Genomic DNA, 57,477 nt, shown 5'->3' with positions numbered 1-57,477 from the left:
TTGTCGTCAAAGGGCGTTACCGTTTGGTTACAGAGCGATGACATCGCTGGCGGTTTGTCGGTTTTGCAGCAAACGGCGAGCAGGCTGCTGGCTAAACAGCAGCCGTGCTGGATGCGCCCGCCAGGCAGCTAGCAGATAACGGCCAGTTCAGCGTGCTGGCATGCATCTGGCTTTAGTACCGATCTTTCCTGCCTTATGGAGTTGTTCATGTATCGCCCTGGCCCCCGCAATCTGATCACCGATGTCCATGGCCTCAGGGTCGGTAACCTGACCGATGAGCGCGTGCGCAGTGGGGTAACGGTGCTGCGCCCGGACGGGGCCTGGCGGGCGGGCGTAGATGTTCGCGGTGGTGGGCCTGGAGGGCGTGAGATCGCAGCGCTGGAGCCGGAAAACATGATTGGCGAGCTGCATGCCCTGGTGCTCAGCGGTGGCTCTGTGTTCGGCCTCGCGGCGGCCGACGGTGTCGCCGCTGCGCTCTCTCAACAAAACGTCGGCGTACGGGTGCAGCCCTGGACGCCCGCCATTCCCATCGTGCCTGCGGCCGTGTTGCATGACTTGGCCAATCACGGCGACAAGGACTGGGGGCTGGAGCCGCCGTATCAACGCTGGGGCAGACAAGCGCTGGCCAATGCTGGCGAGTTTTTCGAGCTGGGTGCCGTGGGTGCAGGGCGCGGCGCATTGGCGGGTACGCGGCCGGGTGGCCTGGGTTCGGCTTCGCTGATATTGGGCGATGGCCTGATCGTCGGCGCGCTGGTGGCGGTCAACCCGGTTGGCAGCGTGTACATGGATGATGGCAGCAGCTTCTGGGCCTGGCCCTGGGAAATCGATGGCGAGTTCGGCAACCGCAGACCGCTTTCACAAGCCACACACCGTGACCCGATACCCGAGCTGTCGCGCCTTGAATCTCTGGGGCGGCTACAGGCCGGAGCCAATACCACGCTGGCGGTGGTGGCCTGCAACGCAGCGTTGAGCACCGCCGAGTGCAAGCGCCTGGCGATCATGGCCCAGGATGGTATCGCCCGGGCTATCCGCCCGGCGCACCTGCCTTTCGATGGCGATACGGTGTTCGCCCTGGCCAGTGGCGAGCGGCAGTTGCAGGATGGCCCGCGTCGACCGGTGGAGCTGTCGCTGCTCGGCTCGGCAGCTGCGGATTGCCTGGCCCGCGCTATTGCCCGAGGCGTGTACGAGGCGGATGCAGCGGCAAGGTATGCTTGAACCACTCGGCACAAGCGCCGAAACACGATCGCGTAGGAGCTGGATTGCCGGCGAATGGCGGTCACGCCGTCAATTTCGCTGAGCATCTGCCATCGCATCGCCCGCAAGCGGGCTCCTACGAGGTCGTGGATTCATGCGGTCGTGTAGGAGCCGGCTTGCCGGCGATTGGCTGTCACGCCATCAGTTCTGCTGAACATCCGCTATCGTATCGCCCGCAAGCGGGCTCCTACGGGTCGTGGATTCATGCGGTCGTGTAGGAGCCGGCTTGCCGGCGATTGGCTGTCACGCCGTCAGTTCTGCTGAACATCCGCTATCGCATCGCCCGCAAGCGGGCTCCTACGAGGTCGTGGATTCATGCGGTCGTGTAGGAGCCGGCTTGCCGGCGATTGGCTGTCACGCCATCAGTTCTGCTGAACATCCGCTATCGTATCGCCCGCAAGCGGGCTCCTACGGGTCGTGGGTTCATGCGGTCGTGTAGGAGTCGGCTTGCCGGCGATTGGCTGTCACGCCGTCAGTTCTGCTGAACATCCGCTATCGCATCGCCCGCAAGCGGGCTCCTACGAGGTCGTGGATTCATGCGGTCGTGTAGGAGCCGGCTTGCCGGCGATTGGCTGTCACGCCATCAGTTCTGCTGAGTATCCGCCATCGCATCGCCCGCAAGCGGGCTTCTGCTGGTTGGTCTGCTTGCGCACTCAGGTACTGATCAGCACCTGCTCGACCCTCGCCTGAGCTTGCTTGGCCAGCTGCTGCAGGCCCAGTTCGCGGTATACCGCAGCCAGTGCACGGTTGGTAGGGATGTCATCGGCATCATAGCGGCGGCGCAGCTCCAGCAGCTGCTGCGCGGTGACCCAATGCCCGGCATGCAGATGGGCATCCTGGGCGATCAATGCGAAGAGGTCACGCTGGGCGTGGCTGCCCCCGGCTTCGACAAGACGCGGCAAGGCCTGGTCGAGCAGCCGTGCTGCGTGGGCGAAATCCCCTCGAGCATGGGCGTAGAGGCCCAGAGCGGCGGGTAGGGTGACGTCACGCCAGACCGACTGGCTGAAAGCTGGCGCATGTTCTGCGCGGGCCTCCAGTGCGGCGAGCAGACCTTCTGCCTGGGGCTTGTCGGCGCGGGCCAGACCGTACAGGTACTGCAGAGACAGGAACGGCTGCACGGTGTCCTGCTCGCGTACCTGCAGGTACTCGGCCAGTTGCTGCCAGCGTTGGCCGATCTGCGCCCCGGCCAGCTCCAGGCGAGTCAGCAGCGACACCGCGCCGATCTGATCCTGGGAGTACTCGGGAAGAATGCCCCATACGTGGTTGTCGTAAATCTCCAGCACACGCTGCAGGTTGCCGCGGGCCAGATGAAACAGCGCCAGGTGCCACCAATTGTGGGTGTACATGAACGAGTTGAGGCCGTCCCAGCCGTCTTTGACCGACTCCAGAAATGCGGTGCCTTCGGCGATGCGTCCCTGGGTCAGGAACACGTGTGCCAGCGCATGCTGGGCCCAGGGCTCGCGGGGCTCGAGCTCTAGCGCCTGACGCGCAGCCGCTTCGGCTTCGTCGAGCAAGTGGCACTGCTCGTAGGCGAAGGCCAACATGCCGTGCAACTGGGCGATCTCGTTGGCGTGCGGCAGAGCCTTGAGGGCGACGCGCAGCATGCCCGGTGAATCGCCCTGATTGAAGCGCAGGTACTGGCTGAGTTTCAGCGCGAAAAGGTCGCGGGGATGAGCGTCCAGCAGGGCGTCGACCTGTTGCAGAACCCTGGGTACGTCATCTGCGATCCAGGCTTCCAGGGTGTCGAGCAGGGTGCGCTCACGCCAGCTCGTGGCCTCGCTGAGGTTTGCCTGGGCCCGAGCCAGGTACCGAGCGGCCAGTTGCGCCGCTTGCGGTGACTCGATGAACATCGCCAGAAAGCCCGCATAGGCGTTGGCCGGAAGATCCTGCGCAGCCGCGTCGGCAGCGGCAAGAATGCCTTCAGCGCGCGGCTCGTAGGTCAGAAAGCCGCCGATGAAGTCATCGATCGCTACGAGCGTGTGGGCCTCCCTGGTGGACAAGGGGTTGCCGAGAAAGTCATGGGGCATACAGGTCGCTCCGCCGTTGAATGAGTTGGGCTGTCGCAAAGCCCGTGCCAGCGCCGCGGCCCCGTTTACCCGTTCGCTGGCGCACCGACGCTGCTGGATTCCGCGCAATCTGCGGAGCGGCCTGCTGCTTTCCCAGCAGCCGCGCCTCTTTGCCGTGACCCACAGCCACTGAAAGCGCCCGTTCTGGCGCTGGCATGGCGCTTGCTCCTGTCCTGTCGTCCTTAAGGCCGATGATGAGACGAGCGATGTCATACAGAAAATCAGCAACTGGCCCAGCGGCCGGCCTACGAACCACGCTGAGTGCACTGGTAGCGGCACTGCTGCTGAGTGGAGTGACGGGTGCTTCGGCCGAGCCCGTGCGCGGTGGAACGCTCGGCCTGGTCGCCCAGCCGGAACCGCCAGCGCTGGTCCACGCTCTGGTGTCGCACGTTTCGACCCAGTATGTCAGCGGCAAGGTGCTGCAGAGCCTGCTGGCATTCGACCACGCGCTCAAGCCGATCCCGGTACTCGCCCGCAGTTGGCAGGTTTCCGATGACCGCCTGACCTGGACTTTCGACCTGCAAGAGGGCGTGAAGTGGCACGATGGCCAGCCGTTCACCGCGGCGGACGTAGTGTTCAGCCTGCGCGACTTCTACCCGACCGTGGATCCACGCCAGCGCTCGCTTTACGAGGAGTTCTTCGAAAGGATCGAGGCCAGCGGGCCACTTCAGGTGCGTATCCAGCTGAAGAAAGTCTTCTCGCCGCTGCTCGACTCGCTCGGTAGCGGTTTGCGCCCGATCGTCGCCAAGCATCTGTATGACGGCAAGGGCGATTACCGCGCCAATCCGGTCAATCTGAACCCCATTGGCACCGGCCCGTTCGTGTTCAAGGAGTGGAAGCGTGGCGCCTACATTCGCCTGGAGCGCAATGCCGATTACTGGAAGGCGGGCCTGCCGTATCTGGATGCCGTGGTTTTCCATGTGATTCCCGACGCTGCCTCGCGAGCCGTGGCGTTCGAGCGCGGCGATGTCAAGGCGCTGCGCAGCGGCGATGCCGATTACGCCGACCTGTCTCGCCTTGCCGCGCTGCCGGATGTGGTGCGCAGCGAGAAGGGCTGGGAGCTGTTCCATGGCCAGGCCTTCCTGCAGATCAATACGCGCAAGCCGGGGCTGGACAATGCCAAGGTGCGTGAGGCGATTCTGCTCTCACTGGATCGCAAGTTCATCGTCGACAATATCTTCTTCGGCACTGGTAGCCCGTCGCAGGGCGTTTTCGCGCCGGGCAGCCCGGAGCACGACCCGCAACTGCCGCAGCACGATTACAACCCGGCCAAGGCCCGCCAGCTGATTGAGGAATCCGGCGTGGATGTCAGCAAGCTGCGCCTGCGTTTGCTCAATGGCGAGAAGGGCGGTGCCTGGGAGCGCCTGGCCGAATACACGCGCCAGGCGCTGCAGCCTCTGGGTATCAAGGTTCAGGTCGTAACCTCGGATTCCGCGACCTGGTACCAGCGGGTCAGTGACTGGGAGTTCGATCTCACCTACAACTTCATCTTTCAGGTCGGCGACCCCTATTTGTCCACCGCCTATCTGTACCGCAGCGACAACATCGTCAAGGGTTCGCCATTCAACAACGTGGGCGGCTATTCCAACCCCGAGGCCGATGGGCTCTGGCACGAAGCGGTCAACGCGAAGGACGACAAGGCCCGGCAGGCGGCTTACTGGCGCCTGGAGAATCTGCTCAACCGTGATCTGCCGATCCTGCCGATCTACGAGATGAATTTCCCGACCCTTTACCACAAGGACGTGAAGAACCTCCTGCGCACCGCGACTAGCGTCAACGAAAGCCTGGATGACGTGTATCTGGAGGAGGGCACTCGATGACCGTCGCTGCCTCCCTGGCTCAGGGGCTGCTGTTTTTCGGGTTGCGCCTGGGCAGGGTGGTGCTTGTGGTTCTGGTGGTACTTGTCGGCACCTTTCTGTTGCTGCGTCTGGCACCTGGCGACCCGGCGCTAACCATGGCCAGTGCCGCCGGCCTGGATGACCCCGCGTATGTAGAGCAGTTGCGCCGGGAGATGGGCCTGGATCGTCCGCTGAGTGTGCAGTTGCTCGACTATCTGGGAGCACTGGCCCATGGTGACCTGGGCTATTCCCATCGCAACCAGGCCCAGGTGTGGTCGCTGATTGCCGAGCGCCTTCCCGCGACTCTGCTGTTGCTGCTTGCCGCGTTGGCGGCTTCGATCACTATAGGTGTCAGCCTCGGCGTACTGGCGGCCTGGAGCCGTCAGCATGGTGGCTGGCTGGATCGCGTCATCGGCGCCGTGGTGCTGTTGCTGTTCGCCACGCCGACCTTCTGGCTGGCACTGTTGCTGGTGATCCTGTTTTCACTGACGCTTGGCGTGCTGCCCGCGTTCGGCATGGAAACCGTGGGCTCCGGTTTCAGCGGCTGGCAGTACGCGCTGGATGTAGCCCTGCACCTGTTGCTGCCCTGCCTGTCGTTGAGTTTCGTGTTCCTGGCGGTGTACGTGCAACTGACCCGCAGCGCGATGCTCGAGGTGTTCGAGCAGGAGTTCGTGCGCACCGCGCGTGCCAAGGGCGCCAGTGAATCTCGCGTGCTGATCCGCCATGTGCTGCGCAACGCCTTGCTGCCTGTCACCACCTATGCAGGCCTGCAACTGGGCCAGTTGGCCAGTGCCAGCCTGCTGGTGGAGGTGGTGTATGCCTGGCCGGGGATTGGCCGGCTGCTTTACGAATCCCTGGAAGCTCGTGATTACCCGCTGCTGCTCGGGGTATTTCTGGTCATCTCGCTGCTGGTGTTGCTTGGCAACTTGCTTGGTGAGTTGCTGTGCTACCTGCTCGATCCACGGCTGGCGGCGGGGGAGAGCGAGCATGAGTGTCGCGAAGCGTTTCTTGCGCCAGCCGATTGCGCTACTCGGTCTGCTGTTTCTGCTGGCCCTAGGTATCTTAGCGCTGGCCGCTCCCTGGCTGTATCCGGCTTCACCCTGGGCGATGATCGCGCCGCCGCTGCAACCGCCGCTGGCTTCGTGGCAGTGGCCGCTGGGTACCGATCTGCTGGGGCGCGATCCGCTGGCCGGGTTGGTTTTCGGAGCGCGGGTTTCCCTCAGCATCGGTCTGCTGACGACCGTCGCCACGCTGAGCCTGGGCGTGCTGGTCGGCGCACTGGCTGGCTATTTCGGTGGTCTGGTGGACAGCGTACTGATGCGCGTGAGCGATATCTTCCAGGTGATTCCAGGCCTGTTTCTGGCGGTCATACTGGTTGCCATTCTCGAACCTTCGACCTTTTCCCTGGTGCTGGCGATCACCCTGTCGGCCTGGTCGCCGGTTGCACGCATCGTGCGTAGCGAGTTTCTCGCCTTGCGGCAGCGGGAGTTCGTACTCGCGGCACGTACCGCCGGTCTCGGCCCCTGGCATATCGTTTTCGTGGAAATTCTGCCCAATGCGCTACCACCGGTGCTGTCTCTGGTGGGGCTGGTCATGGCTGCGGCGATTCTCGGTGAGTCGGCGCTGTCGTTCCTCGGCCTGGGCGACCCCGAGGCCATGAGCTGGGGGGCTATGATCGATGCAGCACGCAATCTGGCCCGTCAGGCGTGGTGGCTGAGCGTTTGGCCAGGCCTGGCGATCCTGCTCACGGTGCTTGCCGCGCACCAGGTCGGCGAAGGGTTGCGCATCGCCTTCAACGCGCGTGAGCGAGGTGCGGCATGAGCGAAATCCTTCTGGATGTTCGAGGCCTGCACGTGCGCCTACCCCCGTCGGCGGAGCGCAGCCACGCGCTATGTGATGTGAACGTGCGCCTGGCCCGTGGCGAATTGCTTTGTGTGGTTGGCGAGTCCGGGTCGGGCAAGTCGACCCTTGGCTCGACCATCCTGGGGCTGCTGGCACCAGGCTTGAGGGTGGAGGCCGGTACCGTGCAACTTGCTGGGCGTGACCTGCTGGCCCTGACCCAGCGCGAGCTGCGCGATATTCGTGGGCGTGATATTGCCCTGGTTGCGCAAGACCCGCTGGCCGCACTGAATCCGCTGCAGCGCATCGGCGCGCAGATCGACGAGGCGCTGCAACTGCACACCTCGCTGTCGCGTCGTGAGCGTCAGGTGCGGGTGATCGAATTGTTGGGCTATGTCGACCTGCCGCGGCCTGCACAACTGCGCCGTGCCTATCCCTTCCAGCTTTCCGGCGGGCAGCGCCAGCGAGTTGCCATCGCCATCGCCCTGGCCTGCGAGCCTCGCCTGCTGATTGCCGATGAGGTGACCTCGGCGCTGGATGCCGCTACCCGTACGCAGATTCTCGACCTGTTGCAGCGTATTCGCCGCGACACCGGCATGGCGGTGCTGTTAATCACCCATGACTTCTCCGTGGTTCGGGCGGTGGCCGATCGTGTGCTGGTGATGCGCTATGGGCGGGTCGTGGAGGAGGGCGAGTGTCGCCAGGTGCTGGAACACCCACAGGCGGATTACACCCGCAGCCTGCTGGCCGCGACCCGCCTGCAGCCGCGCAGTGCTGGGCAAGTGGCCGATGCTGCGCCGCTGCTGGAAGCCCGTAACCTGCACAAACGCCACTGGCAGCGCCACGGTCTGCGGCGCCATGCAGTGACTGCGCTGGATGGCGTAAGCCTGCAGCTGCGTCCCGGTGAGACGCTGGGGATCGTCGGCGAGTCAGGCTCTGGAAAGTCTACGCTGGCACGCGCACTGCTGCGCCTGCTGCCGGTTGATCATGGCAGCATCCGCCTCGCGGGTCGGGAGTTTCTCGATCTCGACCCGCGCAGCCTGCGGGCAGCGCGTTCGGATATTCAGATGGTCTTTCAGGATCCATCCGCCTCGTTCAACCCGCGCCGACGTGTCGGGGATGCCTTGATCGACGGGCTGCTGGTTCGCGGTGTTGGCAAAGCCGAGGCCGAGCGCCGCGCCCGCGAACTGCTGGAATGGGTCGGTTTGCCCGCCAGTGCCTACGACGCCTATCCCCACGCCTTTTCTGGCGGCCAGCGACAGCGCATCGCCATCGCCCGTGCCTTGTTGCCGAGGCCGCGCGTGCTGGTGGCTGACGAATGCGTTTCGGCGCTCGATGCCCTGATTCAGGCACAGATACTCGAGCTGCTTGAGCGCCTGCAGCGCGAGCTCGGCCTGTCGATGATCTTCATCACCCATGACATCGGTGTCGCCGCCCGACTATGCGACCGCGTGCTGGTCATGCATCAAGGCAAGGTGGTCGAAAATGCCGCCACCTCGCAATTGCTCGCCGCACCGCAGCATGCCTATACCCGCACACTGCTGGCTGCTCATGCCGGCCACACGACAATTGCTGCAACCGATGCCGTGCTCGAGGCGACATGATCTCCAGAAACAATGAAACCCTGCGTCTCAATGCATTCCTGATGGCCACCGGGCACCATGTTGCCGGCTGGCGTTACCCGGATGCCCAGGCCGATGGCGGCCTGAATATCGATCACTACCGGCAACTGGCGCAAACCGCCGAAAGGGGCTGCTTCGACGCCGTATTCCTCTCGGATACCCTGGCCATGTTGCCGGGTGACCCCGCTGCGTTGAGCCGCATGGCGCGAACCGAACATTTTGAGCCGCTGACACTGCTCGCTGCGCTGGCTGCCACGACCCGGCACATCGGGTTGATTGCCACCGTCACCACCTCCTACAACGATGTCGCCAGCGTGGCGGACAGCTTTACCGCCTTGCAGCGCATCAGCGGTGGCCGCTGCGGCTGGAATCTGGTGACCTCAAGCAACGCGCGGGAAGCCCACAACTTCGGACGTGAGCAGCATTTCGCCCATGGCGACCGCTACCGGCTGGCCGAGCATTTTCTCGCCCAGGTGCAAGGCCGCTGGGCCGAGCAGGGCGGGCGACCCGTTCAGGTGCTTGCCGGTGACTCCGAAGCGGGCCGCGATTTCGCGGCCCGCCATGCCGAGGTGCTGTTCACCGCCCAGCCGACCCTCGAGGGCGCTCGCGCCTTCTATCGGGATGTGAAAGCGCGCATGGCGCAGCATGGACGATCAGCGCAGCAGTTGAAGATCATGCCGGGGATTCTGCCGATCATCGGGCATACCGCTGCCGAGGCCGAGGAGCGCCATGAACGGCTACAGGCACTGATTCAGCCGGAGGTCGGCCTGTCGCTACTGTCCGATGTCGCCGGAGGCGTCGATCTCTCCCTCTACCCTCTAGACGGGCCGCTGCCCGATCTGCCCCTTACCGAGTCCGGGCGCAGTCGTCAGCACCTCTTGGTCGAGATGGCCCGAGCGGAAAATCTCAGCATTCGCCAGCTGTACCTGCGCATTGCCAGAGCCCGCGGGCACCTGGCCGTGGTAGGAACCGCAGTCGATATTGCCGACCAGATGGAACACTGGTTTCGCCAATACGGCGCCGACGGCTTCAATGTCATGCCAGCCTGGCTGCCCGGCGGGCTCGACGATTTCGTCGCCCAAGTGATTCCCGAACTGCAACGCCGCGGGCTGTTCCGCACCCAGTACACCGGCCAGGGCTTGCGCGACCATCTCGGGCTGGCCGTGTCCCCAAATCCGACCAAGGAACTCGTCAATGGCTAAGCTCGAAATCGACCCCATCGTGCAGGGGCTGCGTGTGGAAATCCGTCCGGGGCGTTTTCTCAGCCTGGCCCATCGCCCGTCCGAGAGCCCTGGCGCCAGTACGCTGTTCTTCGCCCACGGCGGTGGCGGCAACAAGGATCAATGGCGTGAACAGTGGCGTGATCCGCGCCTGGCTGGGCATCATCTGGTCGCCTGGGATCTGCTCGGCCACGGGGTCAGCGATCGGCCGCGCAATGCTGCAGCCTACGCATGGGATGAACTGGTGGCCGACCAACTGGCGATCCTGCAGCGCTTTGCCGGATCGCGAAACATTCTGGTCGCACATTCCTTCGGCACCGCACTGACGCTGAGCACGCTCAAACGCTTAGCGACGGAGCCGCCGCTCAGCATCGACGGCGTCTTGTTACTAGGAACCCAGCTACAGGCGCCTGTACGCAGCGGTCTGTTGAAGCTACCCGCCTGGGCGCTCGAACTGATCAGGCCGCGGCTGGCCAAGGGGTTTCGTGAAGCGGCTTGGCACCCGGACACCGATCCCGCGCTGGTCGCCTATGAGGAAGCGCTGACCGAGCGCAATGCCTTGCACGTGTTCAAGGCGCTGATCAGCCAGAACCGCTGGATTCCAGAGAGTCTGCCGAGTATCGACGCACCGGTGCGCATCCTCGCCGGCAAGGCTGACCGCATCACCAAACCCGAAGGCGCACGAGCGCTGCACGAGCGACTTCCAGGCTCGCATTTCGAAGTACTGGAGCAGGCCGGCCACCAGTTGATGCTGGAAATCCCGCAGCAGGTCACCCAACACCTGCTCGCCTTGTTGCAGGAAGCCCGGCCAGAGCCTGGTGTTGCCCATGCCGAACTGGCTGACACGGAGCTTCGCTGAGCCCGCCGCGCCGCTGTTCTGCCGGATGAGAGATGGTTTCTCAAGGGGCCGGGTCATACGTGCATATGAATATTCAAAAATGATATTTAAAAATACATTTTTATATCCATATAGTTCGCACATGCGTACCCGCTGGCTAACCGGCGCGCCGCACGACTGAATACAGGTGCCGAACACCTGCTTCTGAGACGCGCCTTGCTGGCGCCCTTACGTGTGGAGTTGCGCGAATGTCTGCCGTGTCCTTGAGTTCTGCCAATCATCAGCCAACGCAGAATTTTGAAGTACGCCCCTTTTCCGCTGCAGTCGGTGCCGAGATCGTCGGCCTCGACCTCAGTCGCCCGCTGAACGACGCCGATTTCGCCCGCGTTCACAGGGCTCACCTCGACTACAACGTCGTGGTGTTCCGTGACCAGCGCATTACCCCGCAGCAGCAGATCGATTTCAGCCGTCGTTTCGGCGTGCTGCAAATCCACGTGCTCAAGCAGTTCCTGCTGGCCAATCACCCGGAAGTCTTCATCATTTCCAATATCATCGAGAACGGTCAGCCGATCGGTCTGGGTGATGCCGGTAAGTTCTGGCACTCGGACTTGTCCTATAAAGAATTCCCTAGCCTGGGCTCCATGCTGCTCGCCCAGGAGCTGCCGGAAGAGGGCGGCGACACGCTGTTCGCCAGCCAGCAACTGGCCTACGAGACACTGCCAGCCGAGCTGCGCCAGGCCATCGATGGCAAGCGTGCAGCGCATTCCTACACCGCTCGCTATGCCGATGAAGTGTTCAAGGGCATTCGCCGCCCGACACTGACCGAGGCGCAGTTGGCCGAGGTCAAGGCGGTGATCCATCCAGTGGTGCGCACCCACCCGGAAACCGGGCGCAAGGGCCTGTTCGTCAACGAGAACTTCACCACCCACATTCTCGACGTCCCCGAGGACGAGAGCCGGCAGATTCTCACCGAGCTCTACGCCCACAGCGCGAAGCCCGAATTCATCTACCGCCACCAGTGGCAGCCGAACGACATGGTGTTCTGGGACAACCGCGCGCTGATCCATCTGGCGACCGGCTGCCCGAGTCATCTGCGTCGGCGCATGCACCGCACAACAATTCAGGGCGACGTACCTTTTTAAAAAGGCCGCTGGAAAACTACCTGCGTTGCCATCGCGACGTTAAAAACAGGCTCAAAATGCTCATGTACTGCTCGTACACTCCGCTTTCTCACCTGTTTTTGCCTTGCGCTGACTGCCTCGCCTACGTTTTTCAACGACCTTTTACGCGACTCGCTTCGCTAGTAATCCTATTTCTGCACCTTTGACTGGAGCCTCGACATGTCGGCAGGTAAGCGCTTTCCCTCTGTTCCCCGTTTTGGCCGCCTCGCCGGTGGCATCGCCCTGAGTCTGAGCTTGCTGGCAGGCAGCCTGGCGGCGCCGCAAGTCGCTCACGCCGAGGGGCAGATCCGCATCGCCGAGCAGTTCGGCATCGTTTACCTGCTGCTCAATGTGGTGCGTGATCAGCAACTGATCGAGAAGCATGGCAAGGCCGAAGGCCTGGACATCAAGGTCGACTGGCAGCAGCTCTCCGGCGGCTCGGCGGTCAACGATGCGCTGTTGTCCGGAGCCATCGATATCGCCGGTGCCGGCATCGGCCCGCTGCTGACCGTCTGGGATCGCACCCACGGTCGCCAGAACGTCAAGGGCGTGGCCTCGCTGGGCAACTTTCCGTACTACCTGCTGAGCAACAACCCCAAGGTCAAGACCATCGCCGACTTCACCGAGAAGGATCGCATCGCCGTTCCTGCGGTGGGTGTGTCGGTGCAGTCGCGCTTCCTGCAGTACGCCGCCGCCAAGCAGTGGGGCGACAAGGAATTCAACCGCCTGGATAAATACACCGTAGCGCTGCCGCACCCGGATGCCACTGCGTCCCTGAAATCGGGCGGCACCGAGCTGACCGGGCATTTTTCCAACCCGCCGTTCCAGAACCAGGCGCTGGAAAACCCGAATGTGCACGTGGTGCTCGACACCTATGAGCTGCTCGGCCCGAACTCGCCGACGGTGTTGTATGCCACCGAGAAATTCCGCAGCGACAACCCCAAGACCTACAAGGCCTTCGTCGGTGCATTGGCTGAAGCGGCCGATTACGCCCAGAAGGACAAGGGCGCGGCAGCGGACACCTACATCCGCGTTACCGGCGCCAAGATCAGCCGCGAAGCGCTGCTGAAAATCATCGACAACGATCAGTTCCAGTTCACCGTCACCCCCACCAATACCTATCCGCTGGCCGACTTCCTGCACCGTGTCGGCGCCATCAAAAACAAACCGGCCACCTGGCAGGACTACTTCTTCGAAGATGCCGCCATCGGTCAGGGAAGCTGAAAACCATGAATGCCCCCCTGCAAGGCCACACGGCCAGCACGCTGAATCCAGGAGCCTTCGACACCGTTCTACAGGTGGAGAAGGTCAGCCTCGAGTACCGCACCCCGCAGCGCGTCGTACGCGCCACCCACGAAGTCAGCTTTGAGGTGGATCGTGCCGATCGTTTCGTGCTGCTCGGCCCATCAGGCTGCGGTAAATCCACGTTACTCAAGGCGGTCGCCGGGTTCATCGAACCGGTGGGCGGCAGCATTCGCCTTGATGGCGCCCAGGTACGCGAACCGGGCCCGGATCGCATCGTGGTGTTTCAGGAGTTCGATCAACTGCCGCCGTGGAAGACGGTGAAGCAGAACGTGATGTTCCCGCTGCTGGCCTCGCGCACCCTGGGTCGCAAGGACGCCGAGGAGCGCGCCCTGCATTACCTGGACAAGGTTGGCCTGGCCGCTTTCGCCGACGCCTATCCGCACACGCTGTCCGGCGGCATGAAGGCCCGTGTGGCCATCGCCCGTGCGCTGGCCATGCAGCCGAAGATCCTGCTGATGGACGAACCCTTCGCCGCCCTCGATGCGCTGACCCGTCGCAAGATGCAGGAGGAGTTGCTGGAACTGTGGGAGGAGGTGCGCTTCACCCTGTTGTTCGTCACCCATTCCATCGAAGAGGCGCTGATCGTCGGTAACCGGATTCTGCTGCTGTCGCCGCATCCCGGCCGAGTGCGGGCGGAGATCAACAGCCATCAGTACGACCTGCACAGCCTCGGCGGTGTGGGCTTCCAGCAGACCGCGCAACGCATCCATCGCCTGCTGTTCGACGAGGAGGTCGACAGCGGCCAAGACGCCGAGCTGGGCTTCCACGACATCCGCATCGCCTACTGAGGAGCGTTCAACCATGAATCTTTCCCCCGCACGGCGTGAGGAATGCGAAATCCCCCTGCAACCGTTGCCTGGCCTCCAGGTGGAGCGCGAGCTGTCCCTTGGGCAGCGCTTGTGGCAGCAGGGCTGGCTGCGCAAGTCGGTGATCCTGCTCGGCCTGGCGCTGATCTGGGAACTCGCGGCCCGCTACCAGGGCAATGACCTGCTGCTGCCCAGCTTTCTGCAGACCGCGCGCGCCTTTATTGAAGGCGTGGGCACCGGCGAGCTGGTGGAGAAAACCGCCATCTCCCTGTCGGTGCTGATCAAGGGTTACCTAATCGGTATCGGCATGGCCTTCCTGCTCACCACCCTGGCGGTTTCGACGCAGCTGGGCCGTGATCTGCTTTCCACCCTGACCTCGATGTTCAACCCGCTGCCTGCCATCGCGCTGCTGCCGCTGTCGCTGCTGTGGTTCGGCCTGGGTGAGAACAGCCTGATCTTCGTGCTGGTGCACTCGGTGCTGTGGGCATTGGCGCTCAATACCTACGCGGGTTTTCTCGGTGTTTCGGAAACCCAGCGCATGGCCGGGCGCAACTATGGCCTCAAGGGCCTGCGCTTCGTGCTGTTCATTCTGGTGCCCGCTGCGCTGCCGTCGATCCTTGCCGGCCTGAAGATCGGCTGGGCCTTCGCCTGGCGCACGCTGATCGCCGCCGAACTGGTGTTCGGTGCGTCCAGCGGCAAGGGTGGTCTGGGCTGGTACATCTTCCAGAACCGTAACGAGCTGTACACCGACAAGGTATTCGCCGGCCTGGCCGCGGTAATCCTGATCGGCCTGCTGGTGGAGAACCTGGTGTTCGCCACCATAGAGCGCGTCACCGTCAAACGCTGGGGGATGCAGCGCTAAGCATTTGTAGCCTGGCGTTGAGCGCAGCGATACCCAGGTGGCGATTCCCGGGTATCGCTGCGCACAACCCGTGCTACCTATTTCATCAAATGACATAACGAGAAAAATCGATGACCAACACCTTCAAACTCGGCCGTCTGGCCACCGCCCTGGGCCTTCTCGGTGCCTTGGCAACCCCACTGGCCGCTCACGCGGAAGGCAAGATCAGCATCGCCCAGCAGTTCGGCATCGGTTATCTGGTGCTGCACGTGGTCAAGGACCAGCAACTGATCGAGAAGCACGCCAAGGCCCAGGGCCTTGATGACATCGACGTCGAATGGCGGACCATTTCCGGTGCCACGGCGATGAACGAGGCGTTGCTGGCCGGTGCCATCGACGTGGTATCGGCAGGTGTACCGCCGATGCTCACCGTCTGGGATCGCACCCACGGCAAGCAGAACGTCAAGGCCGTCGCGTCGCTGGGTTCGCTGCCCAACTACCTGCTGAGCAATCGCGCCGAGGTCAAGACGCTGGATGATCTGAGCGACAAGGATCGCATCGCCGTGCCGGCTGCCGGTGTTGGCTTCCAGTCGCGCACCCTGCAGATCGAAACCGCCAAACGCTACGGCAATGCCGACTTCCAGCGTTTCGACAAGATTTCCGTGAGCCTGCCGCACCCGGACGCCACCGTGGCGCTGACCAAGGGCGGCTCGGAAATCACCGCGCATTTCTCCAGCCCGCCATTCCAGTATCAGGCGCTGGAAAACCCGAACGTGCACAAGCTGATCAGCTCCTACGACATCCTTGGCGGTCAAGCCACGTTCAACGTGCTGTACGCCACCGAGAAATTCCACGACGAGAACCCGAAGACCTACAAGGCCTTCTACGACGCACTGGTCGAGGCATCGCAAATTATCAAGGCCGACAAGGCCGCGGCGGCAGAGACCTACATCAAGGTCGAGAACTCCAAGCTGCCGCTGGCGTTCGTGCAGAAGATCATCGAAGACCCGGAGAACGACTTCACCGTCTCGCCGCAACGCACCTTCATCTACGCCGAGAAGCTGCATGAATTGGGCGTGCTGAAGAACAAGGCGGCTTCCTGGAAGGATTACTTCTTCGAAGAAGCCTACGCCAATCCGGGTAGCTGATAGCGGTGATCAGAAACCTGCGGGCCGTTGAAAAACGTCAGCGATGGCAACGCAGATAGTTTTTCAAAGCCTGCTAGCGCGGGTGATCCCCGCGCGCAATTAACCCTGCACTGCTGCGCACAACGCGGCAGTCGATTGTTGGTGTCGATGATGCGTTCGTTCGTGGTAACCGGCCTGCAGGCGCAGGCCCCCTTGTGTGACGGCGGTGCGCAGCCATGAGCTTCGACTGGCCATTCGTTTTATCGACGCTGCCGGCCTTTTTGAAAGCCGTTGGCGTTACCTTGCAGGTCGGTGCCATTGCCATCGCCTGTTCCTTGCTGGTGGCGCTGCTCAACTCGGCGATCCTGGTCTGGCGGGTGCCGTTTCTGCGCCGCCTAGTCGGCTTGTACGTCGAGGTGGCGCGCAACACGCCGTTGCTGATCCAGCTGTTCTTCATCTATTTCGCCTTACCGGTGATCGGCATTCGGCTGTCCGGTTTCGCCGCGGCGATCATCGCCATGACCTTTCTCGGCGGCGCCTACCTGACCGAGGTGCTGCGCGCCGGTGTGGAAGCGGTACCCAAGGCGCAGATCGAGTCGGGGCTGTCCATCGGCCTGTCGCGCTGGCAACTGCTGCGCCACGTGATCCTGCCTCAGGCCGGTCTGCTCAGTCTGCCGGCGCTGTTCGCCAACTTCATCTTCCTGCTCAAGGAAACCACTGTGGTATCGGCGGTGGCAGTGCCGGAGATTCTCTACACCACCAAGAGCTACATCGCCCTGTACTACAAGACCTACGAGATGCTCGCGGTGATGACCGCCCTGTGCGTGCTGCTGTTCCTGCCGCTGTCGCTGCTGCTGGGTGTACTGGAAAGGAGGCTGCAACATGGCCAGTTCGGGTCTTGAGTTGCTCTGGGTGTCGGCGCCACAACTGGCCCGCGGCGCCTGGGAAACCCTGAGTATTTCGGCGTCGGCAATTGCCTTCAGTACCGCTGGCGGGATGCTTTACGGCGTGCTGCGCAGCCTCGGTTCGGGCTGGGTCGACGGTGTGCTGCGGGTCTATCTGGAAATGTTCCGGGCGATCCCGGTGCTGGTCTGGCTGTACCTGTTCTTCTTTGGCCTGCCGATCTTCGCCGGTATCAGCGTGCCGAGCTTCTGGTGCGCGGTGCTGGTGCTGTCGCTGTGGGGCGCCAGCGAGGTGGGCGAAGTGGTACGTGGCGGCTTGCAATCGTTGCCACGGGGCCAGCGCGAGGCGGGTCTGGCGATAGGTCTGAACACTTGGCGGCTGTACGGCGAGGTGCTGCTGCCCCAGGCGCTGAAGCGCATCACGCCGCCGACCATCAATGTTTACACGCGGCTGATCAAGACCAGTTCGCTGGCGGTTCTGATCGGCGTGGTGGATGTGATCAAGGTGGGCCAGCAGATCATCGAGCGCACCTACGAGTCGGTGCTCATCTACGGCTTTCTGTTCCTGTTCTTCTTTGTGCTCTGTTATCCGCTGTCCGCCGCTTCGCGTGTGCTGGAACGGCGCTGGAGTCATGCATGACCGCGTTGATCGAACTCTCTTCATTCAGTAAAAGCTTTGGCGCCACGCCCGTGCTGCGGGCTGTCGACCTGCGTGTCGAGCGCGGTGAGGTGGTGGTGATCCTCGGGCCCAGTGGCTGCGGCAAAAGCACCTTGCTGCGCTGCCTCAATGGCCTCGAGCAGGGGCAGGGCGGCAGCTTGCGTTTCGCCGGCCGTGAGCTGGACGGCAAAACCGACTGGCGCGCCGTGCGCCAGGAAATCGGCATGGTGTTCCAGAGCTACCACCTGTTCCCGAACAAGACGGTACTGGAGAACATCCTGCTCGGCCCGCTCAAGGTGCAGAAGCGTAAGCCCACTGAGGCCCTCGCGCAGGCAGAACGTCTGCTTGAGCGGGTCGGCCTGCTGGACAAGCGTGATGCCTATCCCCGCGAGCTTTCGGGGGGGCAGCAGCAGCGTATCGCCATCGTGCGCGCGCTGTGCATGAACCCCCAGGTGATGCTGTTCGACGAGGTGACCGCAGCCCTCGACCCGGAAATGGTCAAGGAAGTGCTGGAAGTCATCCTGGGCCTCGCCGAAGGCGGCATGACCATGCTTATCGTCACTCATGAAATGGCCTTCGCCCGTGCGGTGGCCGACCGAATCCTGTTCATGGACGGCGGCGTGATCGCCGAACAGAACGACCCTGAAACTTTTTTCAGCAACCCGCAAACCGCACGCGCGCAGCAGTTTCTGGAGAAGTTCTCCTACGTGGAAAACATGCCCAAAAGGAAAGCGCAATGACCTTCAAATCTGCCCTAGCATTCCCGTTGCTCGCCGCCAGCCTGCTGATTGGCTGCGGCCCGTCCGATGAACCCAAGCAGGCCGCTGCCGAGCCTGCCGCGCCGACTCCACCCGCTGCCGAAGCTGCACCGAGCGACAGCTACCTGGAGAAGATCAAGGCCCGCGACAAGCTGATCGTCGGTGTTTTCAGCGACAAGCCGCCGTTCGGCTTCGTCAACGAGCAAGGCGAGTACGTCGGCTTCGATACCGATATCGCCAAACGCTTTGCCAAGGATCTGCTCGGCGACGAGAAGAAAGTCGAATTCGTCGTCGTGGAGCCGGCCAGCCGCATTCCGTTCCTGCAGAGTGACAAGGTCGATCTGATCCTGGCCAACCTGACCGTCACGCCAGAGCGCGCCGAGGCGGTCGAGTTCACCAACCCGAACCTGCGCGTTGCCGTGCAGGCACTGGTGCCAGAGGGCAGTGAAGCACAGAAGCTCGATGACCTGGCCGACAAGACCACCATCGTCACCACCGGCACCACCGCCGATATCTGGCTGACCAAGAACCACCCGGAGTGGAAGCTGCTCAAGTTCGAGAAGAACTCCGAGTCGCTGCAGGCCCTGGCCAACGGCCGCGGCGATGCCTACGCCCAGGACAACCTGGTGCTGTTCAGCTGGGCCAAGCAGAATCCGGGCTATCGCGTTCTGCCCGAAACCCTGGGTGATGAAGCGCCGATCGCACCTGCAGTGAAGAAGGGCAATATCGAACTGCGCGACTGGGTGAACGACGAGCTGACCAAGCTGGGAGAAGAGAAGTTCCTGCTCGCTCTGTATGATCAGTACGTGCGCCCGGAGCTGGAGGAAGGTACAGACCCGCAGGCGATCATCGTCGAAGGCGGCAAGTGGAAGGAGTGATTCGCTCCTGACGGCAGCTGCAAGTCAGCAAGGCCCGCCCGGGAAACCAGGCGGGCCGAGACCTTGAGGCCTTTGGCGATCTTGCACAGTCAGTCCTTGCGATTGCGGCGCAACTCCTCCAGCAACTTGTTCTTGTCGCGCTCGCGTTTGGCAATCACGTCACGCTCGCTGCGGATCTGGGCATGGCTAAGCAGGGCAAAGATAAAGCTGCCGCCGATGATATTGCCGGCCAGGGTAGGCCCCGCAAACACCAGCCAGAAATCGCCCCAGCTCACTTCGCCGGCATACACCAGATAAGACACCTCTACCGAGCCGACCACGATATGGGTGAAGTCACCCAGCGCCATCAGGTAAGTGATCATCACGATAATGGCGATCTTGGCGTTTTCCATCGAGGCGATCATCCACACCATGGTGGCGATCATCCAGCCCGAGATGATGCCTTTGGCAAGCATCTTGGACACGTCGTTTTCCATCACCTTACGGCCGATTTCCAGAAACGCCAGGTCGGTTTGGGCATCGAAAATCGGCAGGCGCAGCATCACCCAAGCCACCAGCAGGGTGCCGGCTAGGTTTCCGCATAGCACCACGCCCCAAAGACGCAATAGTCGCCCGACATTGTTCAGGGTCAGCTTGCTCATCACCGGCAGCACGGCGGTCAGGGTGTTTTCCGTAAACAGTTGCTGACGGGCGAGGATCACTGCCAGAAAGCCTGCCGAATAACCGAGGCTGGCGATCACATGACTTTCATCGCTGGGGCCCAACCGAGAGCGGAACAAACCCATGGCCATCAGCGACAGGCCCATGGTCAGCCCGGCGGCCAGCGCCGACCACCATAATGCTGCGATGCTGCGTTCCAGCTCATGGTCGCCCTGGATCCTGATGGTTTCATGCAACACCGCCGCCCGCGGCGGCAGCTTCTCATCGATCTCGCGCTCTTCTTCGGCTGACAGGCCGGGGGTCTTGCCGTCTGCTTGTTCTTGCATACCAGTTACCTTCATGGGGGAACAACGGAGGCCCGTCTGTCTGAGGATTCAGACCTGCAGAGCCCGGCGTCGTTCTGCCGTGATAAAGGCGTTCCTTGCCTCGCGGCAAAATGAGCTACGGCGCAGCCGTGCGTGAAATGTCAACAGCCCCTAGTGCGTAGTGGAATATGATTATGATAAAAAGGTTCTTTTAAGGCATAAGGGCATCAAGCAAACTGAGGCCGCATCCGCACCCACCTCGTAAGGAAACCCTGGATCATGCTGAAGAAACTCCTGCTGGCGACTGCCGTCACCACCTCCCTGCTCGGTAGCGCCACTGCGCTGGCTGCGGACAAGCCAATTCTTAATGCCTCCTATGACGTCGCTCGTGAGCTGTTCGCCGAGATCAATCCCAAGTTCCAGGCCCACTGGAAAGCCGAGACCGGCAAGGATCTGAAGATCGACCAGTCGTTCGCCGGCACCTCGCGCCAGGCTCAGGATATCATTCAAGGCAAGAAGGTCGACACCGTGACCTTCAACCAGGTTACCGACGTGGACATCCTGGCCAAGCGTGGCCTGGTGCGTAAGGATTGGGCCGAGCAGTTCCCCAACCACAGCTCGCCGTACTACAGCACTACTGCCTTCCTGGTGCGCAAGGGCAACCCGAAGAACATCAAGAACTGGGACGATCTGGCCCGTTCCGACGTGAAGCTGGTGTTCCCGAACCCGAAAACCTCCGGTAACGCTCGTTATAGCTACCTGGGCGCCTGGCTGTACGCCAACGAAGCGTTCAAGGGCGACGAAGCCAAGATCAAGGAGTTCGTCGGCAAGATCCTCCATAACGTCGAGAACTTCCCCACCGGTGGCCGTGGTGCGACCGTGGCCTTCGCCCAGAACGGTCAGGGTGACGTACTGCTGAGCTTCGAATCGGAAGTGGTCAATATCGCCAACGGTGAAGAGTTCAAATCCGGCGAGTTCGAAGTGGTCGTGCCGCCGGTCAGCGTGCTGGCCGAATTCCCGGTTGCCGTGGTCGACAAGGTGGTCGACGAGAAAGGCACCCGTGACGTAGCCAAGGCCTACCTGGACTTCCAGTACAGCAAGGACATCCAGAAGCTGCTTACCACCTACCACTACCGCGTGCAGGACAAGGAAGTGGCCGCTGAAACGGCTGGTCAGTTCCAGGATCTGCGCTTGATCAACCCGACCGAAGTTCTCGGTACCTGGGACGAGATCACCGCCAAGCACTTCGACGGCAATGCTATTCTTGACCAGCTTTTGGCCGAAGGCCGGTAATTGACTGCAGCCATCTGCTGCGCGTCGGCCCTGCGGCTTTCGAGATCGTGATGATCGCTGAGGGCTGAGCTGCATCAGCTGTATTTCACAAACCGCCACCTTCCGGCGGTTTGTGCATTGAAGGACTTTCGAGTGAGCAAGACCCCCGTTTTCTTTCTGCAGAATCCGTTGCTGCCTGGCTTCGGCCTGAGCTTCGGTTTCAGCGTCTTCTACCTGTCGCTGGTCATCCTGTTTCCGCTATCCGCGCTGTTGCTGTACGTCAGTGATATGAGCTGGGCGCAATACTGGCAGGCGATCAGCGATCCGCGCGTGGTACAGAGCTACAAGGTCACCATCAGCGGGGCCTTCTATTCCACCGTGATCGTGCTGCTGATTGGCCTGCTGATCGCCTGGATCATCACCCGTTACGAGTTTCCTGGCCGTCGCCTGGTCGATGCGTTGGTGGACTTGCCGTTCGCCCTGCCGACCTCGGTAGCCGGCCTGACCCTGGCGACCCTGCTGGTACCCGGTGGCTGGCTCGGCCAGTATTTCGATGCCGCCGGTATCAAGATCGCCTATGCCTATCCCGGCCTGCTGATCGCCATGGTGTTCACCAGCCTGCCATTCGTGGTGCGTACCGTGCAGCCGGTGCTGCAGAGCCTGGGTACCGAATACGAAGAGGCGGCCAGCACCCTGGGCGCCAACAAATGGCAGAGCTTCGCCTACGTGGTGCTGCCGAGCCTGACGCCGGCGCTGATCACTGGCGCCTCCCAGGCGTTCGTGCGCAGCTTGGGCGAGTTTGGCGCGGTGATCATGATCGCCGGCAACATTCCATTCAAAACCGAAGTGTCGTCACTGATGATTTTCGTCCGCCTGCAGGAATTCAATTATCCGGCAGCGGCGGCGATCGCTTCGGTAATCCTCCTGGCGTCACTGTTCCTGCTCTTCGCCTTGCAGGTGGTGCAGGGGCGCTTGTTCAAATGGCAGAGGCAAAGCCGATGAAAAAGCCTCAGCACTGGCATCAATGGTTACTCATAACGCTGGGCCTCGGTGCAGTCGCGCTGATGCTGCTGGTTCCGCTCGCGCTGATTTTCACCAGGGCGCTCAGCGGTGGCTGGAGCATGCTGGTCGACAACCTGTCCCAGGACTACATGCAGCACGCCATCGGCCTAACCCTGCTGGTCGCCGCGCTTACCGTACCGCTGAATCTGTGTTTCGGCATTCTGCTGGCCTGGTGCGTAACCCACTACGACTTCCGCGGCCGCAAGCTGCTGACCACCCTGGTGGACATTCCCTATGCCGTGTCGCCGGTGGTCGCAGGCCTCTGCTACTTGGTCGTCTACGGACTGGAAACCGCCTTGGGGCGCTGGTTCTACGATAACGACATGCAGTTGATGTTCGCCTGGCCCGGCATCGTCATGGTTACTGTATTCGTCACTGCGCCTTATGTGGCGCGCATCCTGATTCCGGTCATGCAGTCCCAGGGCAATGACGAGGAAACCTCGGCGCTGTGCCTGGGGGCCAATGGCTGGCAGATCTTCCGCCATATCACGCTGCCCAACATCAAGTGGGCGCTGCTGTATGGCGTGGTGGTCACCAACGCACGGGCAGTGGGCGAGTTTGGCGCGGTGTCGGTGGTGTCCGGCACCATCCTCAACCAGACCCTGACCTTGCCGCTGTTGGTGGATCAGCTGAACAACGACTACAAACCGGTGGCGGCCTTCACCGCTGCGGCCCTGCTGGCCTGCATGGCGTTGTTCACGCTGTTCCTCAAGACGTACATGGAGTGGCGTCAGCGGGTCAACATGCAGCGCGCCGCGGACAGTTGATTCAGCCCGACACTTGTGTCAGGTGCCGGGCCAGTGCCGCTTTGAACGGCGGCAGGTTCTGCGCCAGGCGTAGCCCGGCATTGCGCAACAGGCGCGTAGGCATTCTATCGTCGGTGTACAGCCGCACCAGCAGGCTGGTTGCCTGATAAAGCGGCCAGCTGGCACGCTGCTGGGCACGGGCGTATTGCTGCAGCACGGCGGGGTCGCCGATGTCGCGACCCTCGCGCAATGCGTCGAGCAACACTTCCGCCAGCCGCTTCTGGCTTTGCAGGCCGAAGTTGAAGCCATGGGCCGTCACCGGGTGCATGCCCACCGCGGCGTCACCGATCAACGCACAACGCAGCCCGGCGAAGCGCTGCGCATAGACGCCCACTAGCGGATAGGCATGGCGCTCGCCGATCAGCTCCATGCGCCCCAGGCGTCGCTCGAAACGGCGCTCCATATCACGGGCGAAGGCGTCCGGCGCAAGCTTCATCACCTCGTTGATTTCCTCCGGTGGCAGGGTCAGCACCGCCGAGGCGTGGTTGCCGTTAAGGGGGAGCAGGGCGAGCGTCTGCCCGTAACCGAACCACTCCCAGGCCACCTGTTCATGGCTGCGTTCGTGGCTCATACGGCAAACCAGCATGCTCTTGCCGAAATCCTCCATGTGCGCGCCGATTCCCAGGCGTCGCCGGGTCTCCGAAAAACGACTGTCGGCAGCGACCAGCAGGCGCGCATTGATGCGCTGGCCATCGCTCAGGCGCAGCGCCACGACTTGCCTGGAGCACTGCAGATCCTCGATCGTGCAGCCGGTCAGCAATTCGACGTCAGGGCAGTCGTTTACCGCAGCGAAAGCTGCGCGGCGGATCGCCTGATTGGGCACCAGGCAGCCCAGGCGCTCTTCGCCAGCCGTTGCGGCGAGGATGCGTAGCGCATACGGGGAAGAACCGTTGAGCACCTGGGCGTCACGCAGGGGAGATATTTCGTCGGCCTGCAGGTGTCGCCACATGTCCAGTGATTGCAGTGTCTGCTGGGAAGCGTGGGTGAGGGCGATTTCGCGGCCATCGAGCGACGGGTTCGTCAGTTTATCGAGCGTCTGGCGTTCGATCAGCCGAATGGCGAGTCCGTTACCGGACAGTGAGCGAGCCAGACAGAGACCTGCCGGCCCGGCTCCTACTATGACGACATCCACTTGCATGGTGACTTCCCGCAGTTGCTGACAGACATCTACCGTAGGTCAGCGAAAGCGGGATTGCATTGCCCGGGATCAGGCAAATGGTGCGATCACCAGAAGCCGATGGGGTGACGCTCGTTGATGTAATCGAGTGGCAGGGCGAAGCCTTTGCGGAAAAAGTTGGCCAGACGGGTGTCGATGACCTTTTCGTTCACCGATGCCAGCAACGATTCCTGGCGGTGGATATCGCCGCTGTCGGCGTAGTACTCCTCGTGCAGCATGCGTTGCGCTGCGAGGTTGGCGACCAGGCTGTAGCTGCTCACCAGACCTTCATCGGGTCGGCTGACCGCCAGGATCAGGCGCGGCTTGTCGTTTTCCAGCACCAGATCGACCACTACGTCGAGATCGTGATTGCGGGCATAACTGGCTGCTTCTTCGAACAGAGGGCGCGCTTTCTCGCTCAATGCCTGGATGAATGCAGTGCGGATCGAGCTATCGCTCACGTCCTGCAGTTCATGGGTGTCTTGCAGCTTGCGCAGAGTATTCACTTCATTGCCCCTTGAGTTCGGCCTGCTGTCTAGCGTGGGAAAAACAGGCGGTGCAAAGAGTTCAGGCTGCTCGATAAATGGTCTCTGCTAATTGTCCGGAACTTGTGTGCCCCATGCACTGCCATAGACACACAGTAACGATTGGGTCGGAGAATTTCGCCAGCATGCAAAACATCGAGCAGGCGGTCCATTTCCTGGAAAAGTACAACCTGGTGCTGAGCACTGCCGAGTCGGCCACGGCCGGGCTGCTGGCCGCTACCGTCGCGGCGGTACCGGGCTGTGATGGCGTGCTCGAAAGCGGTTTCGTCGCCTATTCCAAGCGCGCTATGCAGGCCAGTCTCGGCGTCAAGCTGGAGACCATCGAGACCTTCGGCATGAACAGCGAGGAAGTCGCCCGGGAGATGGCCATCGGCGTGCTGAAGGTCAGCAGTGCCGACATCATTCTGGCGATTACCGGCGCACCGACTGCTGACGACAAGAGCGGCCAGGAAGTGATCGACGGCGCCATGTGTTTCGCCTGCGCCACGCGCATTGCCGAGCATGAAGGGGTGACCAGCGAGACCGTCACCTTCCCTGGAGACAATAACGAAAGGCGCGCCGCCGCAGCGCGCCATGCCTTGCTTCGACTGCCCTATTACTACGAACGGTTGCGTCAGACCTCCTGACGGCAGCGGTTCAGCGACTTGTGCAACATCGACCACTCAAGGAAAACACATGATCAAGAAATGCCTGTTCCCAGCCGCCGGTTATGGCACCCGCTTTCTCCCGGCGACCAAGGCCATGCCCAAGGAAATGCTGCCCGTGGTCAACACCCCGCTGATCCAGTACGGCGTGGAGGAAGCCCTCAACGCCGGCCTGACCGAGATCGCCATGGTGACCGGTCGTGGCAAGCGTTCCCTGGAAGACCATTTCGACATCAGCTATGAGCTGGAGCACCAGATCCGCGACACCGAAAAGGAAAAATACCTGGTCGGTATTCGTCGCCTGATCGACAACTGCACCTTCTCCTACACCCGTCAGGTGGAAATGAAGGGCCTGGGCCACGCCATCCTCAGCGGCCGTCCGCTGATCGGTGACGAGCCGTTCGCCGTGGTACTGGCAGATGACCTGTGCCTGAACATCGAAGGCGATGGCGTGCTGACCCAGATGGTCAAGCTGTACAACCAGTTCCGTTGCTCGATCGTCGCGGTGCAGGAAGTACCGATGGAAGAGATCCACAAGTATGGCGTGATCGCCGGCGAGATGATCCGTGACGACATCTTCCGTGTCAGCCACATGGTCGAAAAACCGAAGGCCGAAGACGCGCCGTCGAATCTGGCGATCATCGGTCGCTATATCCTCACTCCGGATATCTTCGACCTGATCAAGGACACTCAGCCGGGCAAGGGCGGTGAAATCCAGATCACCGACGCGCTGATGAAACAGGCTCAGGAAGGCTGCGTACTGGCCTACAAATTCAAGGGCCGCCGTTTCGACTGCGGTGGTGCAGAGGGCTACATCGAAGCGACCAACTTCTGCTTCGAAAACCTCTACCGCGAAGGCCGCGGCTGATAAGCCAGGCTGCACGAAAGACCGGGCCTCGAGCCCGGTTTTTTTATGACTGGATGAACGCCGCTTCCGGGCGAATGGCGATGCAACGTCGCCATCGCGGTGTAGCCACGATCGAGTGAGTGGTGAACATACAGCCAGCAGACACCTCGCTACTGTAGGAGCCCGCTTGCGGGCGAATCGTGCGGCCGATGCAGGTTGTGCCGCGTGGCCACGATCGCTCCGCGCCGAGGTCGATGCTCCTACAAGAGTCACGTTGCGCAGGCCATTGTCAGGTCGCGTCGAACCCGGCTGCCTGTAGACGCCACAGGCGCTCGAAGCTGCCACCCTGTTGGCGCAACTGCTCAGGCGGCCCGTCTTCGACGATGCGACCCTTTTCGAGCACCACCACGCGGTCGAAACTGGCCAGCGTCGACAGCCGATGCGCTACTGCCAGCACCGTACGGCCCTGCATCAGGTTGGCCAGAGCCGCCTGGATTTCCGCTTCGGAGTGAGTGTCCAGCGCCGAGGTGGCTTCATCGAGGATCAGAATCGGTGCGTCCTTGAGAAATGCCCGGGCGATGCCGAGACGCTGCCGCTGACCGCCGGAAAGCATCACTCCACGTTCGCCCACCTGGGTGTCATAACCCTGAGGCAGTTCGCGGATGAAGGCATCGCAAAAGGCGTGGTGAGCGGCCGCGGTAACCTCGTCGTCACTGGCGTCCGGTCGGCCGTAACGGATGTTCTCGCGAATACTGCGGTTGAACAGTGCGGTTTCCTGGGGCACCACGGCCATGCGAGCGCGCAGGCTGTCCTGGCTGACTTCGCTGATGTTCTGGCCGTCGATCATCACGCTGCCGGCCTGCACATCGTCGAGGCGCTGAATCAGGCTGAGCAGGGTGGATTTGCCTGCGCCGGAAGGCCCGACGATACCGACCTTCTGACCGACCGGGATGTGCAGGTGGAAGTCCTCGAACACGCGGCGGCCATCCGGGTAGGCGAACGCCACATGGCGAAACTCGATATCGCCGCGCGACAGCGCCAGCTGGGTTTCCGGATCATCCAGCTCATGGGGCTGCACGATGATCCGCAGCGTGTCCTCGATGGCGCCAAGCTGCTGGGTGGTGTCGACCAGCGCCAGGGCCAGATCACGCGAGCCATGCAGAATGCGGAAGGTCAGGGCGCTGACCATCACCACGTCGCCAGCGGTCACGGTGCCGGCGATCCACAGCTGGATGGCCCACACCAGCATGCCGCCAGCCATCAGCGATAGGCAGATATCGTGGATCACCCGCGCCTTCTCCAGGTACATCCAGCTGCGTCGCTGCGCGTGTGCCTCGATACCGATTTCCTCGGCCAGCCGCCGGCTCTCGCGGTCGCGTGCCGAGAACGCCTTGATGGTCCAGACGTTGGACACCACATCCACCAGTTCACCGCCGACCCGTGCTGCCTGCGCCGCGAACCGCTGGTGCTTGCTGCGCCCGCGGATGCCGAACGCGGTGATCAGCGCGGCCACTATCATCACGAAGACGATCAGCGCCAGGGCCATCCGTGTGTGCACGGTGAACAGCACCAGCACGGCACCGACGAAATCCACGCACGGCGGCATGATCTTCCAGGCCAGGCCACCGTAGATCGAGCCTGCCGCCTGACCTGTAGCGGAGATGCGGTTGCCCAGGGCGCCGGCGAAGTGGCGGGCGAAGTAGCCCATGGGGTGGCCGGTGAGGTGGCGGAACAGGTCGACGCGCAGATCCACGCAACTGGCTACCACCGTGTGGCAACCCAGCCAGCCACCGAGTCGCCAGAAGACGTTCTCGACCACGATCAGACCAATGAACAGCCCTAGCGGAAACCACACCTCGGCGTGCTGACGGTCGTCGGTGGCCATGGCATCGACCAGCAGCTTCATGCCGTACTGCACGGCCACTGCGCAGGCGCTGGCGCCGAGAATCAGCAGGAACATGCCGCCGAAATGCCAGGGGCGACGGCGCACGTAGTGGGCAAGAAAGGCCACCGGTCGCCCGGGCAGTTCTCGCGCTGCCGAGCGGCTCAAGTGCGCGCCATCATCTGGGCGGCCAGATGGGCTTGCTGACGCCCCAGTTCTTCCGCCAGCGCCTCGCATACCGGCCGCTCGCCGCGCTCGTCGGGGTAACCGAACAGGCCCGCTGGGCAGTGCCGATCATCCGTCCAGCCGGGATAGTCGAGCACCGGATACAGGCAGATGCCTTCGAGCGGCAGGCCACGCTGCAGGGCCAGGCGCACTTGTTCGCTGATATAGCGCAGCCAATCGGCTCGCTGATCGCCCTCGGCACCGGTTTCCGCCACCAGCACGGGGCGTCGATAACGCTGGTAGACCTCAGCGAGAATGCCGCTGAACGGCCGGTAACCCGGCTCACCGCGCCACAGCGTGCCGCCGCCGGAAAACCACTGGTTGTTCGGGTAATAGTTGACGCCGACGATGTCCAGATACTCCGGGCGGCCGCCAAGTCCCGGCCATTGCAGGCCGGCGAGCATGTCCCAGGCCTGGAACTGGGAGAGCCGGTAGCGCTCTGCTTCGGCCTGGGCATCCGGGCGATTGCCCCGTGGCACGACGTGAATCACCGGGTGCACCTGAACGAAACGCGCCCGTGGGTCGACCCCGCGTATCGCCTCGATGGCGGCGATGCTGGCCCGCACCAACTGATGCTTGAGTTCGTCGCCGCGGCCCTTGCCCAGTGGCGCGAGGTAGGCGACATCGCCGCCCGCCCAGGCCAAAAAGGACATCTCGTTGATCGGTGAGTAGAAGGGCACCCGATCGCTTTCTTCACGAACCAGGCGCGCGGTGGCTTCGGCGAATTGGGCGAAGCGCTCGACGAATTCCGGCCGCCAGATATCGATATGATCCGGCCAGCCGTAGTGGCACAGATCCCAGATCACCTGTACACCAAACTGCTCGGCGGCCCTCAGTTGCGGCAAGAAGCTCGACCAGTCGTAATGCCGTGGCCTGGACTCGATCAGGTGCCAGCGCAAGCCGTCACGTGCTGAGCGGATGCCGTGATGCCGCAGTGCGGCGTAGTCGTTGGCCGCCCAGTACGCGTGCCTCGTGCCGTCGATCAGGTCGAGCCGCTTACCATCGTCACGGCGATGGGTCGAACACTCGTAGCCGCCGAGAAAGAAGCTGTCGAATAGGGAAGGGAGGTGCATCGCTCGTCCTATGTCGCAAGGCTTTCGCCGTGCTCGGCGCTTTCACTCGCGGCAGGGTTGCCGTTGGCTTGCTCGATGCGTTTGTAGAGCGCCAGGGCCTGACCGACGACCTGATCCATATTGTAGTACTTGTAGGTGCCGAGCCTGCCGAGGAAGGTGACCCCCGGCGTTTCGCCCGCCAGCTGTTCGTAACGCTTGTACAGTTCGGCGTTTTCCGGGCGTGGAATCGGGTAGTAGGGATCGCCTTCGGCCGACGGGTATTCGTAGGTAATGCTCGTGCTGGGGTGCTGCTGGCCGGTGAGGTGCTTGTATTCGCTGATGCGTGTGTGCGGCACCGCCTCGTCCGGGTAGTTGACCGTGGCCACCGATTGGAAGCGTTGCTGGTCGAGGGTCTGGTGCTCGAACTTCAGCGAGCGATAGGGCAGCTTGCCGAAGCAATGGTCGAAGTATTCGTCGACGGGGCCGCAGTAGATCAGGTGCCCGTGCTCGACCTCGTCTCGGATCTGCCGGTAGTCGGTATTCAGCCTGACGCTGATGTTCGGGTGGTCGAGGATGCGCTCGAACATGCGTGTATAGCCCTCCAGCGGCATCTGCTGGAAGGTGTCGGTGAAGTAGCGGTCATCGGTATTGGTTCGCGTCGGCACCCGCGAGGTGACCATCTTGTCCAGCTGCGACGGATCCAGGCCCCACTGCTTGCGGGTATAGCCCCGGAAGAATTTCTCGTACAGCTCGCGGCCGATCTGGTTGACCACCACGTCTTCGCTGGTGTGAATGGCGGCGACCGGCTCGGCACGGCTGGCCAGATAAACCGCGGCGTCTTCATCGCTTTCCAGGTGTAGGTCATACAGGGCGTTGAGCGTGGTGCGGTTGATCGGCACCGGTACCTGCTGGCCATCGACCACCGCCAGCACGCGGTGCTCGTAGGGGCGCCACTCGGTGAAACGCGACAGGTAGTCGACGATGCGCTGGGCATTGGTATGGAAGATGTGCGGGCCGTAGCGATGCACCAGCACGCCGGCTTCGTCGTAATGATCGTAAGCGTTGCCGCCGATGTGCGAGCGCCGGTCGACCACCAGTACGCGCTTGCCCAGCCCGGCAGCCAGACGCTCGGCGAGCACGCTGCCAGCGAACCCTGCACCGACGATCAGGTAATCGAATGCCTGATCGGTAGCATCATCATCTTGATGGTCGGTGCGCGACGCGATGTTCTCGGGATTCAACGGATGCATTCGATCATCTCCTTCATCTCGGCCTGGGTCTTGTCCCAGGACATGCCTGCAAGCACACGGTCAGCGGCGGCGAACATGGCGTCGTGGTCGGCAGCCAGTGCCAATGCCTGTTCGCACGCAGCGACGAACTCCTCGGCACTGCCGGCGATCAGCACCAATCCACAATCGCCGTAGCTGCGCATCACATCGTTGATCGGCGTGGACACCACCGGGCGCCCTGCGGCCAGGTATTCCGGGGTCTTGGTAGGGCTGATGAAGCGTGTCGACGGGTTTATCGCAAAGGGCATCAGGGCAACATCCCAGCCCGCCAGGTAGCGGGGTAGTTCGTCGTAGGTCTTGCTGCCGAGGTAATGAATGTTGGCCTGCTCGGGCAGGCTGGTCGGGTCGATCTTCACCACCGGGCCGATCATCACCAGTTGCCAGTCCGGGCGCATCGTCGCCACGGTACGCAGTAGCTCGATATCGAAGCGCTCGTCGATCACACCGTAGAAACCCAGGCGCGGTCGGCCGATTTCGGCCTGATCCGGCGGATCGCTCTGTGCCTGGCGTGCAGCCGCGAAATGGGCGATATCCACGCTGCTGGCAAAGGCGTGCGCGTTGGCGTGCAGCGTGCGCTTTGCCTCCCAGATGCTGTGGCCGCCGGTGAACACAAGATCGGCACGGGCCAGCAGTTCGCGCTCGCGCTCGACCAGTTCTGGCGGGGCACCCTGGAATGCGGACAGCTCGTCCATGCAGTCATAGATGGTCACCCTCGGTTGCAGATGGGCCGAGAACGCCAGGCTCATGGGCGTGTAGTACCAGAGCAGCAGGTCATCGACCTCCAGCCTGGCCAGGTAGATATCCAGCAGCGCGCGGATGGCGGTATTGCTCGCCTGGGCATCCAGTCCATGGGGCAGGCGCGGTACCAGTACCTGAACGCCCCCTTCTTCGGGGCGCACCTCCAGCCAGGGCTGGGGTTCATCGCTGCCGATCGGCTCCTCGAAGAACAGCACGTTGTAGTCACGCACGAAGCGCGACATCAGGTGTTGCGGGCGCTGGTAAACGAAGCTCCAGCGCAGGTGCGAGAGGCATAGCAACGTGGGGATGGCGGGGTCGAAGATGACAGCGGCTTCGGCCTCGTTCGACTGCCTTTGCGACTTGCTGATCTGCCCTTGAAAGGATCCTGCCCAGCTCATGTTCGCGCCTCCTCGAATAGCCCCACAAGCGAAGCGCCGGGGCTCTAGCTCGGCCGTTTCGCTTAACCGGACAAGTGCGAGAGGTGGACGGTGTGCGGCTTCCGGCAGTTCAACAGTTCGGCTCAAAGGTCAGCGAATCACGCGTTCATCCCTTGACCTGAACTAGTACGAAGCGGCCCTCGTCGGTATCTCTGTAGTCGATCTTCTTCCTGCCATGCAGGCGACCCGTGTCGTAGTGCACATCCATGGGCGGTTTCAACCGAGCGACCTGATCCCATAGGAGACAACCATGATATTGGTCACCGGAGGTGCCGGTTACATAGGCTCTCATGCAGTGCTGACGCTGCTGCAGGCCGGGCATGAGGTCGTGGTACTCGATAATCTGTGCAACAGCTCGCGAACGTCGCTGCAGCGCGTGGCCCTCATCGCCGGATGTCAGCCTCGCTTCATCAAGGGTGATATCCGCAACCGCGGTTTGCTGGACGATCTGTTCCGGCGCTGGCCGATCACCGCGGTGATGCATTTCGCTGGCTTGAAGGCCGTTGGCGAAAGCGTTCGCGACCCGCTGCGCTATTACGAGACCAATGTGGCAGGCAGCATCACCCTGTGTCAGTCGATGGCCGATGCGGGCATCTTCAGGCTGGTATTCAGCTCCTCGGCCACCGTGTATGGCGAGTCGGTCAGCATGCCGATACAGGAGGACAGTCCCACCGGCATTCCGACCAACCCCTACGGGCAGTCGAAGTTGATGGCGGAAAACGTCCTCAAGGCGCTGGCCCAATCCGATCCGCGCTGGTCGATTGCGCTGCTGCGCTATTTCAATCCCATCGGTGCCCACGAGTCGGGGCTGATCGGCGAGGATCCCAATGGCATTCCCAACAATCTGCTGCCCTACATGCTGCAGGTGGCAGTCAGAAGGCAGCCGCAACTGAGCATCTACGGCGGTGATTACGCCACCAGTGATGGTACTGGGGTGCGTGACTACATCCACGTGATGGATCTGGTCGATGGCCATCTGCGTGCCCTCGACCGGCTCGGCCATATTCGCGGTTCGATGGTATGGAACCTGGGCACCGGGCAGGGTTATTCGGTGCTGCAGATGGTGCGGGCCTTCGAAAAAGTCATCGGTCGCGCGCTGCCATTTCGCATCGTGGCCCGTCGCCCAGGCGACATCGCCCAGTGCTGGGCGGATCCGAGCAAGGCGAAAAACGAGCTGCAATGGAGCGCCGAGCGCGGGCTGCAGACCATGCTCACCGATTCCTGGCGCTGGCAGAAGGGTAATCCCCAAGGCTATCAGGCTGACAGGGTCAAGGTGCCGGTGACGGAACTGGCCAGCTAGGGATACGAGTGCACGAAGCCGCTGCCAGGCTTCGTGGCTTATCGCTTCCATGCGCGTTCACGGTAGATGCGCAGGAGGGAAGCCGGCCAAGCTGACGAATCTTACCCTGTCACTTTCTGTGCCTATTCGATCAACCGCTGTAGGATGGGCGCCAGTTCCCGATATGCAACGCCGTGCCCTGCACGCAGATGGATCGCAGGGCGCTGCCGAGTGTCGATAGCAGAGGCCCGCAAGGGCGCAGTGCATCCGATCAAATCACAATCGCCTGAAGGATTACCGCGTGTCGCCAGCCAGCTTCAACCGCCTTCAGCCTGGCTCCAGCCGTTTGCAAGGGTTCGTCGCACGATGATCATCAATGCCCTGGTTTTTTTCGTCACACTGACCGCGATGGAAGGTGTCGCCTATTTCGCCCACAAGTACGTGATGCACGGCTGGGGGTGGGGCTGGCATCGCTCGCATCACGAGCCGCGCGAAGGCTGGTTCGAGAAGAATGACCTGTACGCGGCGGTATTCGCCGGGCTGGCCATCGTGCTGATCGCCCTGGGAACCCAGGGCATGCACCCGCTGGAGTGGATCGGCGCAGGCATGACTGCCTACGGCCTGCTGTACTTCGTCGTTCATGACGGCCTGGTGCACCACCGCTGGCCATTTCGCTTCGTGCCGCGCAGCGGCTACCTCAAGCGCCTGTACCAGGCGCACCTGATGCACCATGCCGTGGAGGGCAAGGAGCGCTGCGTGTCCTTCGGCTTTCTTTATGCGCCCTCTACGGCGCGTCTGAAGGCTCAGTTGCGGGCGATGCATGACGGACCGTTGCGCAAGACGGATGCGGACGTTGCCACAGGCTCCCGGAGCGAGCCGGCCAGCGCGCGAAGCGACTCGTAAGCGCCCGCCACAAACCGATCAGTACTGCACCGATCTTCTCCGCCTTGGAGGTGGAGAGGCGTTCGTCCCAGGCGTGATCGCCAGCGTCCAGCACCTTCATGCCGATCTGCCGATAGACCGCCGCCGCTGTCGCCACCGCCCAGGCCGAACGCCAGGGCAGGGCGCTTAGGCCTGCCTGGGCGCTGGCGTAATAGGGCTCCGCCAGTTCCACCAGACGCTGGCCGAGCACCGCAACGGCGGGCCGGTGGTGAATGTCGGCGACCTGATCGCGCGGCACCCCCAGTTCTTCCAGCCATTGTTCGGGTAGATAGCAACGACCCACGGCGGCATCATCGACGATATCCCGAGCGATGTTGGTCAGTTGAAATGCCAGGCCGAGGTCGCAGGCGCGATCCAGGGTCGGTTCATCTCGAGTACCCATCACCCGCGCCATCATCAAGCCCACAACGCCGGCCACGTGGTAGCAGTACTGCAGGGTGTCGTCGATGCTCCGATAGCGGCGCTCCAGCACATCCATTTCGAAACCTGCCAGGTGCTCCAGGGCATGCTGCTCGGGAATGTCGTGAGCGAGCACCACCTGGCGAAAGGCCGCGAATGCAGGGTCGTCCAGTTCGCCACCGGTATACACCGCGTGGGTCTGGGCCTTGAGGTGTGCCAGACGCTGCTCGGCCTCCTGGCGGCTGATGGGCACCGCGTCGTGGCCGGCCTCCTGGCCGTCGATCACATCGTCGCAGTGGCGGCACCAGGCGTAGAGCATCACGGCGCTGCGTCGGGTCGGCTCGTCGAACAGTTTCGAGGCCGCCGCGAAGCTCTTCGAGCCTACGGCGATGCTCTGGTTGGCGTGCTCGATCAGTGCCTGATCGTCCGGCGTGGCGGCGCTCATGGCTGTAAGTCTTCGATCATCAGGCCCGCAGTGGCCTTGGCCGAGCCGATCACGCCCGGAACGCCGGCGCCAGGGTGGGTGCCAGCGCCAACCAGATAGACGTTGCTCAGCTGCGCATCACGGTTATGCGGGCGGAACCAGGCGCTCTGCTGCAGCACCGGCTCCAGGGAGAACGCCGAGCCCTGATAGGCATAGAGTTCATCGCGGAAATCATTGGGGGTGAAGATCCGGCAGGTCACCAGGTCTTCGCGCAGCCCTGGAATGTAGTGCTCTTCGAGGTAGGCGAGGATGCGATCACGGTAGCGCGGGCCCTCGACCTCCCAGTCAATTGGCGCGTTGCCTAAGTGCGGTACCGGCGACAGCACGTAGTGGCTCGAGCAGCCGGGCGGTGCCAGGCTGGGGTCGGTGACGCAGGGCGCGTGCAGGTAAAGGGAGAAATCCTCGGCCAGGGTTTGACCGCTGAATATTTCCTCGATCAGCTCGCGATAACGTGGCCCGAAACACACCGTGTGGTGTTGCAACTGCGGCTGGGGGCGCTTGAGACCGAAGTGGATCACGAACAGCGAGTTGCTGAAGCGTTTGCCTTTCAGGCGTCGGCCTTCCTGACGCCCGCGCGGGTGCTTGGCGAGCAGGTTGGCATAGGTGTGTACCACGTCGGCGTTGGAGGCCACGCTGTCGGCCGCGAACTGACGACCGTCTTGCAGCCGCACGGCGGTGGCGCGGTTGCCTTCGGTGTCGATGGCGGCCACGTCAGCATTGAGCTCCAGGGTGCCACCGAGATCCTCGAACAACTTGACCATGCCCTCTACCAGCGCGCCGGTGCCACCTTTGGGAAACCACACGCCCCACTCACGCTCCAGGGCATGGATCAGGGTGTAGATCGAGGACGTGGCAAAAGGGTTACCGCCAACCAGCAAGGAGTGAAACGAGAAGGCCTGGCGTAATTTATCGTGCTCGACGAAGTTCGAGACCATCGAGTAGACGCTACGCCACGCTTGTAAGCGGGCGAGTTGCGGGCCGACTTGGAGCATGTCGCGAAACGACAGGAAGGGCACCGCGCCGAGCTTCAGGTAACCCTCCTTGAATACCGCACGGGAGTAAGCCAGGAAACGCTGATAACCCTCCACGTCGCCAGGGTTGAGGGCCTGGATCTGGCGGTCCAGCTCGGCCTGGTCGTTGGCATAGTCGAACTGCGTGCCGTCTTCCCAGCACAGGCGGTAGAAGGGTTTGACTGGAAGCAGCTCGACGTAGTCGGCAACCTTCCTGCCGCTGAGGGCGAACAGTTCTTCGATGGCGCTGGGGTCGGTAATTACCGTCGGGCCGGCATCGAAGGTAAAACCCTGGTCGCGGTAGACGTAGGCGCGGCCGCCTGGCTGGTCACGTTTTTCCAGCAAGGTAGTGCGGATGCCGGCACTCTGCAGACGAATGGCCAAGGCCAGTCCACCGAAACCTGCACCAATGACGATGGCTGTTTTCGCTTGGTTCATGAACGAGTCTCGAAATGCCGCGGGGAATGGCGCACGGCCGCTCGCATGGCTTGGTCAACGGGCACCGGCGGCTTGCCGATAAGAATTCGGGCACGGTCGTACCAGGGGTTGCTACCGGCGTAGAAACGTTCGATCAGCCCTGAGGACAATCCGTAGAAACGCTGCATCACCTGCCAGCGATCCTGTGGTCGCCCGGCCAGGAACAGCATGCGGTTGAGCAGGCGGTAGAAGTTTTGGTTGCGCCATTCGCTTCGGGCATGCGCGCGCAGGTCGCGTGCCAGGGCGGCGGCGTCACGCAGCTGATAATTGCTCAACCACTCGGCCAGGCGTACGGCGTGGGGCAGGGAATAGCCAGTGGTGCAGTGGAACAGCCCGGCGCGCAGACCGGACAGCGGCTGGCCGGCGGCTTCGTCCCAGAAAGCGTCGAAGTCGCCAGCCAGGGTGATTGGCAAAATACCCTGTTCCTCGCGCAGACACTCGGCCACTTGCCAGCCATGCTGACTGGCATAGGCCGCGATGTGTTCGCGCAACTGCTCGGTGGAGGCACGGTGATTGTCGACGTAATGGGTGTCTTCGATCAGCAGTGTGTCCGCTGAGAAGGGCAGTACGTAGACGAAACGATAGCCGTCGCCCTGTGGCACCCGCGCATCCATGATGATCGGCGCAGTCAGCCCATGGGGCCGCTCGAGGCGTAGCAATTGGCCGACGAACGCCTGCTGGCCGAGTACCAGATTATTGCTCGGCCTGGCGCCGCGGCCATCGATCACTGCCCGGGCATCGAGCCGCTCGCCACTTTCCAGCGTCACGTGGGTGGGGCTGATCTCGTTGATGGTGCAGCCCAGGCGCAGGGACGAACCCAGCGCCGGGGTGATGACCTCGGCGAAACGCTCACCCGTGATGCTCGCATAGCCACTGTTCATGGCCCGCGACAGGTAGGGGAAGTGCACCTGGTAGCTTGGCCAGCGTTTCACCACCAGAGGCTCCAGCCAGCGGTGCTGAGCTTCACTCAGGTCGCCATCGTGGAACGACCAGGTGTGGTTGCCGCCCAGACTGGGTTGTTCTTCGATGCACAGCACTTGCAGGTCGGGCCGCTGCTGGCGCAGGCGCCAGGCGATCAGACCATTGGCGAGGCCGCCGCCAGCGAGAATCAGGTCGTAGGCCATCAGCGCTCGGCTCCCACTGAGACGTGGTGTAGCACCGCCGCCTCAACGATATCGGCAGCCTTTGGCACACCGCCGGCCTGCTGCAGCTCTTGGCTCAGCGCCTCGAAGCCAGGCAACGGTTCTGCCCGCAACGTGCGCAGCGCCGTTGCGATACGTGAGGCGCTGGCCCGCCGACTCAACTGCACCCCGATGCCTCGGTACGCCACCCGCGAGGCGACGCCCGGCTGGTCGAAGGCTATCGGCATCACCAGCATCGGTGTACGTGCGGCAATCGCATCCATCACCGTATTCAGGCCGCCATGGGTAATCACGGCATCGGCCTGTTCCAGCGCCCATTGTTGCGGTGCGAAATCGGTGACCCAAGTGGCGCCAAGCTCGATAAGGCGCTGTTCCTGAGCCGTATTGAGCTTGCCGCAATGGGCGATCAACAATTGGCCGTTGAGACTGCGGCAAGCCCTGGCGATCCGTTCGAACAGGCCGAGTCGGTCACCTTGCAGCGTGCCGAGGCTGGCGAAGAAAAAAGGCCGTTGTGTGTCGATAGGCCACTCACCCGGATGCGCTGTCGTTGGGCTGCGCAAAGGGCCGACCGCGTGGAAGTGCGCCGGCAACTGGCTGCGCGGAAAATCGAAACCGGGCAGGGTCTGGCTGATCTGCGCCAGCGGCGACAGGCATTCGTGCAGTGCGGTGCGCGGCGCGATGCCCAGGCGCAGGGCGGCATCGTTGATCACCTTGCCCAGCGGCTTCATCAGCCAGTCGTAAACCTGGCTGCTGCCACGGTACATGTGCTGGCTGCGCTCATCGCTGGCGTAGGCGAAGGGCATCACCGGCAGTGGCAGCCCCGGCTCGCGATTGACCGGCAGCGCACAGGCGACGGAAATGAATGGCAGTCTCAGGCTTTCGCCGACCAATCCGCCAGCCGGTTCCATCTGGTCGCAGAGTAGCGCCTCGATTCCGTTGTCGGCGAAGGCCCCAGGCAGCTCGTTGCAGAGCATGGCCGTGGTGCCCGCCATCTGTTTGATGATTCTGCGCAATCCCCACGGCGTGTCTGGTCGCGCCGCCTGGCGCAGGGTGTGCTCCAGACTGCCGGGTGGGTGGCTGCTGGCTCCCACGGAGCGAAATCCAACGCGCGGGTCGCTGAGCCAATGGGCGGCGTCCGACTGATGAAAGAAGGTCACCCGGTGGCCGCGATCTAGTAACTCGACTGCCAAGGCTTGCAACGCCTGAAAATGGCTGTAATAGGGCGGGGCGATGACGGCAAAGTGGGTCATGCTTGAGTCGTTCGTAGTGAGCTGGTCGGGAGCAGTCGGGCATTGCGCAGCGCGGCCAGGTTGGCAGAGCTCGTGCAGAAGCACGCCGTGCGCAGTTGGCGAATAACGATCTGAAAATGTTCGATCACCGCTTCAGTCGATAACGTTGCCCCTGGTAGCACGCCAGCGGCCTGGCCGACGATATCGGCACCGAGACGAATGGCCTTGGCAGCATCCACGCCATCTTGCACACCACCGGAGGCGATCAGCGTCACGTCCGGCAACGCATCGCGTATCGACTGCACGGCTGTCGCGGTGGGAATCCCCCAGCCGGCGAAGGCCATGGCCACGGCGCGATCCGCCGGGTTCGCCGCGCGTTCACCTTCCACGGCCGCCCAACTGGTGCCGCCAGCACCCGCCACATCAATGACCTGCACACCGGCCTCGACCAATGAGCGTGCCACCGATACCGACAAACCGGCGCCGACTTCCTTGACGATCACCGGTACGGGCAGGCTTGCCACTACGCGGGCGATCGCCGTCAGCACTCCACGCCAGTTGCGGTCGCCTTCAGGCTGTACGGCCTCCTGCAGCGGGTTGAGGTGAATGATCAGGCCATTGGCTTCCAGCGTATCGACCGCGCGGCGCGCCAGATCGAGGCCTTGCGGCTCCAGCAACTGCGCCGCACCGATATTGGATAGCAGCGGGATACCTGGCGCGTAGCGGCGCAGTTCACGGGTAAGGCCCTGGTCGTTGCCGGTTTGCAGGCTGACACGCTGGGAGCCGACGCCCATGGCAATGCCCAGCTCCTGGGCGGCTTCGGCGAGGTGGCGGTTGATGGCTTCGGAGCGGTTGGCACCGCCAGTCATGGAGCTGATTAGCAGCGGTGCCTGCAGGGCGATGCCGAGCAGCGAGCTGCGCAGGTCGATCTGCCCATGATCGAGCTCAGGCAAGGCACAATGTTCGAACTGCACGTTCGACCAGCCTGGGCTGACACGCGTGGCCGCCTTGTGTCGATCCAGAACGATATCCAGATGGTCATCCTTACGCCGACTCAGGTCGTTATTATTCATGCAAGCTCCATTGCGCAGGAATCATTTTGCGGTGCACGCGGTCTGTGCAGAGCGGAATGATCGAATAGCATATCGACATCCGCTAGGCTTGAATTGGCCACATTATCAGGCAACTGCACGCACTAGACGTTCCAACATTACAAACCGGCTTCAGTTGTGATCATTTCGGTGTCAGGATCCTTCGTTGCAGTGACCTGGCAGTACTTGAAAGCGTGTCCAAGTGTTGCGGGAATACAGAAGAAGAGAGGGAACGATGACAGCCTATGCGACTGCAACGATAGACAGCGGATTCACCGAGCACCTGCTGCAACTGCGCGGTGCCATCGAGGGGCGGCTGGATGAACTGCTGCCCGCCGTCAGCAATGAACGAGATCTGGTAGCCGCTGCCGTTCGTGACGGTGCGCTGGCCCCTGGCAAACGCATGCGGCCACTGCTGTTGCTGCTTGCCGCCAATGGCCTGGGCGCCAATCAGCGTCAGGCACTGGATCTGGCCTGCGCCATCGAGATGGTGCACGCCGCCTCGCTGATTCTCGATGACATGCCGTGCATGGATGACGCCCAGATCCGTCGCGGGCGGCCCACCGTGCATCTGGCGTTCGGCGAAGACATCGCCATTCTCGCCGCCGTCGCCTTGCTGGCGCGAGCCTTTGGCGTGGTCGCCAGCATCGAGGGGCTGAAGCCGCTGGTGCGCACTCAACTGGTGGAAATCGTCGCCAACACGGTCGGTTCACAGGGGTTGGTGCAGGGGCAGCTGCAGGATCTGCGCGATGGCAAGAATGCCCGCTCCGAAGAAGAGATCGCCGAAACCAACAAGCTCAAGACCGGGGTGCTGTTCAGCGCGATCATGGACATGGCCTACCTGATCAGCGACGCACCCAAACCGGTGCGCAGCGTACTGCAACGCTTCGCTGTCGAACTCGGCCATGCGGTGCAGCTCTACGATGACCTGCAAGACGCCAACCCCAACAACGCCAAGGATCAGGGCAAGGACGACGGTAAGTCGACCCTGCTGGCACTGCATGGAGAGGAGAGGGTGCGCGAACGCCTCGATGGTCACCTGGCACGCGCGCAGATTTGCCTGGACGAGGCTTATCGGGGGGACGTGTATATAGGCCGCTTCCTCGGCATGCTCTTCGCGTGAGCGCCAGGGCTATTGAGGGAGTGCCTCCAGCGCACTCTGCAGTTCGGCTGCATCGCTGAAACGCTGTTCGCGAATCACGCTGCCGCCTTCCAGCTCCAGCCATTGCACAGTTTCCCGGTCGCCTTCATAGCGGCCTGCGACCCTGCCGGTCTGATCGAGCATGATGCGGTATTTGGCCGAGCGCATGGCCGGCACCGCGACCATCTTCGCCAGTGATGGCATCTTCTCGATATCTGCTACGTAGACCACGTGGCGCGCCTCCAGAAAACCTTCCGGTTTCTCCTCCAGTGCGCCATTGACCAGGCGTGCGGTCGACATGCTGCGTGCCACCAGCACCACGCGGGCGCTGTCATTGAGGGTGTAGGCTTTTTCGAACTGATCCAGCAGCGTCCAGGGCGTGGAAGGGGCGGGCGCATCGGTGGCCCAGGCGCTGGAACAAATAACGCTGAAAAGCAGGATGGAAATAGACTTCATGGCAGGCCGCTCTGTCGAAAACTCGCAGCACAATAGAGCGCAGCGGCTGTCATTGCCAAATGTTTTACTGCTTGGTCAGCTCAAATATCTCGCCCGGTTTTTCGCCTCGTATCGGCCTGAGGGCAGCCTTTACGTACACGTGCTTCACGCAACAATCGGCCGCGTGAAGCGCCAGGGCGAAGCGCATAGGATATTTTTCGCGCAACCAGAGTGAGTGCTGCAAAAGGAGAGCTCAGCATTCCTTTAAGTGTGTTCCAGACGGTTACCCGCATCGATTGCTCACTCTGAATGGCAGTACGTGCATTCCCACAACAAGGCGTTGCGCTACCTTCATTGACTGAGCCGACCGTCAGTACGTTCAAGGCGTTGAGAGGTATCCCTTGCGAGCAACGGAAAAGGGCTGCTGGCGACGAAATCCATCAGCAAGGCTACCGCTTGGGGCCGTTGTTAATTAGAATCGATCTCGTTATTGACTCTCGCAACGGGTGCCCGGCATGTCCGGTTCGGCTGTATCCAGTGAACAGGCTTTTCACGATCTCTACCGTGACCATCGCAGTTGGTTGGAGCAGTGGCTGAGCCGCCGCATGGGCAACGGCTGGGATGCGGCTGACCTCAGCCAGGATGCTTTTATCCGCGTGCTAGGCGGCTCCCAGATTATCGCCGAGCTGCAAGAGCCACGTGCGTACCTGAAAACCATTGGCAAACGCCTGCTGATCAACCTGCACAAGCGGCGCAGTCTGGAACAGGCTTATCTCGATGCATTGCTGCAACTGCCCGAGGCCTGTGCACCCTCGCCAGAACAGCGCTGGCTGCTGCTGGAAACCCTGCAGGCCCTCGACGAATTGCTCGATGGCTTACCGCCGGTCGTGCGCCGCGCCTTTCTGCTTAGCCAGCTCGAAGGGCTGGGCTACCGGGAAATCGCCGAACGCCTGGATGTTTCCGAGCGCAGCATCAAACGCTACATGGCTCAAGCCTACGAACACTGCCTGCTGGTCGAGCTGTGTTGAACAGCGAGATCAGTGACGATACCCGCCGTGTCGCACGTTCCGCAGCTCGCTGGCTGGCGCTGATCGAGTCCGGCGAGGCTGGTGAGCAGGATCACGCCGCGCTGCAGCGCTGGCGCGATCACAGTGCTACCCACGAGCATGCCTGGAAACGGGTTCAGGCACTGCGCTCGCGTTTCGACGGGCTGCCTCCCGAACTGGCCATGGCTAGCCTGAATCGCCCCGATCAGAGTCGTCGGCGCCTGCTCAAGGGTATGCTCGGGCTTGCAGCAGTGGCGCCAGCAGCCTGGCTGGTCACCCGCGAGTTGCCGATCGATGCCTGGCGGGCGGATATCTCCACCGGCACGGGCGAGCGTCGCAGCCTTACCTTGGCCGATGGCAGCGTGCTGGATCTGAATACAGCCTCGGCGGTGAACCTCGACGCCGGCCAGCGCCAGCTAACCCTGGTGCGCGGCGAAATTGCCTTGCGGGTTGCCGGCCCATCTCCCTTCATCATCGACACCGAACAGGGCAGGGCGACGCTCAGTGCAGGCGAGATCTGTGTGCGTCAGCAGGGCGATGTTTGCGAATTCTCGGTATTCAGCGGTACTGCGCAGCTACGGCCAACGGGCTACGACACGCTCGCCCTGCAGCCTGGCCAGCGCGTGCGCCTGCGGGAAGGGCGCATGGAGTCCACTCAGGCTTTCGATACCGGAGTGCCAGGCTGGCGTGACGGTGTGCTGATGGCCAACGACCAGCCCCTCGGCGATTTCCTGCGTGAGCTGGATCGCTACCGGCCCGGCATTCTGCGCTGGTCGCCGGAGCTCGAATCACTGCGCGTCACCGGCAGCTTCCGCCTCGCCGACACCGACCAGATCCTCGACCTCCTGGCCGCCAGCCTGCCCCTCGAAGTCCGCGCCCGCACCCGCTACTGGGTCACCCTGGTACCTCGTGAGCGAGCGGCCTGACCTGTAGGAGCCCGCTTGCGGGCGATGCGATTGCGGCCATCCCTATGATCTCTGTCGTGCTCACGATTCGCCCGCAAGCGGGCTCCTACGGTTTGAATGTATCTGCAAGAGGAGTGTCTGGCGCAGTCGGGTCGCCCTCGGCGCGAATGCGATGGTGACCATTGCGAAGATCCGTGGCGTGACCACCATTCGCCGCGGGGCGTGGCTCCTACAAGTTGGTTGTGAAATTTTTTCCTGCGCTCTGTCCCTTTTTCTTCACTGGCCTGTCATGGGTAGTAAGTGAATTAAAAAGAGAATGCTTCCCATGCCACTATTGACACGTCATCGGCCCCGTCTGGTGTCATCCATTTCCTACTCGACGGTATGTTTGAGCCTATTGCTCGGCTTAGGGGCCGTTGCGCCGTTCGCCGTCCATGCTCAGACCCCAGAGCGCAGCTACAACGTGCCGGGTAGCGACCTGGGGGCCGCGCTGAGCCGCTTTGCCAGTCAGGCTGGGGTGAGTCTTTCCGTCGATCCGGCGCTGGTCAGTGGCCACAGCACCCAGGGGCTTTCCGGCAGCTACAGCGTCGATGAAGGCTTCGCACGACTGCTGCAGGGCAGTGGGCTGCGTCTGCAGCCGGTAGGCGCTGAAGCCTATACCCTGGTGCCGGCTACTGAGGGTGCCGCAACCATGGAAATCGCCCCGACGGCGATCACTGGTGTCACCGATCCATCCGAGAGCCTGCAGGGTGAGCGTTATGCCGGTGGTCAGGTGGCGCGCCGTAGTTCGCAAGGTTTGTTGGGCTCCCGAGACTTCATGGAGTCGCCGCTGAGCATGACCACCTACACCAGCGAGGCAGTGAAGAACAATCAGTCGCGCACCCTGGCCGACCTGACCGCCAGCGACCCGGCAGTGCGTTCCACCAACCCGGCGGGCGGACGCTTCGAGCAGTTCACCATCCGCGGTTTCAGCCTGTTCAACAGCGATGTTTCCTATGGTGGGCTGTACGGGATCATGCCGACGTACTCCATCGATATGGAGATGGCGGATCGCGTCGACATCCTCAGAGGCCCCACCCAGCTGGTCAACGGCATCTCGCCGCGGGGCAGCGTCGGCGGCGGCATCAACGTGGTGCCCAAGCGCGCTACCGACAAGCCGATCACCGAATTTACCGGCAGCTATGCCTCGGACAGCCAGGTGGGCGGCGCTGTCGATGTCGGCCGTCGCTTTGGCGAGGACAACCGCTTCGGTATCCGTTTCAACGGCGTGAAACAGTCCGGCGATACCGAATGGGATCACCAGAAGGTCAACCGTGAAATGGCCGTGGTCGGCCTTGATTTCCGCGATGAGCGCCTGCGCCTGTCGATGGATGTGGGGCACACCGAGCGTGATACCGATGCACCGCAGGAGCGTGTTTTGGTATCTGATGCTGCACCTGTGCCGAAAGCCGATGATGTACGCCACAACTATGCACAGGCCTGGACCAAGGCCGAGACTAGCGACACCTTCGGCGCACTGCGCGGCGAGTACGATATCGACGATTCGTTGATGGTTTACGGCGCCGTAGGTGCACGCAAGAGCAATCACGACTTCGTGCGTCACAACGTATCGATCGCCAACGCGGCCGGTGATTTCACCGTTTCGCCGCGCGACTTCACCCGCGATGAAGACGTGCGCACCGTGAACGCGGGTGTGCGCAAGTGGTTCCAGACCGGCCCGGTCAGCCATGAAGTCAATCTGGCTGCCGACTACTTTTCCATGGATTTCGAGAATGGCGGTGGGCGTTACGCCACCGGCCAGAGCAATCTCTACAATCCGGTGGCCACGCCGACCCCAAGCCTCCGAACTCGCGATGATGCCAAGGTCTACACCGAGAACCGTTTCAGCGGTGTCGCACTTTCCGATACCTTGGGCTTTCTGGAAGATCGTGTACTGCTGACCCTTGGCGCACGCTGGCAGCGAGTGAAAGTCGATGACTGGTCAGATGGCGTGAAAGGCGACACCGCCTACGATGAGGAAAAACTGTCACCTTCGGTTGGTGTGTTGTTCAAGGCCACCGATCAGCTGTCGCTTTATGCCAACTACATGGAGGGGCTCAGTCAGGGCAAGATTTCTCCGACCAACTCGCTTAGACCTGACGAAATATTTCCGCCTTTCATCAGTCGTCAGATGGAAGCTGGAGCGAAGTACGACATGGGCAAGTTTGCCGTTACCGCCGCAGTGTTTCGTATCAAGCAACCCGCCTATGAAACAAATTCGACAACGCGGGAGTTTGGCCCCAACGGCAAACGCATCAACGACGGTATCGAGTTGAACGTGTTCGGCGAGCCTATCGACGGCTTCCGTCTACTCGGCGGTGTGATGTACATCGACAGCAACCTGGAAGATACCAACAACGGCGGCGCCACCGACGGCAACCGCGCTCCGGCGACGCCCGAGTACAACGCCAACCTCGGCGCTGAGTGGGACGTGCCAATGGTTAACGGCCTGACCCTGACCGCGCGCAGCATGTACAGCAGCTCCCAGTACCTGGATCAGGCGAATACCAAGGAGATCGACTCCTGGACGCGCTACGACGTGGGCGCGCGCTATGCCTTCAAGGTCGACGAGACCGATGTCACCTTGCGCGGCACCGTCGAAAACGTGGCCAATTCCCGGGACTGGATCTCCGCTGGCGCCTCGGACGACAGCGAGCCTGGCCTTACGCTCGCGACCCCGCGCACCTTCATTCTGTCGGCGACCCTCGGGTTCTGACAGTTCGTAGCACCTCTGCGGTGAACGCCCGTGTACCGGGCGCTCGCCGCACACAATAAAACCAACCATTCAGGGATGAAGCGGGAAGCCTCGCAGAAGGCTGCCCCGTGCTTTGCGTGACCTGCCATTGACTGATGAGTGCAGTGCTGACGACTTTCAACGGCTCCAACCGGAGCCTCGAACAGATAGAGGCGAGCACCATGTTGAGTGAACGAGCGATACCATTGGATCGATTCCAGCGCGATTCGGCCCACAGCAACAACGCGGATTACCTGGAACGCCAGGAACGATTCGAATCCAATGTGCGCAGTTACCCGCGCAAGCTGCCCCTGGCCATTGCCAAGGCGCAGGGCGTGTGGGTGACCGATGTCGAGGGGCGTCGATACCTCGACTGCCTGGCCGGCGCAGGAACCCTGGCGCTGGGCCACAACCACCCAGCCATCGTCGACAGCCTGTCGAGCTTTCTGGCTTCCGGGGTGCCCATGCACACCCTGGACCTCACCACGCCGCTGAAGGATGCCTTCAGCGAGACCCTGCTCGGCGTGCTGCCGAGCCAGGGCTATTGCCTGCAGTTCTGCGGTCCCTCGGGTGCCGATGCCGTGGAGGCCGCGCTCAAACTGGCCAAGACCGTTACCCGGCGCAGCAACGTGATCGCCTTTTCCGGCGGCTACCACGGCATGACCCATGGTGCCCTGGCAGTGACCGGCAATACCGGCCCGAAAGATGCCGTGGCCTCGCTGATGCCCGGTGTGCAGTTCATGCCGTTCCCCCACGAATACCGTTGCCCGCTGGGCATCGGCGGCGAGGCGGGTGCCCGTGCGCTGTCCTACTACTTCACCCAGTTCATCGAGGATGTCGAGAGCGGCGTTTGTCTGCCGGCTGCAGTGATCGTCGAGGCGGTGCAAGGCGAGGGCGGGGCCAACCCGGCCCCCAATCAATGGCTGCGAACCCTGCGCGAGGTCACCCGGCGCCACGGAATCCTGCTGATCCTCGACGAAGTGCAGGCCGGCTTTGGCCGCACCGGGCGGATGTTCGCCTTCGAGCATGCCGATATCGAGCCCGACATCATCGTCATGTCCAAGGCGGTCGGCGGCGGCCTGCCACTGGCGGTACTGGCCATCAAGCGCGAGTTCGATGCCTGGCAACCGGGCGCCCATACCGGCACTTTCCGCGGCAACCAGATGGCCATGGCCAGTGGCATGACTACCCTGCAGATCATTCAGGACGATGCCCTGACCGAGCAGGCTCAGGTGCGCGGTGACTGGCTGAAAGAGCGCTTCAATGTGATGCGTGAGCGCTACCCGGTGATTGGTCAGGTGCGTGGTCGCGGGCTGATGCTCGGCCTGGAAATCGTCGACGAGCGTCAGCCTGCCGACGCGCTGGGCGCCCACCCCATGGATGCTGCGCTGTCGGCTGCCATTCAGAGCCACTGCTTCAGGCAGGGCCTGCTACTCGAACGAGGCGGGCGCAATGGCAGCGTCATCCGCCTGCTGCCGCCTTTGATCATCGACGAGGCGCAGTGCAGTGAAGTGATCGTCCGTTTCGAACGCGCGCTGGACGCCGCACTGGGAGGTGCCCGTGGCTGATCTGTCTGCACGCGCCGTGCGTGCCTACCCAAACCTCGATGCCCAACCGAGCGACGTCACTCGCATCGATTCCGTCCATGCCAGCCTGGCGCGGGTGGTCAGTGAAATGGCTGCCTCCCACGCGCTGCTCAACTGCCTGATCAAGGAGTTCGCGCTGCCCGAGAACTGCGCACGTTATGCCTGGCCGTCCCATGTAAGAGGTATCGCACCCGCCAGCTACCTGCGCGCCATTCAAGGCAAGGGCATGCCGCTGGTGATCGATCTGCCGCAAAGGCGGCAGTTTCTAGTGCTGGTGGATCGCCGCGATCCGCTCGGTAGCCAGCGCTACCTGAGCGACGTGTACACGCGCCAGGGCGATGCCGACTGGCGTTGCCCGCCGTTCGCCGAATTCGCTGCGCAACTGCTGGAGGCCTGCCAGCAACTGACTGGTTCGCGCAACGACGAGTTGCTCGAACAGGTCATGCAGAGCCAGGGTGTTACCGCGGCCATCGTCGACAGCGCGCTGCAGGCGCAGGACCAGCACCCGCTGCGCGACTACCTGGCCAGCGAGCAGGGACTCTGGTTCGGCCACCCCAACCACCCGGCGCCCAAGGCCCGACTGTGGCCTGAACATCTGGGACAGAACACCTATGCTCCGGAGTTTCGCGCCCGGGTTGCGCTGCATGTTCTCGAAGTCCCACGGGATGGCCTGCAGGTGCGCGGCAACGGCCTGAGCGATGAGCAGGTGCTCGAAGGTTTCGCCAGCCAGGGCCTGGCACGCAGCGGGCGTGCGGCTATCTGTCTGCACCCGGTGCAGGCGCAGCTGTTCCTCGCCGACCCGCGGGTCAAGGCGCTGATCGCCCGTGGCGAGATCGTCGATCTCGGCCAGAAGGGCCCGTTGGCCAGCCCCACCGCCTCGATGCGTACCTGGTACGGCGAAGGCCGCGGTTATTTCCTCAAGGGCTCGCTCAACGTGCGCATCACCAACTGCGTGCGCAAGAACGCCTGGTACGAACTGGACAGCGCCATGCTCATCGACCGCCTGTTCACGCGCCTGCAGCGCGAGCACAAGGCCAGCATCGGCGGCGCTACCCTGGTCAGCGAGCCGGGTTCGCTGAGCTGGGCCCCGGCGCAGAGCAGCGCCGAAGACAGCCACTGGTTCCGCGAGCAGACCGGCGCCATCCTGCGCGAGAACTTCTGCCGCTACGCACCGCCTGAATCCTGTCTGATGGCGGGTACGCTGTTCGCCAGAGACCTGCAATTGCGGCCGCTGATCCATGGTTTCCTGCAGCAGGGATCGAAAAAGCCCAGCGACGACCATCTGCTGGGCTGGTTCGAGGCCTACCAGGCGCTGTTGCTGCGCCCGGTGCTGTCGCTGTTCTTCAATCACGGCGTGGTGCTCGAGCCGCACCTGCAGAACGCGGTACTGGTCCACGACAACGGCTGGCCAGCGCAATTGCTGTTGCGCGACTTCGAAGGCGTGAAGCTCACCGACGATCTGGGGGTGAGCTACATCGAAGAGGGCGTGCAAGAGCGCGTCCGCCAGTCGCTGACTTACTCGCGGCAGCGGGGCTGGAAGCGCATCAGCTACTGCCTGTTCGTCAACAACCTGTCCGAAGCGATCCTGGCGCTGAGCTGGGATGCCCGCACCTGGCGACCAGCATGTGGCAACGGGTCGAGCGCCAGTTGTTCGCGCTGCGTGGTGAACTGGCACGGCCAGCACCGGAGCTGGACGCGCTGCTTGCCGGGGATCCGATAGCCTGCAAGACCAACCTCAAGGTGCGTCTCTCGGCCCAGGCCGACCGGCATGCCGGTTACGTACAGCTGGTGTGCCCGTGGGGCGAGGGGGCAGCCCATGGATAAGCTGCCCACGACAGTGCTCGACGCCATCGAGCAGGCCCGCAGCCGCGCGGCGGATCCCCTGGCGGTGTTCGTCTACGACCTCGATGCACTGGCGCGGCATGTTCGCGAGGTGATGGCCGAGCTGCCAGCGGGCGTGGAGCTGTATTACGCGATCAAGGCCAACAGCGAGGCGCCGATCCTGCAGACGCTGTTGCCTCTGGTCGACGGCTTCGAGATCTCCTCCGGTGGCGAGATCGAGCGGCTGCAAGCGGCCGCCAGCGACAAACCCTTCGTGTTTTCCGGCCCCGGCAAGCTGGACTCCGACCTGCGTGCGGCGCTGAACCATGGCGTGGCCGCGATCCACGTCGAGAGTCTGGGCGAGATCGACCGCCTGCAACGCATCGGCGCAGAGCTGGGCCGTGTGCAGGCGGTGTTCATCCGCATCAACCCGGAACTGCCAGCCACGCTTTCCAGCCGCCTGGCCATGGCCGGCACCGCGACGCCTTTCGGGTTGGACGAGGACGACGTGCCTGAAGCGATCAGACGGGTAGAAGCCTGCAGCCATCTGCGGTTGGAAGGCTTCCATGTGCATGCGATGTCTCATCAGCAGCAGGTGGAGCGCCACGAGCAGTTGCTCGATCTGTATCTGCAGCGCTGGGCGCAATGGAAGGCCCTTGCCACGCGGCCTACGGCGATCACCCACCTGAACGTCGGCGGTGGCATCGGGGTGGACTACCTGAGCGGCGAGCGGTTCGACTGGGCGCGCCTGTGCCGCCACCTGGAGCAACGCCTTGGGGCGTTGCGCGACGCGCCGGTGGTACGCTTCGAGCCGGGGCGCTTCATCAGTGCGTTCTGCGGCTACTACGCCATCGAGGTGCTGGACGCCAAATCCAGCCACGGCCAGCATTTTCTGGTCTGCCGCGGCGGCACCCATCAGTTCCGCCTGCCGGTCGCCCAGGGCCATGACCACCCGGTGATCCATCTGCCAGCGACAGGCCGTGCTCCGAGCGGGGCGCCTCGGCCATGGACCATCGTCGGCCAGCTGTGTACACCCAAGGACGTGCTCAGCCGTGGTCGTCAACTGGTCGATGCCGTCGTGGGCGATCTGCTGGTGCTGCCGCTGGCCGGTGCCTACGGCTACAACATCTCGCATGCCGATTTCCTCTGTCATCCGCGGCCAGAACAGCTGTTCATCGTGGCCGAGGGCCGCCGCGGAGGTGCTGGATGATGGCGCCGGCACGGACTCCCGTCGTGGCGTCGCGCCGGCTGGTGGTGGTCGCCGTGATCCTTGGTACCACCACCGTGAGCCTAAACAACACCTCGCTGAATCCGGCATTGCCGGCCTTCATCGAAGCGTTCGAGCTGGGCCCGGTGATGGCCACCTGGATAGTCGCCGCCTTCATGGTGAGCATGGGCATGACCATGCCGCTGACCGGCTACCTGGCGCAGCGCGTGGGCCGCAAGCTCATGTACCTGGCCGGCCTGGCGCTGTTCGTGACGGGCTCGCTGCTGGGCGCCATGGCCGACTCCATCGCCTGGGTGATCACCGCGCGGGTGGTGCAGGGCATCGCCAGCGGGCTGATGATTCCGCTGTCCCTGGCGATCATCTTTTCGGTCTATCCGAAAGGCGAGCGGGGTGCGGTCACCGGCCTCTGGGGCGCCGCCGTGATGCTCGCGCCTGCGGTCGGGCCACTGTGCGGCAGCCTGGTGCTGCAGGGGTACGACTGGCGTGCGCTGTTCCTGGTCAACGTCCCCATCGGTCTGCTGGCCTTCGGCCTGGGCGTCAACGTGCTACCGAGGAACGAGGCAGGGGCGGGCAAGCCGTTCGATCTGACCGGCTACCTGCTGGTCGCGGTCGGTATCGGCGTGCTGATGCTCACCGTGGGGCAACTGCGCCACATGCAGGCCCTGCAGGATCCGCTCAACCTGCTCGGTCTGCTGCTGGCGGCGGCTTGCCTGCTGGGGTTCGTCAGGCATCAGTTGCGCCACACGGCGCCCCTGCTGGAGCTGCGTATCTTCGCCCTGAAAGGCTATCGGTCGAGCGTGATCATCGCCGTGGTGCAATCCATCGGCATGTTCGAGTGCCTGGTGCTGGTGCCGCTGCTGGTGCAGATGGTGATGGGCCACAGTGCCATCTGGACCGGTATCGCGCTGCTCTGCACCGCCTTGTCGGCGAGCGTGTTCGGTCACTACGGCGGCAGGCTGTTCGATCGCCATGGGCCGCGGGGCATCGTTTCGCTCGGCTTGCTGCTGACCGGCCTGGCGACCTTCGCCCTGGGCACCGTCGACCACGATGTCGGGATGTTGGCCATCTGCCTGCTTATGGTGGTGCGAGGTGCCGGCCTGGGGCTGTCCTACATGCCGGTGACCACCGCCGGGCTGGACGTGTTGCCCGAGGCCCTGATCACACAGGGCGCGGCGATGAACAACATCTCGCGCCGTCTGCTGTCGTCACTGGCCATCGTGCTGGCCTCGTTGTGGCTGCAGATTCGCCTCGGCGATGAGTGGGGCGCGGTGCACTCCGGGGCAGCCCAGGCCGGTACGGCCAGCGCCATCGGTGAAGTGTTCATCGCCACCGCGCTCCTGATCCTGCTCGCGCTGCCGTTCGCCTGGCGCTTTCCGCATTCCCCTTCCAACGACCCGGTCGAGCAAGGCTCGGCCCTGTCCGAACACCGTTCATGAGGTGTCTATCCATGTCTTCCTTTTCTCCACTTCGCTTGCCCGAACTCATCGCCCATGCCCACGGTTGGCTGACCCCAGCGGACCCTCAGCGCTACCGCCAGGTGTCGCAACGGGTGATCGGGCAACTGCTGCAAACCCTGCTCTTCGAAGATGTCCTGAACTATCGCTGCGAACCACTCGCAGACGGCCGCCAGCGCTTCATCGTCGAAGGGCGCGATGAGCAGGCCCAGGCCGTGGTCGAGTACCGCTGCCTGGGGCTACTCAGCGACAGCTTCGCCATCATTCGCCTGGATCCGGCCACCCTGCAGCGTGTCGATGCCCAGGGCCAGACCAGCCAGCCGGATCTGCACCAGGCGCTGGCGGAACTGCTTGGCGCCCTGGCCGACGGCCCGTACATGCCACGCTTCATTCAGGAACTGGAGCAGACGCTGCTCAAGGATCTGCAGTCGCGCACCCAGAGCTACCGGCCCGCCGCAGCGCCGCACACCCTGGATGCCGATACCCTGGAGCGGCATTTCATGGATGCCCACAGCTACCACCCTTGCTACAAGTCGCGCATCGGCTTTTCCCTGGACGACAACCGTCGTTACGGCCCCGAGTTCGGCCAGCCGCTGGCCGTGGTCTGGCTGGGCATCGCCCGGCAGTTGGGCTCCGCCAATGGCTCGCGGGGTGTGGATCTGCAAGCGTTCCTGATCGATGCATTCGGCGAGCAGCGCTGGGCCGAGATAGACCGCGCACTGGCCGAGCAGGGTCGTTCCCTGGACGATTATTGGCCGATTCCCGTGCACCCCTGGCAGTGGGAGCAGGTCATCGTGCCGACCTTCCAGGCCGAACTGGCGAGTGGCGAGTTGCTTTACCTCGGCACCTCGGGGGCCGATTACCGGGCCCAGCAGTCGATCCGCACGCTGGCCAACGTCGAGGAGCCCACCAAGCCCTATGTGAAGCTCGCGCTGAGCATGACCAACACCTCCAGCACGCGCATTCTGGCGCGGCACACGGTGATGAACGGGCCGATCATCAACGACTGGCTGCAACAGCTGATCGCCACCGACGCCACGGCGCGGGAGCTGGGTTTCGTGGTGCTTGGCGAGGTCGTCGGGGTGAGTTTCGACTACGCCCAGCTGCCGACCATCCGGCAAAGCCAGGCCTACGGCACCCTCGGTGCGATCTGGCGGGAGAACCTCAATACGTACCTGAAACCGGGCGAGCAGGGCGTACCGTTCAATGGCCTCAGCCATGTCGAGAACCGCTACGGCGAAGGTGATCAGCAGCCCTTCATCGATGCTTGGATCGCCCGCCATGGGCTGCATGCCTGGGTGCAGCAACTGCTGCGGGTCAGCGTGGCGCCCATCGTGCACATGCTTTATGCCGAAGGTATCGGCATGGAGTCCCACGGCCAGAACATCGTGTTGATCCACCGTGACGGCTGGCCAGAGCGTATTGCCCTCAAGGACTTCCATGACGGCGTGCGCTACTCGCCTGCGCACCTGGCCCGTCCGCACCTGGCGCCGCACCTGGTGCCACTGCCCGAAAGCCATGCGCGGCTGAACCGCAACTCGTTCATCCTCACCGAGGATGTCGATGCGGTGCGCGACTTTTCCTGCGATGCGTTCTTCTTCATCTGCCTGGCCGAACTGGCGATCTTCCTGCGTCAGCATTATGGGCTGGAAGAGGCCGAGTTCTGGCGCATGACCGCCGCCGTGGTGCTCGATTACCAGCGTGAGCACCCGCAGTACGCCGCGCGTTTCGCGGTGTTCGACGTGTTCGCCGCCGAGTACGAAGTGGAAGAACTGACCAAGCGCCGGCTGCTCGGTGATGGTGAGCGACGCTTCAAGCGGGTGCCCAACCCACTGCACATCCATGGGCCGCGCACATGCTGAGAACCAATCGACTCAAGGCGCAACTGGCCGCGGGCGACGGGCCCCGTGGCCTGATCGCGTCGATTCCCTCGCCGGCATCCATCGAGCTGATCGCCGAAGCCGGCTACGACTTCGTGATCATCGATCTGGAACATGTGCTGATCAACCCGGAAACCGTCGAGCACATGATCCGCACCGCCGAGAGTTACAGGCTCACGCCCCTGGTGCGGGTGCCGGACTTCGACCGCAAACGCATGCTGCGGCTGCTCGACGGCGGCGCCCAGGGCATCGTCCTGCCCCAGGTGGAACGGCCGGAGGACCTGCGCGCGGCGATCCGCGCCTGCAAGTACCACCCGCTGGGCGAGCGCAGCCTGAATGCCGGGCGTCCCGGTGCCTTCGGCAAGGCCAGCCTGGCCGAGTACGTCACTCAGGCCAACGACCAGATCATGGTCGTGGCCATGATCGAGAGCGTCGAAGGCGTGCGCCGTGCCTCCGAGCTGGCCGCAGTGCCGGGGCTGGACATGATCCTTGAAGGCGCTGCCGATCTTTCCCAGTCGTTCGGCACGCCCTGGCGTATCGACCAGCCCGCGGTGCAGGAAGCGCTGATCGATACCTGGCGTGCCGCCCAGGCTGCCGGCATCCCGTACTGCGCCATACCACGCCAGCCCGATGACCACCTGCGGTGGCTCGAGCGCGGCGTCAACACCTTCGTGCTGGGCGACGAACGCGGCATCGCGTTCCGCGCCCTCCAGGCCAGACTGGCCGCCACCTCGACGAGAGGAAACTGATCTCATGACCACCACCAAGCAAGCCATCGCCAACGATCTGGTGATGCAGGGCCTGATCGACTGCCTGCTCGCCGAAGACTTCTTCGGCACCCTCGACGCCAACCTGACCGAGCCTGCCGCCTGGCGTGCCGCTCAGCCCGACTCGCCGCTCGCCAGCGTGGAGGCGCCGCACAAGATCTGGCACTGGCATTACGACCCGGCCGAGCAGCGCGGCCTGGCGGTCGCCCTGAAGGCCGGCATCACCCAGACCTGGGAGAAGGTGTCGGGAACCCCGGTGCTCGACGTGCAGGGCGGCAGCACCCGGCTGCTGAGCCCCGATGCGTTCATGGCTCTGGCGCTCAAAGGCGTGAAAGTCGATGCGGTCGACAACGACAAGGGCATCGAGCTGTTCATGGACGTGCTGCGTACCAGCGTCCGGCAGACCGCGCTGTCACTCGATCATCAGGTGCCTACGGGCGGCCTGCTGGAAAAGGACGGTGCCGCATTCTTCCTGGCCATGGAGCAGTGGGGCTCGCTGCGCGACCGCCCGTTCCATCCCCTGGCCAAGGCCAAGCAGGGCCTGGACGATGCCCAGTACCGGCAGTATCAGGCGGAGTTCGACCAGCCACTGGCGCTCAACTGGGTGGCCGTGGCCAAGGGCAGTCTGACCTTTGGCGATGGCGTCGACGGCCTGGACAGCTGCCAGCCAGCCCACTACATCCTCGATACCGAGCAGCGCGCAGACCTGGATGCCGAATTGCGTGCCCTCGGCCTCGCTGACAGCCATGTCGCCCTGCCTGTGCACCCCTGGCAACTGGAGCGGGTGCTGCCTGCGCAGCTCGGCGGCGCATTCGAGCGGGGTGATTGTCACCGTCTGAACTTCCAGAAGGGCAGCTTCAATCCCACGTCCTCCCTGCGTTCACTGGCTTGCGCTGCGGCGCCGGCCGATCACATCAAGCTGCCGATGGCCGTGTATTCGCTGGGCGCCTCCCGTTATCTGCCCGCCGTGAAGATGATCAACGGCGGGCTGAGCGAAGCGTTGCTGCGCCAGGGCCGGGAGCGTGACGAGGTGCTGCGAGAAACCCTGCACATCTGCGACGAAAGCAAATGGTGGGGTTACATGCCTGACGGCGGCACATTGTTCGATGAGGCGCCGCGGCACCTCTCGGCCATGGTTCGTGGCTATCCGCCGAAACTGCTCGCAGACCCCGCCAAACGTCTGCTGCCCATGGCCGCGCTGGGCACACCGCTGCAGGACAGCGACCGGCATTTCTTCGACGACTGCATCCGCCAGCGCGGTCTGCCTGCGGGCCCGTCCTCGGTGCTGCAGTTGTTCGGCGAGCTGTGCGAGCTGTTCTTCGACGTCAACCTGCGCATGTTCCGCCTCGGCATGCTAGGCGAAGTACACGGCCAGAACGCGGTGCTGGTGTATGAAGCGGGCACGGTCAGCGGCCTGCTGCTGCGTGACCATGACTCGCTGCGCCTGTACGTGCCCTGGCTGGAGCGCAATGGCATGCTCGACCCGCAGTACCGGATCAAGAAGGGCCATGCCCAGACGCTCTACCACGAGCGCCCCGAGGATCTGCTGTTCTGGCTGCAGACGCTGGGCATCCAGGTCAACCTGCGCGGTATCATCGACACCCTGGAGCGAGTCTACGACGTGCCGGCCGTGCAGGCCTGGCGCGTGTTGCGTGACGCGCTGAACGAGCGAATCGCTGCCGTGCCGTTCGACGACGGAGCCCGCGCCGTGTTGCGTGGCCAGTTGTTCGAGTCCGCGACCTGGCCGCAGAAACTCCTGCTGCGCCCGATGATCGAACGAGCCGGTGGGCCGGGCAGCATGCCGTTCGGCAAGGGGCTAGTCGTCAATCCACTGAATAGGATCGAGCTTGGAAGGTAATAAGGGGTCGTTGTCCAGGCGCACGTTGATGCGCCTGTCCCTGGGAGCTCTCGCTGCAGGTGCAATCCCTCTGGCCAAGGCCGGGCCTGCACCGCAGCGGATCATCACGCTGTTTCAGGGCGCCACCGATACCGCGGTGGCGCTCGGCATTCGGCCGGCTGGCGTAGTCGATTCGTGGAGCGAGAAGCCCATGTATCGCTACCTGCGCCCAGCCCTGTCAGGCGTGCCCCATGTCGGCCTGGAAACCCAGCCGAGTCTGGAGGACATCGCCTTGCTCGCGCCGGATCTGATCGTCGCCTCGCGGTTTCGCCACGAGCGGATCCAAGGGTTGCTCGAACAGCTGTGCCCGGTGGTGATGCTGGACGAGGTGTTCGAATTTCAGAAGACCCTGCGCGTCATGGGTGTCGCCACCGCGCGCAGGGTCGAGGCGGATGCCCTGCAGGCGAGCTGGGACGCACGCGTCGCTGCGCTCGGGGCTCGTCTGCAGGCGAATTTCGG

The 57,477-nt window shown here is 63.1% G+C and carries 47 protein-coding genes and 2 pseudogenes (1 of these 49 only partly in view); 35 read left to right on the top strand and 14 right to left on the bottom strand.

Annotation, left to right across the window (positions count from 1 at the left end; translation table 11 throughout):
* Positions 1-207: 207 nt before the first annotated feature.
* Positions 208-1,215, top strand: coding sequence for a P1 family peptidase (locus K5Q02_RS16805; RefSeq protein ID WP_225832387.1), 1,008 nt, complete (start codon positions 208-210; stop codon positions 1,213-1,215).
* Between the two features lie 692 nt (positions 1,216-1,907).
* Here K5Q02_RS16805 and K5Q02_RS16800 read toward each other — a convergent pair.
* A complete protein-coding gene (locus K5Q02_RS16800) occupies positions 1,908-3,281 on the bottom strand; it encodes a tetratricopeptide repeat protein (RefSeq protein ID WP_225832385.1) in 1,374 nt (457 codons plus the stop codon).
* 245 nt (positions 3,282-3,526) lie between these two features.
* Here K5Q02_RS16800 and K5Q02_RS16795 point away from each other — a divergent pair, with 245 nt between their 5' ends.
* From K5Q02_RS16795 to K5Q02_RS16725, 15 genes and pseudogenes are all read left to right on the top strand, one after another.
* Positions 3,527-5,140, top strand: a complete 1,614-nt coding sequence (locus K5Q02_RS16795; protein WP_225832382.1) for an ABC transporter substrate-binding protein — start codon at positions 3,527-3,529, stop codon at positions 5,138-5,140.
* Positions 5,137-6,066 (top strand): annotated as a pseudogene (locus K5Q02_RS16790) (ABC transporter permease); the annotation flags it as partial. The gene K5Q02_RS16795 and the pseudogene K5Q02_RS16790, both read left to right, overlap by 4 nt.
* Positions 5,975-6,979 carry an ABC transporter permease gene (locus K5Q02_RS16785; protein ID WP_329959565.1) on the top strand — a complete coding sequence of 335 codons (1,005 nt, stop codon included), beginning with the start codon at positions 5,975-5,977 and terminating at the stop codon, positions 6,977-6,979. The pseudogene K5Q02_RS16790 and the gene K5Q02_RS16785, both read left to right, overlap by 92 nt.
* Positions 6,976-8,601: a dipeptide ABC transporter ATP-binding protein gene (locus K5Q02_RS16780; protein ID WP_225832378.1), complete on the top strand. Its 1,626-nt coding sequence runs from the start codon at positions 6,976-6,978 to the stop codon at positions 8,599-8,601. The genes K5Q02_RS16785 and K5Q02_RS16780 overlap by 4 nt, the downstream gene beginning before the upstream one ends.
* Positions 8,598-9,821, top strand: a complete 1,224-nt coding sequence (locus K5Q02_RS16775) for an LLM class flavin-dependent oxidoreductase (protein ID WP_225832376.1) — start codon at positions 8,598-8,600, stop codon at positions 9,819-9,821. The genes K5Q02_RS16780 and K5Q02_RS16775 overlap by 4 nt, the downstream gene beginning before the upstream one ends.
* Complete coding sequence (locus K5Q02_RS16770) at positions 9,814-10,698, top strand: alpha/beta fold hydrolase (RefSeq protein ID WP_225832374.1); 885 nt, start codon at positions 9,814-9,816, stop codon at positions 10,696-10,698. Before K5Q02_RS16775 ends, K5Q02_RS16770 begins: the two co-directional genes overlap by 8 nt.
* Before the next feature lie 227 nt (positions 10,699-10,925).
* A complete protein-coding gene (locus K5Q02_RS16765; protein WP_225832372.1) occupies positions 10,926-11,819 on the top strand; it encodes a TauD/TfdA dioxygenase family protein in 894 nt (297 codons plus the stop codon).
* A gap of 198 nt (positions 11,820-12,017) precedes the next feature.
* Positions 12,018-13,061: an ABC transporter substrate-binding protein gene (locus K5Q02_RS16760; protein WP_225832370.1), complete on the top strand. Its 1,044-nt coding sequence runs from the start codon at positions 12,018-12,020 to the stop codon at positions 13,059-13,061.
* A 5-nt stretch (positions 13,062-13,066) separates the two neighbouring features.
* Positions 13,067-13,930 carry an ABC transporter ATP-binding protein gene (locus K5Q02_RS16755; RefSeq protein ID WP_225832369.1) on the top strand — a complete coding sequence of 288 codons (864 nt, stop codon included), beginning with the start codon at positions 13,067-13,069 and terminating at the stop codon, positions 13,928-13,930.
* 13 nt (positions 13,931-13,943) lie between these two features.
* The gene (locus tag K5Q02_RS16750) at positions 13,944-14,810 is read left to right on the top strand and encodes an ABC transporter permease (RefSeq protein WP_225832367.1); all 867 of its coding nucleotides are present in this window, start codon (positions 13,944-13,946) and stop codon (positions 14,808-14,810) included.
* A 110-nt stretch (positions 14,811-14,920) separates the two neighbouring features.
* Positions 14,921-15,937: an ABC transporter substrate-binding protein gene (locus K5Q02_RS16745; protein ID WP_225832365.1), complete on the top strand. Its 1,017-nt coding sequence runs from the start codon at positions 14,921-14,923 to the stop codon at positions 15,935-15,937.
* A gap of 215 nt (positions 15,938-16,152) precedes the next feature.
* The gene (locus K5Q02_RS16740; RefSeq protein ID WP_131180612.1) at positions 16,153-16,818 is read left to right on the top strand and encodes an amino acid ABC transporter permease; all 666 of its coding nucleotides are present in this window, start codon (positions 16,153-16,155) and stop codon (positions 16,816-16,818) included.
* Positions 16,799-17,458, top strand: a complete 660-nt coding sequence (locus tag K5Q02_RS16735; protein ID WP_225832363.1) for an amino acid ABC transporter permease — start codon at positions 16,799-16,801, stop codon at positions 17,456-17,458. Before K5Q02_RS16740 ends, K5Q02_RS16735 begins: the two co-directional genes overlap by 20 nt.
* Positions 17,455-18,216 (top strand): amino acid ABC transporter ATP-binding protein, encoded by a 762-nt coding sequence (locus K5Q02_RS16730; protein ID WP_225832361.1) that lies wholly within the window; start codon positions 17,455-17,457, stop codon positions 18,214-18,216. The genes K5Q02_RS16735 and K5Q02_RS16730 overlap by 4 nt, the downstream gene beginning before the upstream one ends.
* The gene (locus tag K5Q02_RS16725; protein ID WP_225832360.1) at positions 18,213-19,112 is read left to right on the top strand and encodes a transporter substrate-binding domain-containing protein; all 900 of its coding nucleotides are present in this window, start codon (positions 18,213-18,215) and stop codon (positions 19,110-19,112) included. The genes K5Q02_RS16730 and K5Q02_RS16725 overlap by 4 nt, the downstream gene beginning before the upstream one ends.
* A gap of 89 nt (positions 19,113-19,201) precedes the next feature.
* Here the strand turns inward: K5Q02_RS16725 and K5Q02_RS16720 are convergent, their stop codons facing one another.
* Positions 19,202-20,098, bottom strand: coding sequence for a formate/nitrite transporter family protein (locus tag K5Q02_RS16720; protein ID WP_225832358.1), 897 nt, complete (start codon positions 20,096-20,098; stop codon positions 19,202-19,204).
* A 258-nt stretch (positions 20,099-20,356) separates the two neighbouring features.
* On the opposite strand from K5Q02_RS16720, the gene cysP reads away from it, so the two are divergent.
* The 3 genes from cysP to cysW all read left to right on the top strand — a co-directional run bounded on the left by cysP (position 20,357) and on the right by cysW (position 23,178).
* Positions 20,357-21,370, top strand: a complete 1,014-nt coding sequence (gene cysP / locus K5Q02_RS16715; protein ID WP_225832356.1) for a thiosulfate ABC transporter substrate-binding protein CysP — start codon at positions 20,357-20,359, stop codon at positions 21,368-21,370.
* 132 nt (positions 21,371-21,502) lie between these two features.
* Positions 21,503-22,351 (top strand): sulfate ABC transporter permease subunit CysT, encoded by an 849-nt coding sequence (gene cysT, locus K5Q02_RS16710; protein ID WP_042554632.1) that lies wholly within the window; start codon positions 21,503-21,505, stop codon positions 22,349-22,351.
* Positions 22,348-23,178, top strand: a complete 831-nt coding sequence (gene cysW, locus K5Q02_RS16705) for a sulfate ABC transporter permease subunit CysW (protein ID WP_225832354.1) — start codon at positions 22,348-22,350, stop codon at positions 23,176-23,178. Before cysT ends, cysW begins: the two co-directional genes overlap by 4 nt.
* 1 nt (position 23,179) lies before the next feature.
* Here the strand turns inward: cysW and ubiM are convergent, their stop codons facing one another.
* Together ubiM and K5Q02_RS16695 are read right to left on the bottom strand one after the other, a co-directional pair.
* Positions 23,180-24,355, bottom strand: coding sequence for a 5-demethoxyubiquinol-8 5-hydroxylase UbiM (gene ubiM, locus K5Q02_RS16700; protein WP_225832352.1), 1,176 nt, complete (start codon positions 24,353-24,355; stop codon positions 23,180-23,182).
* A gap of 86 nt (positions 24,356-24,441) precedes the next feature.
* Positions 24,442-24,879 carry a hypothetical protein gene (locus K5Q02_RS16695; RefSeq protein WP_225832350.1) on the bottom strand — a complete coding sequence of 146 codons (438 nt, stop codon included), beginning with the start codon at positions 24,877-24,879 and terminating at the stop codon, positions 24,442-24,444.
* Positions 24,880-25,043: 164 nt separating this feature from the next.
* Here K5Q02_RS16695 and K5Q02_RS16690 point away from each other — a divergent pair, with 164 nt between their 5' ends.
* Both K5Q02_RS16690 and galU read left to right on the top strand, forming a co-directional pair.
* Entirely contained in the window at positions 25,044-25,544 is a 501-nt protein-coding gene (locus K5Q02_RS16690; RefSeq protein ID WP_225832348.1) for a CinA family protein, read from the top strand.
* Between the two features lie 49 nt (positions 25,545-25,593).
* On the top strand, positions 25,594-26,430 hold the full coding sequence (galU, locus tag K5Q02_RS16685) for a UTP--glucose-1-phosphate uridylyltransferase GalU (protein ID WP_042554636.1): 837 nt from the start codon (positions 25,594-25,596) through the stop codon (positions 26,428-26,430).
* A gap of 268 nt (positions 26,431-26,698) precedes the next feature.
* Here the strand turns inward: galU and K5Q02_RS16680 are convergent, their stop codons facing one another.
* From K5Q02_RS16680 to K5Q02_RS16665, 4 genes are read right to left on the bottom strand one after another with little or no spacing between them, the layout of a single operon-like run.
* Positions 26,699-28,528, bottom strand: coding sequence for an ABC transporter ATP-binding protein (locus K5Q02_RS16680; protein WP_442963929.1), 1,830 nt, complete (start codon positions 28,526-28,528; stop codon positions 26,699-26,701).
* Entirely contained in the window at positions 28,456-29,589 is a 1,134-nt protein-coding gene (locus tag K5Q02_RS16675) for a beta-glucosidase (RefSeq protein ID WP_225832345.1), read from the bottom strand. The genes K5Q02_RS16680 and K5Q02_RS16675 overlap by 73 nt, the downstream gene beginning before the upstream one ends.
* An 8-nt stretch (positions 29,590-29,597) precedes the next feature.
* Positions 29,598-30,818: a UDP-galactopyranose mutase gene (gene glf / locus K5Q02_RS16670; RefSeq protein ID WP_225832343.1), complete on the bottom strand. Its 1,221-nt coding sequence runs from the start codon at positions 30,816-30,818 to the stop codon at positions 29,598-29,600.
* Complete coding sequence (locus K5Q02_RS16665) at positions 30,806-31,993, bottom strand: glycosyltransferase family 1 protein (RefSeq protein ID WP_225832341.1); 1,188 nt, start codon at positions 31,991-31,993, stop codon at positions 30,806-30,808. Before K5Q02_RS16665 ends, glf begins: the two co-directional genes overlap by 13 nt.
* Before the next feature lie 289 nt (positions 31,994-32,282).
* Here K5Q02_RS16665 and galE point away from each other — a divergent pair, with 289 nt between their 5' ends.
* Positions 32,283-33,332 (top strand): UDP-glucose 4-epimerase GalE, encoded by a 1,050-nt coding sequence (gene galE / locus K5Q02_RS16660; protein ID WP_225832340.1) that lies wholly within the window; start codon positions 32,283-32,285, stop codon positions 33,330-33,332.
* A 345-nt stretch (positions 33,333-33,677) separates the two neighbouring features.
* A complete protein-coding gene (locus K5Q02_RS16655) occupies positions 33,678-34,214 on the top strand; it encodes a sterol desaturase family protein (protein ID WP_225832338.1) in 537 nt (178 codons plus the stop codon).
* Here K5Q02_RS16655 and crtB read toward each other — a convergent pair.
* From crtB to fni, 5 genes are read right to left on the bottom strand one after another with little or no spacing between them, the layout of a single operon-like run.
* Positions 34,096-35,097 (bottom strand): 15-cis-phytoene synthase CrtB, encoded by a 1,002-nt coding sequence (gene crtB, locus K5Q02_RS16650; protein WP_225832337.1) that lies wholly within the window; start codon positions 35,095-35,097, stop codon positions 34,096-34,098. The two genes, K5Q02_RS16655 and crtB, sit on opposite strands and share 119 nt — an antisense overlap.
* On the bottom strand, positions 35,094-36,584 hold the full coding sequence (locus tag K5Q02_RS16645; protein ID WP_225832335.1) for a phytoene desaturase: 1,491 nt from the start codon (positions 36,582-36,584) through the stop codon (positions 35,094-35,096). The genes crtB and K5Q02_RS16645 overlap by 4 nt, the downstream gene beginning before the upstream one ends.
* A complete protein-coding gene (crtY, locus tag K5Q02_RS16640) occupies positions 36,581-37,747 on the bottom strand; it encodes a lycopene beta-cyclase CrtY (RefSeq protein WP_225832334.1) in 1,167 nt (388 codons plus the stop codon). The genes K5Q02_RS16645 and crtY overlap by 4 nt, the downstream gene beginning before the upstream one ends.
* Positions 37,747-39,015, bottom strand: a complete 1,269-nt coding sequence (locus tag K5Q02_RS16635; protein ID WP_225832332.1) for a glycosyltransferase — start codon at positions 39,013-39,015, stop codon at positions 37,747-37,749. The genes crtY and K5Q02_RS16635 overlap by 1 nt, the downstream gene beginning before the upstream one ends.
* Positions 39,012-40,067 carry a type 2 isopentenyl-diphosphate Delta-isomerase gene (fni, locus tag K5Q02_RS16630; protein ID WP_225832330.1) on the bottom strand — a complete coding sequence of 352 codons (1,056 nt, stop codon included), beginning with the start codon at positions 40,065-40,067 and terminating at the stop codon, positions 39,012-39,014. The genes K5Q02_RS16635 and fni overlap by 4 nt, the downstream gene beginning before the upstream one ends.
* Positions 40,068-40,320: 253 nt before the next feature.
* Between fni and K5Q02_RS16625 the strand changes: the two genes are divergently transcribed.
* The gene (locus K5Q02_RS16625) at positions 40,321-41,208 is read left to right on the top strand and encodes a polyprenyl synthetase family protein (RefSeq protein WP_225832329.1); all 888 of its coding nucleotides are present in this window, start codon (positions 40,321-40,323) and stop codon (positions 41,206-41,208) included.
* 9 nt (positions 41,209-41,217) lie between these two features.
* Here K5Q02_RS16625 and K5Q02_RS16620 read toward each other — a convergent pair whose 3' ends face one another.
* A complete protein-coding gene (locus K5Q02_RS16620; RefSeq protein ID WP_225832327.1) occupies positions 41,218-41,682 on the bottom strand; it encodes a hypothetical protein in 465 nt (154 codons plus the stop codon).
* Between the two features lie 494 nt (positions 41,683-42,176).
* On the opposite strand from K5Q02_RS16620, the gene K5Q02_RS16615 reads away from it, so the two are divergent.
* The 11 genes and pseudogenes from K5Q02_RS16615 to K5Q02_RS16565 form a co-directional block, all read left to right on the top strand.
* Positions 42,177-42,689: a sigma-70 family RNA polymerase sigma factor gene (locus K5Q02_RS16615; RefSeq protein WP_225832326.1), complete on the top strand. Its 513-nt coding sequence runs from the start codon at positions 42,177-42,179 to the stop codon at positions 42,687-42,689.
* On the top strand, positions 42,686-43,633 hold the full coding sequence (locus tag K5Q02_RS16610; RefSeq protein ID WP_225832324.1) for a FecR domain-containing protein: 948 nt from the start codon (positions 42,686-42,688) through the stop codon (positions 43,631-43,633). Before K5Q02_RS16615 ends, K5Q02_RS16610 begins: the two co-directional genes overlap by 4 nt.
* 304 nt (positions 43,634-43,937) lie before the next feature.
* Positions 43,938-46,367: a TonB-dependent receptor gene (locus tag K5Q02_RS16605; protein ID WP_225832323.1), complete on the top strand. Its 2,430-nt coding sequence runs from the start codon at positions 43,938-43,940 to the stop codon at positions 46,365-46,367.
* Between the two features lie 200 nt (positions 46,368-46,567).
* Positions 46,568-47,953 carry a diaminobutyrate--2-oxoglutarate transaminase gene (locus tag K5Q02_RS16600; protein WP_225832321.1) on the top strand — a complete coding sequence of 462 codons (1,386 nt, stop codon included), beginning with the start codon at positions 46,568-46,570 and terminating at the stop codon, positions 47,951-47,953.
* 106 nt (positions 47,954-48,059) lie between these two features.
* A pseudogene (locus tag K5Q02_RS16595) lies at positions 48,060-49,795 on the top strand (IucA/IucC family protein).
* Positions 49,788-51,002 (top strand): type III PLP-dependent enzyme, encoded by a 1,215-nt coding sequence (locus tag K5Q02_RS16590; RefSeq protein ID WP_225832320.1) that lies wholly within the window; start codon positions 49,788-49,790, stop codon positions 51,000-51,002. The pseudogene K5Q02_RS16595 and the gene K5Q02_RS16590 overlap by 8 nt, the downstream one beginning before the upstream one ends.
* On the top strand, positions 51,002-52,456 hold the full coding sequence (locus tag K5Q02_RS16585) for a DHA2 family efflux MFS transporter permease subunit (protein ID WP_225832318.1): 1,455 nt from the start codon (positions 51,002-51,004) through the stop codon (positions 52,454-52,456). Before K5Q02_RS16590 ends, K5Q02_RS16585 begins: the two co-directional genes overlap by 1 nt.
* A gap of 11 nt (positions 52,457-52,467) precedes the next feature.
* On the top strand, positions 52,468-54,336 hold the full coding sequence (locus K5Q02_RS16580) for an IucA/IucC family protein (RefSeq protein WP_225832317.1): 1,869 nt from the start codon (positions 52,468-52,470) through the stop codon (positions 54,334-54,336).
* Entirely contained in the window at positions 54,330-55,103 is a 774-nt protein-coding gene (locus tag K5Q02_RS16575) for an HpcH/HpaI aldolase family protein (protein ID WP_225832315.1), read from the top strand. Before K5Q02_RS16580 ends, K5Q02_RS16575 begins: the two co-directional genes overlap by 7 nt.
* 4 nt (positions 55,104-55,107) lie before the next feature.
* Positions 55,108-56,979, top strand: coding sequence for an IucA/IucC family protein (locus K5Q02_RS16570; protein ID WP_225832313.1), 1,872 nt, complete (start codon positions 55,108-55,110; stop codon positions 56,977-56,979).
* A gap of 28 nt (positions 56,980-57,007) precedes the next feature.
* A protein-coding gene (locus tag K5Q02_RS16565) for an ABC transporter substrate-binding protein (protein ID WP_225832312.1) crosses the window boundary here: on the top strand, positions 57,008-57,477 show its 5' portion. The gene runs 406 nt beyond the window's last position; the window shows 470 of its 876 coding nt (coding positions 1-470); the start codon lies at positions 57,008-57,010; its stop codon lies beyond the right edge, outside the window.

The organism is Pseudomonas sp. MM211 (assembly GCF_020386635.1).
In the GTDB taxonomy this organism is placed as follows: domain Bacteria; phylum Pseudomonadota; class Gammaproteobacteria; order Pseudomonadales; family Pseudomonadaceae; genus Aquipseudomonas.
Note: the sequence above shows the minus strand (reverse complement) of the source record. Positions and strands in the feature narration are given on the sequence as shown.

Excerpts from the sequence above, each read along its gene's own strand:
- K5Q02_RS16805 (WP_225832387.1), top strand. The coding sequence starts at position 208 with ATGTATCGCCCTGGCCCCCGCAATCTGATCACCGATGTCCATGGCCTC.
- K5Q02_RS16800 (WP_225832385.1), bottom strand. The coding sequence starts at position 3,281 with ATGCCCCATGACTTTCTCGGCAACCCCTTGTCCACCAGGGAGGCCCAC.
- K5Q02_RS16795 (WP_225832382.1), top strand. The coding sequence starts at position 3,527 with ATGTCATACAGAAAATCAGCAACTGGCCCAGCGGCCGGCCTACGAACC.
- K5Q02_RS16785 (WP_329959565.1), top strand. The coding sequence starts at position 5,975 with ATGCCTGGCCGGGGATTGGCCGGCTGCTTTACGAATCCCTGGAAGCTC.
- K5Q02_RS16780 (WP_225832378.1), top strand. The coding sequence starts at position 6,976 with ATGAGCGAAATCCTTCTGGATGTTCGAGGCCTGCACGTGCGCCTACCC.
- K5Q02_RS16775 (WP_225832376.1), top strand. The coding sequence starts at position 8,598 with ATGATCTCCAGAAACAATGAAACCCTGCGTCTCAATGCATTCCTGATG.
- K5Q02_RS16770 (WP_225832374.1), top strand. The coding sequence starts at position 9,814 with ATGGCTAAGCTCGAAATCGACCCCATCGTGCAGGGGCTGCGTGTGGAA.
- K5Q02_RS16765 (WP_225832372.1), top strand. The coding sequence starts at position 10,926 with ATGTCTGCCGTGTCCTTGAGTTCTGCCAATCATCAGCCAACGCAGAAT.
- K5Q02_RS16760 (WP_225832370.1), top strand. The coding sequence starts at position 12,018 with ATGTCGGCAGGTAAGCGCTTTCCCTCTGTTCCCCGTTTTGGCCGCCTC.
- K5Q02_RS16755 (WP_225832369.1), top strand. The coding sequence starts at position 13,067 with ATGAATGCCCCCCTGCAAGGCCACACGGCCAGCACGCTGAATCCAGGA.
- K5Q02_RS16750 (WP_225832367.1), top strand. The coding sequence starts at position 13,944 with ATGAATCTTTCCCCCGCACGGCGTGAGGAATGCGAAATCCCCCTGCAA.
- K5Q02_RS16745 (WP_225832365.1), top strand. The coding sequence starts at position 14,921 with ATGACCAACACCTTCAAACTCGGCCGTCTGGCCACCGCCCTGGGCCTT.
- K5Q02_RS16740 (WP_131180612.1), top strand. The coding sequence starts at position 16,153 with ATGAGCTTCGACTGGCCATTCGTTTTATCGACGCTGCCGGCCTTTTTG.
- K5Q02_RS16735 (WP_225832363.1), top strand. The coding sequence starts at position 16,799 with ATGGCCAGTTCGGGTCTTGAGTTGCTCTGGGTGTCGGCGCCACAACTG.
- K5Q02_RS16730 (WP_225832361.1), top strand. The coding sequence starts at position 17,455 with ATGACCGCGTTGATCGAACTCTCTTCATTCAGTAAAAGCTTTGGCGCC.
- K5Q02_RS16725 (WP_225832360.1), top strand. The coding sequence starts at position 18,213 with ATGACCTTCAAATCTGCCCTAGCATTCCCGTTGCTCGCCGCCAGCCTG.
- K5Q02_RS16720 (WP_225832358.1), bottom strand. The coding sequence starts at position 20,098 with ATGCAAGAACAAGCAGACGGCAAGACCCCCGGCCTGTCAGCCGAAGAA.
- cysP (WP_225832356.1), top strand. The coding sequence starts at position 20,357 with ATGCTGAAGAAACTCCTGCTGGCGACTGCCGTCACCACCTCCCTGCTC.
- cysW (WP_225832354.1), top strand. The coding sequence starts at position 22,348 with ATGAAAAAGCCTCAGCACTGGCATCAATGGTTACTCATAACGCTGGGC.
- ubiM (WP_225832352.1), bottom strand. The coding sequence starts at position 24,355 with ATGCAAGTGGATGTCGTCATAGTAGGAGCCGGGCCGGCAGGTCTCTGT.
- K5Q02_RS16690 (WP_225832348.1), top strand. The coding sequence starts at position 25,044 with ATGCAAAACATCGAGCAGGCGGTCCATTTCCTGGAAAAGTACAACCTG.
- galU (WP_042554636.1), top strand. The coding sequence starts at position 25,594 with ATGATCAAGAAATGCCTGTTCCCAGCCGCCGGTTATGGCACCCGCTTT.
- K5Q02_RS16680 (WP_442963929.1), bottom strand. The coding sequence starts at position 28,528 with ATGCGAGGCGCTGGCGGAAGAACTGGGGCGTCAGCAAGCCCATCTGGC.
- K5Q02_RS16675 (WP_225832345.1), bottom strand. The coding sequence starts at position 29,589 with ATGCACCTCCCTTCCCTATTCGACAGCTTCTTTCTCGGCGGCTACGAG.
- glf (WP_225832343.1), bottom strand. The coding sequence starts at position 30,818 with ATGCATCCGTTGAATCCCGAGAACATCGCGTCGCGCACCGACCATCAA.
- K5Q02_RS16665 (WP_225832341.1), bottom strand. The coding sequence starts at position 31,993 with ATGAGCTGGGCAGGATCCTTTCAAGGGCAGATCAGCAAGTCGCAAAGG.
- galE (WP_225832340.1), top strand. The coding sequence starts at position 32,283 with ATGATATTGGTCACCGGAGGTGCCGGTTACATAGGCTCTCATGCAGTG.
- K5Q02_RS16655 (WP_225832338.1), top strand. The coding sequence starts at position 33,678 with ATGATCATCAATGCCCTGGTTTTTTTCGTCACACTGACCGCGATGGAA.
- crtB (WP_225832337.1), bottom strand. The coding sequence starts at position 35,097 with ATGAGCGCCGCCACGCCGGACGATCAGGCACTGATCGAGCACGCCAAC.
- K5Q02_RS16645 (WP_225832335.1), bottom strand. The coding sequence starts at position 36,584 with ATGAACCAAGCGAAAACAGCCATCGTCATTGGTGCAGGTTTCGGTGGA.
- crtY (WP_225832334.1), bottom strand. The coding sequence starts at position 37,747 with ATGGCCTACGACCTGATTCTCGCTGGCGGCGGCCTCGCCAATGGTCTG.
- K5Q02_RS16635 (WP_225832332.1), bottom strand. The coding sequence starts at position 39,015 with ATGACCCACTTTGCCGTCATCGCCCCGCCCTATTACAGCCATTTTCAG.
- fni (WP_225832330.1), bottom strand. The coding sequence starts at position 40,067 with ATGAATAATAACGACCTGAGTCGGCGTAAGGATGACCATCTGGATATC.
- K5Q02_RS16625 (WP_225832329.1), top strand. The coding sequence starts at position 40,321 with ATGACAGCCTATGCGACTGCAACGATAGACAGCGGATTCACCGAGCAC.
- K5Q02_RS16620 (WP_225832327.1), bottom strand. The coding sequence starts at position 41,682 with ATGAAGTCTATTTCCATCCTGCTTTTCAGCGTTATTTGTTCCAGCGCC.
- K5Q02_RS16615 (WP_225832326.1), top strand. The coding sequence starts at position 42,177 with ATGTCCGGTTCGGCTGTATCCAGTGAACAGGCTTTTCACGATCTCTAC.
- K5Q02_RS16605 (WP_225832323.1), top strand. The coding sequence starts at position 43,938 with ATGCCACTATTGACACGTCATCGGCCCCGTCTGGTGTCATCCATTTCC.
- K5Q02_RS16600 (WP_225832321.1), top strand. The coding sequence starts at position 46,568 with ATGTTGAGTGAACGAGCGATACCATTGGATCGATTCCAGCGCGATTCG.
- K5Q02_RS16590 (WP_225832320.1), top strand. The coding sequence starts at position 49,788 with ATGGATAAGCTGCCCACGACAGTGCTCGACGCCATCGAGCAGGCCCGC.
- K5Q02_RS16585 (WP_225832318.1), top strand. The coding sequence starts at position 51,002 with ATGGCGCCGGCACGGACTCCCGTCGTGGCGTCGCGCCGGCTGGTGGTG.
- K5Q02_RS16580 (WP_225832317.1), top strand. The coding sequence starts at position 52,468 with ATGTCTTCCTTTTCTCCACTTCGCTTGCCCGAACTCATCGCCCATGCC.
- K5Q02_RS16575 (WP_225832315.1), top strand. The coding sequence starts at position 54,330 with ATGCTGAGAACCAATCGACTCAAGGCGCAACTGGCCGCGGGCGACGGG.
- K5Q02_RS16570 (WP_225832313.1), top strand. The coding sequence starts at position 55,108 with ATGACCACCACCAAGCAAGCCATCGCCAACGATCTGGTGATGCAGGGC.